Source organism: Paenibacillus sp. EKM301P (genome assembly GCF_011800295.1).
Classification (GTDB): Bacteria; Bacillota; Bacilli; order Paenibacillales; family Paenibacillaceae; genus Paenibacillus; species Paenibacillus polymyxa.
The window spans coordinates 1-57671 of record NZ_JAALFM010000003.1 but is presented as its reverse complement, the minus strand read 5'-3'; the positions used below and the strand labels follow the sequence as shown (position 1 = coordinate 57671).

General features: G+C 42.1%; 40 protein-coding genes, 1 rRNA gene and 1 pseudogene (1 of these 42 running past the window's edge). 34 read left to right on the top strand and 8 right to left on the bottom strand.

The features are described 5' to 3' along the window. Together HFD99_RS08530 and HFD99_RS08525 are read left to right on the top strand one after the other, a co-directional pair. Positions 1-654: the final stretch of a DNA-binding protein gene (locus HFD99_RS08530; protein WP_025365957.1), read on the top strand. It extends 720 nt beyond the left edge of the window; 654 of the gene's 1374 nt are visible here — the last part of the coding sequence; its start codon lies beyond the left edge, outside the window; its stop codon occupies positions 652-654. A 241-nt stretch (positions 655-895) separates the two neighbouring features. Further along, on the top strand, positions 896-1123 hold the full coding sequence (locus tag HFD99_RS08525; RefSeq protein WP_016822961.1) for an aspartyl-phosphate phosphatase Spo0E family protein: 228 nt from the start codon (positions 896-898) through the stop codon (positions 1121-1123). 232 nt (positions 1124-1355) lie between these two features. On the opposite strand, the gene HFD99_RS08520 is transcribed toward HFD99_RS08525, so the two are convergent. After that, complete coding sequence (locus HFD99_RS08520) at positions 1356-2171, bottom strand: flagellar motor protein MotB (RefSeq protein ID WP_123797707.1); 816 nt, start codon at positions 2169-2171, stop codon at positions 1356-1358. Next, entirely contained in the window at positions 2155-2982 is an 828-nt protein-coding gene (locus HFD99_RS08515; protein WP_016324776.1) for a flagellar motor protein, read from the bottom strand. The genes HFD99_RS08520 and HFD99_RS08515 overlap by 17 nt, the downstream gene beginning before the upstream one ends. Before the next feature lie 208 nt (positions 2983-3190). On the opposite strand from HFD99_RS08515, the gene uvrB reads away from it, so the two are divergent. The 3 genes from uvrB (at position 3191) to HFD99_RS08500 (ending at position 9835) form a co-directional block, all read left to right on the top strand. Further along, positions 3191-5182 carry an excinuclease ABC subunit UvrB gene (gene uvrB, locus HFD99_RS08510; RefSeq protein ID WP_013373322.1) on the top strand — a complete coding sequence of 664 codons (1992 nt, stop codon included), beginning with the start codon at positions 3191-3193 and terminating at the stop codon, positions 5180-5182. A gap of 169 nt (positions 5183-5351) precedes the next feature. Next, entirely contained in the window at positions 5352-8213 is a 2862-nt protein-coding gene (uvrA, locus tag HFD99_RS08505; protein WP_016822963.1) for an excinuclease ABC subunit UvrA, read from the top strand. A 410-nt stretch (positions 8214-8623) separates the two neighbouring features. Beyond that, the gene (locus HFD99_RS08500) at positions 8624-9835 is read left to right on the top strand and encodes a hypothetical protein (RefSeq protein ID WP_123797706.1); all 1212 of its coding nucleotides are present in this window, start codon (positions 8624-8626) and stop codon (positions 9833-9835) included. Between the two features lie 118 nt (positions 9836-9953). On the opposite strand, the gene HFD99_RS08495 is transcribed toward HFD99_RS08500, so the two are convergent. Beyond that, the gene (locus tag HFD99_RS08495) at positions 9954-11579 is read right to left on the bottom strand and encodes a nitrite/sulfite reductase (protein ID WP_016822965.1); all 1626 of its coding nucleotides are present in this window, start codon (positions 11577-11579) and stop codon (positions 9954-9956) included. A gap of 355 nt (positions 11580-11934) precedes the next feature. Here HFD99_RS08495 and HFD99_RS08490 point away from each other — a divergent pair, with 355 nt between their 5' ends. The 4 genes from HFD99_RS08490 (at position 11935) to HFD99_RS08475 (ending at position 18710) form a co-directional block, all read left to right on the top strand. After that, the gene (locus tag HFD99_RS08490; protein WP_123797705.1) at positions 11935-13167 is read left to right on the top strand and encodes a S1C family serine protease; all 1233 of its coding nucleotides are present in this window, start codon (positions 11935-11937) and stop codon (positions 13165-13167) included. A gap of 48 nt (positions 13168-13215) precedes the next feature. Continuing rightward, positions 13216-15129 (top strand): stalk domain-containing protein, encoded by a 1914-nt coding sequence (locus HFD99_RS08485; protein ID WP_123797704.1) that lies wholly within the window; start codon positions 13216-13218, stop codon positions 15127-15129. 196 nt (positions 15130-15325) lie between these two features. Continuing rightward, positions 15326-15766: a GNAT family N-acetyltransferase gene (locus HFD99_RS08480; RefSeq protein WP_025365954.1), complete on the top strand. Its 441-nt coding sequence runs from the start codon at positions 15326-15328 to the stop codon at positions 15764-15766. A 433-nt stretch (positions 15767-16199) separates the two neighbouring features. Beyond that, the gene (locus HFD99_RS08475; protein WP_039276351.1) at positions 16200-18710 is read left to right on the top strand and encodes a U32 family peptidase; all 2511 of its coding nucleotides are present in this window, start codon (positions 16200-16202) and stop codon (positions 18708-18710) included. A gap of 102 nt (positions 18711-18812) precedes the next feature. Here the strand turns inward: HFD99_RS08475 and HFD99_RS08470 are convergent, their stop codons facing one another. Then, on the bottom strand, positions 18813-19250 hold the full coding sequence (locus tag HFD99_RS08470; RefSeq protein ID WP_225164815.1) for a GtrA family protein: 438 nt from the start codon (positions 19248-19250) through the stop codon (positions 18813-18815). A 13-nt stretch (positions 19251-19263) separates the two neighbouring features. After that, positions 19264-20295, bottom strand: coding sequence for a glycosyltransferase family 2 protein (locus HFD99_RS08465; RefSeq protein WP_039269205.1), 1032 nt, complete (start codon positions 20293-20295; stop codon positions 19264-19266). Between the two features lie 187 nt (positions 20296-20482). Here HFD99_RS08465 and galU point away from each other — a divergent pair, with 187 nt between their 5' ends. From galU to HFD99_RS26060, 5 genes and pseudogenes are all read left to right on the top strand, one after another. After that, positions 20483-21364, top strand: coding sequence for a UTP--glucose-1-phosphate uridylyltransferase GalU (galU, locus tag HFD99_RS08460; RefSeq protein ID WP_016822972.1), 882 nt, complete (start codon positions 20483-20485; stop codon positions 21362-21364). Between the two features lie 1288 nt (positions 21365-22652). After that, the gene (locus HFD99_RS26065) at positions 22653-22820 is read left to right on the top strand and encodes an FDLD family class I lanthipeptide (protein WP_192811795.1); all 168 of its coding nucleotides are present in this window, start codon (positions 22653-22655) and stop codon (positions 22818-22820) included. A 75-nt stretch (positions 22821-22895) separates the two neighbouring features. Then, positions 22896-26126, top strand: a complete 3231-nt coding sequence (locus HFD99_RS08455) for a lantibiotic dehydratase (RefSeq protein ID WP_025365951.1) — start codon at positions 22896-22898, stop codon at positions 26124-26126. Further along, a complete protein-coding gene (locus HFD99_RS08450; protein ID WP_016822974.1) occupies positions 26104-27444 on the top strand; it encodes a lanthionine synthetase C family protein in 1341 nt (446 codons plus the stop codon). The genes HFD99_RS08455 and HFD99_RS08450 overlap by 23 nt, the downstream gene beginning before the upstream one ends. A 291-nt stretch (positions 27445-27735) precedes the next feature. Further along, a pseudogene (locus HFD99_RS26060) lies at positions 27736-27946 on the top strand (transposase); the annotation flags it as partial. A gap of 186 nt (positions 27947-28132) precedes the next feature. Here the strand turns inward: HFD99_RS26060 and HFD99_RS08440 are convergent. Both HFD99_RS08440 and HFD99_RS08435 read right to left on the bottom strand, forming a co-directional pair. Continuing rightward, positions 28133-28345, bottom strand: coding sequence for a hypothetical protein (locus HFD99_RS08440; RefSeq protein ID WP_143069137.1), 213 nt, complete (start codon positions 28343-28345; stop codon positions 28133-28135). A 325-nt stretch (positions 28346-28670) separates the two neighbouring features. After that, on the bottom strand, positions 28671-31121 hold the full coding sequence (locus HFD99_RS08435) for an O-antigen ligase family protein (RefSeq protein ID WP_123797702.1): 2451 nt from the start codon (positions 31119-31121) through the stop codon (positions 28671-28673). Positions 31122-31271: 150 nt separating this feature from the next. On the opposite strand from HFD99_RS08435, the gene HFD99_RS08430 reads away from it, so the two are divergent. The 8 genes from HFD99_RS08430 to HFD99_RS08395 all read left to right on the top strand — a co-directional run bounded on the left by HFD99_RS08430 (position 31272) and on the right by HFD99_RS08395 (position 42320). Next, positions 31272-32060 (top strand): ABC transporter permease, encoded by a 789-nt coding sequence (locus HFD99_RS08430; RefSeq protein ID WP_026065453.1) that lies wholly within the window; start codon positions 31272-31274, stop codon positions 32058-32060. A gap of 10 nt (positions 32061-32070) precedes the next feature. Beyond that, complete coding sequence (locus tag HFD99_RS08425; RefSeq protein WP_017427437.1) at positions 32071-33378, top strand: ABC transporter ATP-binding protein; 1308 nt, start codon at positions 32071-32073, stop codon at positions 33376-33378. Between the two features lie 13 nt (positions 33379-33391). Then, the gene (gene asnB, locus HFD99_RS08420) at positions 33392-34930 is read left to right on the top strand and encodes an asparagine synthase (glutamine-hydrolyzing) (RefSeq protein ID WP_090888644.1); all 1539 of its coding nucleotides are present in this window, start codon (positions 33392-33394) and stop codon (positions 34928-34930) included. Continuing rightward, positions 34927-35340 (top strand): adenylyltransferase/cytidyltransferase family protein, encoded by a 414-nt coding sequence (locus HFD99_RS08415; RefSeq protein WP_016822980.1) that lies wholly within the window; start codon positions 34927-34929, stop codon positions 35338-35340. The genes asnB and HFD99_RS08415 overlap by 4 nt, the downstream gene beginning before the upstream one ends. A gap of 39 nt (positions 35341-35379) precedes the next feature. Beyond that, a complete protein-coding gene (locus HFD99_RS08410; RefSeq protein WP_225164917.1) occupies positions 35380-39216 on the top strand; it encodes a glycosyltransferase in 3837 nt (1278 codons plus the stop codon). 69 nt (positions 39217-39285) lie between these two features. After that, positions 39286-40404, top strand: a complete 1119-nt coding sequence (locus HFD99_RS08405) for a hypothetical protein (RefSeq protein WP_090888639.1) — start codon at positions 39286-39288, stop codon at positions 40402-40404. 27 nt (positions 40405-40431) lie between these two features. Next, the gene (locus tag HFD99_RS08400; RefSeq protein WP_090888636.1) at positions 40432-41160 is read left to right on the top strand and encodes a sugar phosphate nucleotidyltransferase; all 729 of its coding nucleotides are present in this window, start codon (positions 40432-40434) and stop codon (positions 41158-41160) included. Between the two features lie 62 nt (positions 41161-41222). Continuing rightward, positions 41223-42320, top strand: coding sequence for an acyltransferase family protein (locus HFD99_RS08395; protein ID WP_123797700.1), 1098 nt, complete (start codon positions 41223-41225; stop codon positions 42318-42320). Between the two features lie 69 nt (positions 42321-42389). On the opposite strand, the gene HFD99_RS08390 is transcribed toward HFD99_RS08395, so the two are convergent. Then, on the bottom strand, positions 42390-44264 hold the full coding sequence (locus tag HFD99_RS08390; protein ID WP_123797699.1) for a hypothetical protein: 1875 nt from the start codon (positions 44262-44264) through the stop codon (positions 42390-42392). Positions 44265-44347: 83 nt separating this feature from the next. On the opposite strand from HFD99_RS08390, the gene rfbC reads away from it, so the two are divergent. The 12 genes from rfbC to HFD99_RS08335 form a co-directional block, all read left to right on the top strand. Continuing rightward, complete coding sequence (gene rfbC, locus HFD99_RS08385) at positions 44348-44893, top strand: dTDP-4-dehydrorhamnose 3,5-epimerase (protein WP_123797698.1); 546 nt, start codon at positions 44348-44350, stop codon at positions 44891-44893. An 80-nt stretch (positions 44894-44973) separates the two neighbouring features. Next, positions 44974-45993 carry a dTDP-glucose 4,6-dehydratase gene (gene rfbB / locus HFD99_RS08380; protein ID WP_107733877.1) on the top strand — a complete coding sequence of 340 codons (1020 nt, stop codon included), beginning with the start codon at positions 44974-44976 and terminating at the stop codon, positions 45991-45993. A 1-nt stretch (position 45994) separates the two neighbouring features. Continuing rightward, a complete protein-coding gene (gene rfbD, locus HFD99_RS08375; protein WP_016822988.1) occupies positions 45995-46867 on the top strand; it encodes a dTDP-4-dehydrorhamnose reductase in 873 nt (290 codons plus the stop codon). Between the two features lie 192 nt (positions 46868-47059). Then, the gene (locus HFD99_RS08370; RefSeq protein WP_238797226.1) at positions 47060-47971 is read left to right on the top strand and encodes a glycosyltransferase family 2 protein; all 912 of its coding nucleotides are present in this window, start codon (positions 47060-47062) and stop codon (positions 47969-47971) included. 183 nt (positions 47972-48154) lie between these two features. After that, the gene (locus HFD99_RS26055; RefSeq protein ID WP_219727884.1) at positions 48155-48247 is read left to right on the top strand and encodes a putative holin-like toxin; all 93 of its coding nucleotides are present in this window, start codon (positions 48155-48157) and stop codon (positions 48245-48247) included. Positions 48248-48617: 370 nt separating this feature from the next. After that, positions 48618-49526 (top strand): glycosyltransferase family 2 protein, encoded by a 909-nt coding sequence (locus tag HFD99_RS08365; protein WP_123797696.1) that lies wholly within the window; start codon positions 48618-48620, stop codon positions 49524-49526. Beyond that, entirely contained in the window at positions 49523-50923 is a 1401-nt protein-coding gene (locus tag HFD99_RS08360; protein WP_123797695.1) for an undecaprenyl-phosphate glucose phosphotransferase, read from the top strand. Before HFD99_RS08365 ends, HFD99_RS08360 begins: the two co-directional genes overlap by 4 nt. 135 nt (positions 50924-51058) lie before the next feature. Beyond that, positions 51059-51931 carry a phosphatidylinositol-specific phospholipase C/glycerophosphodiester phosphodiesterase family protein gene (locus tag HFD99_RS08355; protein WP_031462313.1) on the top strand — a complete coding sequence of 291 codons (873 nt, stop codon included), beginning with the start codon at positions 51059-51061 and terminating at the stop codon, positions 51929-51931. A gap of 126 nt (positions 51932-52057) precedes the next feature. Next, positions 52058-52768, top strand: a complete 711-nt coding sequence (locus HFD99_RS08350; RefSeq protein WP_123797694.1) for a heptaprenylglyceryl phosphate synthase — start codon at positions 52058-52060, stop codon at positions 52766-52768. Between the two features lie 41 nt (positions 52769-52809). Then, a complete protein-coding gene (pcrA, locus tag HFD99_RS08345) occupies positions 52810-55134 on the top strand; it encodes a DNA helicase PcrA (RefSeq protein ID WP_123797693.1) in 2325 nt (774 codons plus the stop codon). 86 nt (positions 55135-55220) lie between these two features. Next, a complete protein-coding gene (gene ligA, locus HFD99_RS08340) occupies positions 55221-57236 on the top strand; it encodes an NAD-dependent DNA ligase LigA (RefSeq protein ID WP_123797692.1) in 2016 nt (671 codons plus the stop codon). Between the two features lie 377 nt (positions 57237-57613). Next, positions 57614-57671 (top strand): 16S ribosomal RNA (locus tag HFD99_RS08335); the annotation flags it as partial.

The window sequence follows — 57671 nt, the reverse complement described above, 5'->3', positions numbered from 1 at the left end:
ACTGAGAGACATTTAGTCGTATACTATGGTCAAGGTTACTTGACGAAGGGAAATGCTCTGGAAAAGCAAGGAAGATACGAAGAGGCCATGAAGTATATTCCTGGCTATGCCGATTTGAGTTGGTTTGCAGATTTAGGGGAAATTGGTCAGCAGGAGGTGCAAAGGTTTACTCTTTGGGCCAATGCTAATCAACTTAACTTGAATATTCTTATGGGTGATACAAGTAGTTTGCCAACGTATATTCAATTTCTTAAAAATAACCCACCCGAAATATTATTGGGGTTATTAACAATAGTAGAGTCGGCTAACAAGCATGGTTTTATGATAGAACATATTTTACAGCAGTTTTCTAACGAACTGAATTCCTTTAATAATGAAGTATCTGTTGGTACCAGTTATTATAAGCAGTCATTTAGTTACAATACTTATGCGGATTTGTGTTACCAACTGGCTATATATATGTTTAATAACCATTTTCATGAGAAAGGTGTTTATTATGTTTTAAAAAGCTTAAGAAAATATCTTGAAATCAATAACAAAGAAAAGTGCATGGTCTGTACAGCCTTATTTGAAAGATTTAGAAATAAGGCCATAAAAGATCAAAAATTAGAATATGAACGAATCATGGAGGAGGTTTTAGTCAATGCAATTTAAAAACCTTAAATACATGCTAATTATAGGGCTTTTTGGTTTCTTGGAACTGTCCCATACTATTACTGTTTTTGGGCATGGAACTGGAGCTTAATAGTTATCAAAAAACCAGTCTTGGTAAGGCTGGTTTTTTGATGTATTCCGTTAAAGGGATGAAATGGGTTTTATTATATTTTTAACCTGTGGGGAAGGTATCAGCTTGTAAACTAATGTAAATACCACACCGAACAGGAGGTTTATTGATGTGAAATGGCAACAATTGGAGGAGTGCATCGAAGAAAAGCGAAAAGAATTAAATGATTTGGCGAAAGAGGTGGGATTGAAGGATCGACGGGTGTTGACCAAGTCTATGGAGTTGGATCGGCTCCTTAATAAGTACAGTGATTGGAAATATAGCTATCGTAGACAACAGAGCGTACCCCAAAGTTCACAGATCCAAGAGAAGCAACACGAGCTCGTCCTATCTTATTAACATCAAGCATCATAACAAGATAAAACCTAACTTCACCTTGGCTTCTATACATAGTGAGATATAGCATAAACAAAATAATCTCTATTACATCTCGTACGCCGCCCTTATCCACGTTGTTCGTACAGTTTATTGTTCTGCGTCTACATCAGAGCGGAAGCCATGTAACATGAGGATACATCTCAAAAAAACCTCCCCATTCACGTTATGGCGTGACTCGGGAGGTTTTTGGGTTTTACTGCTGGAGCTGACGCAGCACAGTGATTTCGACACGGCGGTTTTTTTGTCGCCCTGCTTCGGTGCTATTGTCACCGACCGGACGGGTATCCGCGTAACCCGCATACTGGAATCCTGATGGGGATAACTGCTCTCGGTCGATAAAGAACCGAAGTACAGACAGTGCACGAGCGCCGGAAAGCTCCCAGTTGTCCTTATAGGTCGATGAGTTGGAGGAGCGGGTGAATGGAATGTTGTCCGTATGCCCCTCAATGCTAATCGGTGTTTTTAAATCTCGGAACAGACTGGCTAATTTGGATAGCGTGTTTGCAGAGCCCTGTTTGAGTGCCGCTCTGCCTTGGTCGAATAGAAAGCGGTCATTCAGCGTAATGACAATGCCACGCGGTTGATCGGATACGAAAATCTGGTTTTGCAGCTTGTTGTCTGTAATATATTCCTGGATGACTCCCATTAGGTTTTGCAGTTCTTTTTCCTGCTTGCGAAAAGCTTGTTCACGCTCGGTGAGCTTGGTTGATCTCGCTTCTTTTTTATCAGAGGCCGGTTGCTTGGTCGCGGGTGGGTTCTTGCTGGTGTAACGATCGGCAGTACCCGTAATGCCCGAGCCTTGCTCCAAAATAGAATCTCCCTTGTGGAACGTATCCTGAAGGGATTGAACAACGACATCGTATTTCTTAGCATCCAGACTGCTCATAGCATACATCACGACGAAAAAAATGAGCAGCAGGGTGATCAGATCGGCATAAGTAATCATCCACCGATCCCGTTGGTCTCCGCCGCCACCTTGACGCCCACGGCGCTTAGCGCGCGCTCTCATGGAAGTCCTCCTTTGGAGTAGCGCTCTCTGTACGTGAGCGACGAGGCGGTTTGCGATCTATATTTTGCTCTGAGCGGATAAAGAACTCCAACTTCTTGCGTACAAGCTTAGGGTTCTCTCCGTTTTGAATAGCCAGAATACCTTGCAGCAGCAAATCCATTGTGATAATTTCACTTTCACTGGCTGCTCTTATTTTGGACGCGATCGGCAGAAAGATCAGATTGGCGCTAGCAACGCCGTATAAAGTTGCGATAAAAGCCACAGCAATCGACGGACCGAGCGCAGTAGGTTCGGTTAAGCTGCCTAGTACATGGATCAGACCCATGACCGTACCGATAATCCCCATCGTAGGGGCATAGCCGCCTGCCGATTCAAATATTTTGGCGTACCCCTCATGTTTGTGCCCAATAGCATCTAGCTCTAGTTCTAAAATTTGTTTGATCTGTTCCTGTTCAGTGCCGTCAATAACGAGTTGAAGACCTTCCCGCAAAAATGCATTCGGATGCTCCGATGATATACGTTCTAACGCAAGCACACCGGATCGGCGGGAGGTGGCGGCCATGGAAACCAAATCTTCTATATATTGCTCCGTAGGATTGTCCTCACGACTAAAAGCCATCCGCAGAGCGGTGGGTATCGTCTTCAGCTTGGAGGCAGGGTAACTGATTACAACTGCGGCGAAAGTTCCGCCAAATACAATCAGAGCGGATGTGCCTTGAAGCAGCCCTGTGAATTCGCCGCCTTCCCATAAGAAGCCACCGATTAATGCTATGATTCCGGCGATGATGCCCAATACGATGGTGATATCCAAAATTTAATTCACTCCTATTCAAGACTTATCGTTTGCATCCACGGTAAGAAAGAGGTATAATACGGGAACAAACATTCTTATTCAACCATATTTCCCAAGTATCATTGCTCGGGAAATATCGACATAGAATTACAGGCAAAGATGTTAAAGCTCGATTGGTGTAAAAACATGATGTTTCCATTTTAGACGATAAGGGTGATGCAGGGCAATGAGTGATATCGTTGTTAGCGATAAGACTTTTGAAATTCAGTCGGAATTCCAACCTCAAGGCGATCAGCCCCAGGCCATTTTTGAATTGGTAGAGGGAATTGCAGAAGGAAAGAAGCATCAAACTCTATTGGGTGCTACGGGAACAGGTAAGACGTATACCATTGCTCAGACTATTGCCAAGCTGAATCGGCCTACGCTGGTTATTGCGCATAACAAGACTTTGGCTGCTCAACTGGCAAGTGAGTTTAAAGAATTCTTTCCAAACAACTCAGTCGATTATTTTGTCAGCTACTATGATTACTACCAACCGGAAGCGTACATCCCTTCTTCCGATACGTATATTGAGAAGGATTCCAGCATCAATGAGGAGATTGATAAACTTCGCCACTCAGCCACAAGCTCTCTGTTTGAGCGTCGTGACGTTATTATTGTAGCGAGTGTCTCTTGCATTTATGGTTTGGGTTCCCCGAAAGAATATTCAAGCTTGCTGCTCTCGCTTAGAGTCGGCATGGAGAAACCCCGCAATCAGATTTTGTCCCGCTTGGTCGATATTCAATATCAGCGGAACGATATCAACTTCGTGCGGGGTACTTTCCGTGTACGAGGGGATGTTGTTGAAATATTCCCGGCTTCCCATGGAGAAAACGCGATACGCGTAGAACTGTTCGGAGATGAAATTGAACGGATTACCGAAATTAATGTGCTTACAGGTGAATTGATCGGTGAACGTGAGCATATCGCCATTTTCCCGGCATCTCACTTCGTTACTCATGAGGATACGATGAGGGTAGCACTGGTCAACATCGAACGTGAACTGGAAGAGCGCTTAGCAGAGCTGAAGGAGCAAGGGAAGCTGTTAGAGGCGCAACGTTTGGAGCAACGTACCCGCTATGATATCGAGATGATGAGAGAGGTTGGCTTTTGTTCCGGTGTCGAAAACTACTCGGGTCCACTGACATTCCGCGAGCGTGGAGCAACACCATATACACTGTTGGATTATTTTCCAGATGATATGCTGATCGTCATCGACGAATCTCATGTTACATTGCCGCAGATTCGTGCGATGTATAACGGGGACCAGGCGCGTAAAAATGTTCTCGTTGAACATGGTTTTCGTTTGCCATCTGCCTTGGATAACCGGCCGCTGAAGTTCGAAGAGTTCGAGGACAAAGTGAATCAAATTATCTATGTATCGGCTACTCCAGGCCCGTATGAGATGGAAAAATGCGATACGATGGTGCAGCAGATTATCCGTCCTACCGGTCTCCTTGATCCTATAATTGAGGTGCGTCCAAGCAAAGGTCAGATTGACGATCTCATTAATGAAATACGGCAGCGCATAGAACGTGAAGAACGGGTACTGGTCACCACACTCACGAAGAAAATGGCTGAAGATTTGACAGACTACTTAAAAGAAGTGGGCATCAAGGTTCGGTATATGCACTCCGAGATTAAGACTTTGGAACGGATGGCCATTTTGCGGGATCTTCGTCTGGGAACCTTCGATGTGCTGATCGGGATCAACTTGTTGCGGGAAGGTCTCGATTTGCCGGAAGTATCGCTGGTTGCGATTTTGGATGCGGACAAAGAAGGCTTCCTGCGTTCTGAGCGCTCTCTGATTCAGACGATCGGACGGGCAGCGCGGAATAGTGACGGACGTGTTATTATGTATGGCGATAAGATTACCGATTCTATGGATAAAGCGATTAAGGAAACGGAACGTCGCCGTGCGATTCAAATTCAATACAATGAAGAGCATGGGATTACCCCGCAAACCATCCGTAAAAAGATACGTGATGTCATTGAAGCAACCAAGACGGCGGAGTCCAAGAATGATTACCTTCCTAATGAGACGGGTAAACTTTCCAAGAAGGAGCGTCAATCCCTCATTCAGCGCCTAGAAGCAGAAATGAAGGATGCGGCCAAGAATCTACAGTTCGAACGGGCCGCCGAGTTGCGTGATGCTTTGCTGGAATTGCGGGCTGATTAAACATTGGGAATAAGCTAGAAGCACAACATATTGATAATAGAATGTTTGATTGCTTTTAAGAAATAGTGAGGACGGCCGATGTGGTCGTTCTCTTTGCGATATATCACTTCCATCGGATCATCCAATGCGATACAGGATAACGTGAATTACGGCTAAGGAGATGAAACATTTGGCGAATGAAAGCATCATCATCAAAGGCGCACGCGCGCATAATCTCAAAAATATTGACGTGACGATTCCGCGGGACAAGTTCGTCGTCCTGACAGGGCTTAGCGGCTCAGGTAAATCATCACTGGCTTTCGATACGATCTATGCAGAAGGACAGCGGCGGTATGTGGAATCATTATCTGCGTATGCCCGTCAATTCCTCGGGCAAATGGAGAAACCGGACGTCGATTCGATTGACGGCCTGTCACCTGCCATTTCCATTGACCAAAAAACGACAAGTCGGAATCCTCGTTCTACGGTCGGAACAGTTACAGAAATCTATGATTACTTGCGGTTGTTATTTGCCCGAGTAGGTCATCCTCATTGTCCTGAACATGGCATTGAAATCACTTCACAGACCGTCGAACAGATGGTAGACCGCATTTTGCAGTATCCTGAAAAGACACGGCTGCAAATCCTGGCTCCATTGGTATCCGGCCGCAAAGGTGAGCATAAGACACTGTTCACTGATATAGCCAAGCAGGGCTTTGTACGGGTACGTGTGAATGGCGAACTGCGTGAATTGTCCGAGAAGATTGAATTGGAGAAGAACAAGAAGCACTCGATTGAAGTGGTCGTAGACCGGATCGTAGTCAAGGAAGATGTACGTGCGCGTCTGTCCGACTCTATCGAGACGGCACTGAATCTTTCAGGCGGACAGTTGCTTGTAGATATTATAGGGCAAGAGGAGTTGCGATTTAGCTCCAACTTTGCGTGCCCGATTTGCGGTTTTAGCATAGATGAGCTGTCTCCCCGGATGTTCTCCTTTAATAGTCCGTTTGGTGCTTGTCCAGATTGTGATGGGCTAGGAGTTAAAATGGTGGTTGACCCTGATCTGCTCATACCCGATCCAGAAAAAAGTGTAGAAGATGGGGCGTTCCAGGCCTGGAGTGGAGGAACTTCCACTTATTATCCTCAATTTTTACAGTCCGTATGCGAACACTACGGTATTCCGCAGGACGTTCCTGTAAGCCAATTGACGTCAGAACAAATGAATCTTATTTTGCACGGAACAGGTGACCAGAAGATCCGTTTCCGCTATGAAAATGATTTTGGTCAACGTAAGGAAGCCTATGTGACCTTTGAGGGCATTATCCCGAACCTGGAGCGTCGCTACCGTGATACGGCTTCTGAGGGAATACGTGAATTTATTGAAGGCTTTATGAGTGCAAAGCCATGTAACACCTGTAAGGGGCACCGACTGAAAAAAGAAAGCCTGTCAGTAACGATTCAAGAGCGTAATATCGCTTATGTGACAGCTTTGTCTGTCGGGGAGGCTTCTCAATTTTTCCATACACTGAAGCTGAGTGAGAAAGAGCAGTCGATCGCCAACCTCATTTTAAAGGAAATTAACAGCCGACTGGGATTCCTCGTTAACGTTGGTCTGGAATACCTGACTTTAAGCCGTGCAGCAGGTACGTTGTCCGGCGGGGAGGCACAGCGTATCCGATTGGCGACACAGATCGGTTCCAGTCTGATGGGTGTGCTTTATATTTTGGACGAGCCAAGTATCGGGTTGCATCAGCGAGATAATGACCGCCTGATTAGTGCATTGGAACATATGCGGAATCTAGGCAATACGTTGATCGTGGTGGAGCATGACGAAGATACGATGATGGCGGCCGACTATATCATTGATATTGGGCCAGGAGCCGGAATCCATGGCGGGATGATCATGTCACAGGGAACCCCACAGGAAGTTATGGAAGATCCGAATTCCCTGACCGGTCAATATTTGAGCGGGCGTAAGTTTATTCCGGTCAATACCGAGCGGCGCAAGCCTGCAGATAAGTGGCTGGAGATTCGCGGAGCCAAGGAGAACAATCTCAAAAATGTGAATGTCAAAATTCCATTGGGTGTTTTCACGGCTGTCACTGGTGTATCCGGGTCTGGGAAATCGACGCTGGTCAACGAAATTTTGTACAAAACGCTGGCGCGTGATCTGAACCGTGCGAGAGTACGTCCAGGTCAACATAAAGAAATTCGCGGGCTAGAGCATATCGAAAAGGTGGTTGAGATCGATCAATCGCCAATCGGCCGTACACCGCGTTCCAATCCTGCGACTTATACCGGTGTGTTCGATGATATCCGTGATTTATTCTCGCAGACGAACGAGGCTAAGGTTCGAGGCTACAAGAAAGGCCGGTTTAGCTTTAACGTTAAGGGAGGCCGATGTGAATCTTGCAGAGGCGACGGCATCATCAAGATTGAGATGCACTTTCTGCCCGATGTGTACGTACCCTGCGAAGTGTGCAAAGGCAAACGCTATAATCGGGAGACCCTTGAGGTTAAGTATAAAGGGAAGAGTATTGCTGATGTGCTGGAGATGACGGTAGAAGATGCAACAGCATTTTTTGAAAATATCCCGAAGATTCATCGCAAGATTCAGACGCTGATGGATGTAGGTTTGGGGTATATCAAGTTGGGTCAACCAGCGACTACTTTGTCCGGTGGTGAGGCACAGCGTGTGAAGCTGGCTTCCGAACTGTATCGTCGCAGCACAGGTAAAACCATTTATATTTTGGATGAGCCGACAACGGGTCTACATGTTCACGATATTGACCGATTGTTGACGGTGCTGCATCGTTTGGTTGATTCGGGAGAAACGGTGCTGGTTATTGAGCATAATCTAGATGTAATTAAAACAGCCGATTTCCTGATTGATCTGGGGCCTGAAGGCGGAAGCGGCGGTGGAACGATCTTGGCTACCGGGACACCAGAACAACTCGTAAAAGTTGAAGAATCCTATACAGGCCGATACTTAAAGCCGATCCTTGAACGAGATACACAGCGCAGCCAAGCGCTTCAGACCGTCGATCTATAGATACTGTTTAGTGTATGTTTTAGAAACCCTGCACAGGCAGGAAGGCAGAATACGAATTAGCGTATTTATGCTTTCCCGTTGGCAGGGTTTATTTTTTTTGTAAAAAAAGAAAACTTTTATCAAATTCCTGCGTTAAAGCATGTGACACATAGTTTACCAAGCGCTGGAATAATAAATCTATATGTATATTCATCGACAGAAAGTCTCTGAGTAATCTCTAAATTTTTGGAGTTTTGGATGTTTAGGCTCGGGCTTGAAGAGGTTAATATATAACTTATGATTATCTAGCATCATACGAAGTTCCGTGCCCCGTGACAACCATTACTAGTTGAAGCGAAACCGTCTATAGTTATATCACATCTAAGATTTATACCACATCTCTGAGGAAGTCATGAAGGGAGCTGGAACGTTTGAAGATTAAGCAAAGTAGAGTTCTACGTACACGTGTATACTCATGGGCAGCAGGAGTCACTATAGCGGCATGGTTATTGGGTTATAGTGCTGCACCGTCCTATGCCTCCGAGGTGTCCGAGGCGTATGCGCCCATACAAGCCGAGATCGAAACCAGTGCAGCGATTGGAACTATTAAAGATTCGGAAAACGCTCACAATTATATTCAGCCCGCAGCAAAGGGTGGGTTTGTAATGCTGAACGTCGAGGACATTACAGAAGCAAGTGTGGTACACGTCACGTACGGCAAGCTGGACAGTTCTCTAGAGACTGTATGGAAACACCAGCAGGTCCTGAACGTACAACCGGGAACAAGTAGCAGGGGAGTCCAGCGGGAGACGTCAGATGGTGGGTTGTTGTTTCTGATTGATTATACCCAACCGAACGGAATGCGGGATTTGCAGGCTTCACGATTGGACGCGGATGGAAACCCCTTGTGGTCCAAAACATTACCGACTGATGGCTTGATATCTCAAGGGCAGGGTTCTCAGGTAGGACTGGAGCCACTTGAGGATGGCAGTTTTCTAGTCTCCTCACTGAACCTTGCGGAGCAGTCCTTCACTGTACTCAAATACACAGAAGATGGCGACATACAATGGAATCGAACAACGGCCGGGGTGACCTCAGGTTGGCTGGTTGGCAGTCACAATGGATATTATGCGCTTTTGAACAGCTCAGATGGTCCCGTGGGGGTACAAGCCGATGTGTATGGTCGTAATATCCGTGATGTCCATCTAGACTTAGGATCAGGTAAGGAAATTGCCGCGGTACGTGAGTTGTCCAGCGGTCATATTGCTGTAACAGGGCTTAAAGGAAACAGCAAGCGTACCCAGGTGTTAAGTAATGGTCTGCAATTGTTTAGTAATACAGAGGACTATGCCGCTGACCGGGTGTATCTGCCTGAGGAGCAGTTGTACGTCCAGTTCAGTGATCAATATGATCCACTGGGTAAAACCACGAAGATGCATGGCATTACTATCACAGGCTTAAAAGGAAACGGCACGAAGGTGTGGGAAACGAAGACTCATTATAAGGAAGATAACTCCTTCGGCATCCGATATGATACGGGATTGATATATAAGATTCCTTCAGGCTACGCGGTGGTGACATCTACAACAGGCGTCCAAAAGCCAATAGTACTCGATTTTGCGAAAATATTGATACCGGAGTAATCCGGTGTCTTTTTTTATGAAATCGAAGAAGTAGCAAGTAGGTATGGCACTGTGGTGTGGCATAAGAAACAGCCTGCTTGTATATAAGATACAAGCAGGCTGTTAATGGGCTTTATGTCTAGGATGCAACGTGGCTGGACTGTAAAATGGCAGACAACTTCTCTTGGAAAGACGGAATGCCTACACGCTGTACATACGCATAAAAGCTTTCGCCAGCAATCCTATTTTCTTTGTAAAACAGAATAAGCTCTGCCAATACAGGACCAACCTGATCCCCACGCACGCGGCCTTTGAGTGCCTTGTTGAACTGGGCATCTGCTCCAAGTGCCCCGCCGACAGCGATGTCGAACGCGTCAACCATGCCTTCAGGTGTCTTAAGGAGCGAGCCTTGCAGTCCAATGTCGGCAATATGCTTTTGACCGCAGGAATTCGGGCAACCAATAAAATGGATGCGCACCTTTTCATCCAATTGTACGTGCTGATCCAAATACTCGGCAACGTCAATCGCTCGCTTTTTCGTTTCCACAATCGCCAGATTGCAAAACTCATTTCCTGTGCAAGATACTGTACGGCTCATAAAATGCTTGGGCTGTGGTGTCAGGCGTTGCAGCACGGGAGCTTTTAGTAGCTCATCTACTTGATCATCCGGCACACCGCTCAGCAAAATATTTTGCGACATCGTGGTACGAATCTGCCCATCACCGTAGCGGTCAGCCAGGTCGGCCAGTTCATGCAACTCGTCAGCACTGAGGCGACCAACAGGTACGTTCAGACCGACATAGTTCAGACCTTCTTGGGCTTGGGGATGTATACCGTCAAAATAGGCGGCTTGCCAGCCAATGGTTTTATCTTCACCTCGTCCCGGCATTTCGCCAGTGTACTCAGTCAGCTTGGCCAGGAATTTGTCTGGGCCCCAATCGGCAACAAGGAATTTCAGACGGGCATGGTGCCGTTTTTCCCGATAGCCGTAATCACGGAAGATGGTGGTGACAGCAATAGCAACCTTCAGTACTTCCTCAGGACGGACAAACAAATCCAGCGGATGTGCCAAATGCGGCTTGGCGGATAGTCCTCCGCCAACCATCACATGGAAGCCAACCACTTCTTTTCCGTTAAGGATCTTGGTTGCCGGTGTGAAGGACAGGTCGTTAATTTCAGCCTGTGCATTATTGTACGTATTACTGGAGATGGACATTTTGTATTTGCGCGGAAGATTGGAAAAGTCGCGATTCAATAAGAAAAAGCGGTTTACTTCATCTACAATCTCCTGAGTATCCACCAGCTCATTAGGATCAATGCCAGCCAGAGGATTGCCGACAATGGTACGCGGGCAGTCCCCACAGGCTTCAAAGGAATACAGACCAACCTTTTCCAGACGTTCGAAAATATCCGGCAAGCTTTCAACGGTCAGCCAGTGAAATTGAATCGCCTGACGGGTGGTGACATCCACAAGATCGCGCCCGTACAGTGCGGAGATGTCCGCTAAGGCACGTGCCTGGGCTGAAGTCATGATCCCTGTATTGATGCGGACGCGCATCATGAAATGACCATCCTTGGGTTTTTGCTGGTAAACCCCAGCCCATTTGAATCGGTCCATATCGTCCGCAGAGATCGAGTCATACCCTTTGTGTGCATAGCTTTCGATGATGGTACGTATAACGTCGAGACCATCCTTTTCCAGCTTGACTAACTCAAACTTGTTAAGCTTATCGGGATGAGCATTCCAGATGGGTTCATAGGCCATCTTTTTAACCTCCTTCATGTGTCTTATTTATACTTGAGATTTTAGATATAGAACTCACGATTTTTTATTTCCGACAATATAACTAAGATATAATGTGATGGTATCATAGTTGGTTATGCCCGTAAACGAAGGAATGATCCAAAGGGTATAACGATTTTTTATTGTTTTTGCTTATTTTTTTGATATAAGGATTTGGAAAATTTATAATATAAATAGTATGAGAGGATAGGGATGTGGCAAACGGCGCTTTTTTAGAAAAAGATAGGGCTTAAAGCGATTGTATGCGTGTCCCCTCTATGGTAGATTTGGACTAACTGATAGAACAGGGTCATGTTAGAGAGGAAATGGTGAGTATATGCGTAAGATGGGGAAAAGGGTGGCTGTGCTGGCTTTGGGCAGCGCTCTATGTGTTTCTGGAACAGCAGGTGCAGCCAGCAGTGGAACTGCGTTAAAGGCCAAGGTCATTAATGGCGGGGTCTATGTTAACGTAAGTGATATGAATAAAGCATTAGGAACCAGCGGCGCGTATAACAGCGCAAATGGTACATATACGTTATCGGCCGATCGTGTGCCGCAGGTCGTTAAAAATGTATCTCCTTCGGTAGTCGGCATCATTGGCCGTTCTGCGACAGGAGAGACCGTAGCAGGGGGAGACCGATACAACCTGGCTCACGGCACGGGTGTCATCATTCGGGCAGATGGATGGATTGTTACGAATGCGCATGTTATCGAAGGATTAGGTGATGCCGTAGTTGTAACCTCGGACGGAAAATCTTACGGAATCATCGACAGCTACAGCGATCCGATCAGTGACTTGGCGTTGATTAAAATTAAGGCAAGCGGTCTTAAACCTGCTACCTTTGCAGCTTCTACGAATAGTTTACAGGTAGGCGAGCAGGTAGTAGCTATCGGTACGCCGATCTCCTTTTCACTTCGTAACTCGGCAACCTCAGGTGTTGTTAGCGGGCTGAACCGTGGTGTCAACGCTGCGTATCGTCTCATTCAAAGTGATACCGCGATCAACCCTGGTAACAGCGGTGGTCCGCTGGTCAATCTCAAGGGCGAGGTTATCGGGATCAATACAATGAAGTTCTCAGCGGTCGGAATTGAAAATATGGGCTTTTCGATTCCGGCGGATACAGTGAAATATGTCATCAATCAATTTTTCAAATATGGTGAGGTTCGGCGTGCTACTCTTGGCCTAGGGCTTGAAGAGAGCTGGTCAGCTATCGTTGGATTACCTACTGAGGACCCTTTGAAAGTCACAAAAGTCACCTCAGCCAGTGCCGTACAGGTCAAAATTAAGGAAGGCGATGAGCTGTACAGTATTAACGGCAAGCGTGTAGCTTCCGCCATTGATGTCAATGAGCTGCTTAAAAACTATCAACCGGGCCAAACGGTGAGTGTACTTATGCAATCGGACGGTGATATTGTGAAGCGCAAGCTGGTACTGACACAGGATACTGGTGAAATTTATGATTCCATTCAGTCTGGAGAAGATCTTGAAGACTCGAATGAATCAGGAGCTGCTGTAGATGACGGCGTAGCGCCTTCGAAGGGAGCATCAGAGCCAGCTACTGGAAAGTGAAGATAACGGCTCATCAATCTATAAAATAAAGCTAAAGGGAGATTTACTGTGAAGCATATGCAAAGAAAAATGATGCGTAAGCTGGGGGTCGGCGCTGTCGCATTGTCCCTTCTGCTTACCGCTTTACCAGCAGTTGCAGCAGATCAAGATAAAAACATATTGGAATTGCGTCTGCAAAGCGGCAGCAATACAGCCATCGTGAACGGCCAAAATGCGAATATTACGAAACCCTATTCCAAAAGTGGAGCACTGATGGTTCCGGCTGGTGTGTTTAAAAAGGCATTTAACAGCAAAATTCGCCTAGCTGAAGATAATGTGGTTAAGATCACCAGCGGCACTCACGTTGTATCGCTGACAATTGGTAGTCGTACAGCCTGGGTGAGAGGACACAAGGTGACACTTCCGGCTCCACCGGAAATGTCGTCAGGAATCCTCATGGTGCCTTTGCGTCAAGTAGCAGAAGGACTGGGCGGTAAGATGGAGAAGAATGGCGCAGGAATCATCATTCGGATGGAAGCCCAAGAAGAGGCGGGCACGGTAGCAGAAGAATCACCGAACATTGATAATGATGAGGGCAAGACGCAGATCGGGAATAGTTACTACGATTGGTCCATGAACTATCCAACAGGACTCGTTATCGGTCAGGGGGGTGGAGATGAGAGTATTTCCACATTTATGGACGAGAACAGTGCATACTACATGGAAGTACACACAGCATTACAGCCGGTTCCACTGAATGCAGACGATTTGTTGCAACAATTGGTGCAGGCAGCCAAGGAAACGGGAGAAACTGTAGTGGACCGAAAATCCTTCCCGAAAGCGAAAGTGCCTTATGCTCGTGTTATTACGAAGGATGGGGACGGCGTACTGTGGGAAAATCGTCAGTACTATGACAACGGACGACTGTATGTCGTTTATTTTTCCGATGCTAAAGCAACGAACTATAAAGATCTGGCCCAGTATGCTGGACTGTTGAACTCATTTAAAACCTCTTTTAATGCACAGGATAAAAGTATTAAAGACTTGTCCACTGTAGTAGGAGGCACACGTGAGGCCGGGAATCCAGATTACGGTGTGTCACTCAAAATACCTGCAGGCTGGAAAATGGACGACCAACGAATGCAGTATGAAAGCAATGACGGATCAAGCTTCCGCATGAAAGTCACCTCTGCTCCAGCAGATGGAAAATTGGAGAACTGGGGCCAGCAGCTGCAAAAATGGCTGAGCGATTCATTTGTGTCTACTGCTTATGAGGCACAAAAGACTTATCCGCTGGAGGTTGCAGGCGTTCAGGGATTAGTGCAGGAGTACCGCTATAATTTTGGGGATGAATGGGTCAAGGAGTACAATGTGCTAATTCAGCAAAATGGATATCGCTACCTGGCTGAATACGCAGTGCCTGAAAAGGTAAGCAAGGGAAATGACCAGTTCAACGCGCTCATTTCTTCGCTTCAAATCGATTTTCAAACAGTAGCGAATAACTTTGGACAATTGGAAGAGGATGACTACCTGGCGGACAAAACGAAAACGATCAAAAAGACGTCTAAAGCATATGAATATACAGTAAATATCCCACGGTATTGGACTGCGGTTAGTGATCAATTTGAATTGGGAGATATAGAGTATCAATTTACCGGAGGACGTTTTTCCATTAAAATCGACAACGACCAATCCTTTGAATTAACGGTGTCCCAGCTTAAGGACTTCTATGATAAGCAAGCCAAGAACTATAAAAACCTCAAAGTAGAGGAAGTTAAGGATGTAACGTTTGCCGGTGTGCCGGCAGTGTCCTTTACATTCCACCGTGTGGACGAAGGTATCGGCTATACAGGTCGCCAAATCGTTCTGGAGCATAACGGTAAAACATATACCGTAACAACGACATTAAACGATGCAAACAACACGGGTGTACAGTCCAACGCACTGGATTCGACGCTGAATTCGTTTAATTTTGTGAAGTAAGAAGGTGTGGGTAAAAGATCAGTGAGTTGTAGTGGGAAGAGGCTACGCGTGCCATTTGATCCTACGATCGCTGGCGCTTCTTCGGATTCAAATGGCCCGCTTCGCTGGCCATCGCCAAATATCCCTAATCTTTTAAAGAGTGAAGTAAGCAGGGAAGTGCGAAGATGTCGGACTAAATGTATGGGGGAATCCGAAAATAATTACGCTAAAGGCAGTCGACAAAAGTAATTGGGAAGAATGTGGTGAACTTCAACCGAGCCCTGAGCAACAAAGGTTTATGGTATCTAACCTTTACTCAATTGCTGAGTGTCAGTTTTTAGATGGATTTTTATCTAGAGCGATTTATAATAATGACGTATTGATTGGTTTTACGATGTTTGGTTTAGATCCCGATGACGGGAATTACTGGATTTACCGATTTATGATTGACGAAAGATTTCAAGGCCAAGGCCATGGTTACCATGCAATGTTGCTGGTTATTGACGAAATAAGGAAAGCCAGTAATCGGACTGATATGATCATGATTGGATATAAACCAGACAATGAACTTGCTAGAAAGCTATACAGAAAATCTGGTTTCAGGGAGGAAGGAATATCACCCTGGGGAGAAATGCTTGCGAAGTATAGCTTTGCCTAGTTAATGGTATGATGACACACCTCCAATGCACCGCTGACCGGGATTGGAGGTGTTTTTGTATTTCAGTATTATATTTTTAAAGGAATCGCTTGGAAAGTGTAGAAGCTTGGGGCGCAGTCTGGTACACTAGATTAGTTACAAGATAAGAATAATTTCTGCCGCAGATGTTTGTGATGCGGATTTTTTGAGTTGGATGCGTTTCAGGCAAGGGACCGATGGTTCAGCGTGTGAATGATCGGACAAGATGATAGAGACAGATAGGCTTAAGAAATAAGATTCTTAGTAGGTTTCCATATCCCTGACTGAACATAACCAGCTTTGGAATGAGTGGATGGAACATTAATGAGATTACCAAGTAAGCAGCATAGCTGCCCTGAAAACAACGATGCTCCAATGAGGGACCATTCGTTTTCAGCATATAGGGAGGGCAATAATGAAATCAGCAGTACGAAGAGAAGATGTCGAGCTTCTGGCACCAGCAGGTGACTGGGATTGTATGCGTGCGGCGGTAGCGAACGGAGCCGATGCGATCTTTTTTGGAGTGGAAAAGTTCAATGCACGGGCACGGGCGAATAATTTTCGCATGGATGAATTGCCCGAAATTATGGCCTTTTTGCATAGCTACGGAGTTAAGGGCTTTTTGACATTCAATATACTAGTATTTGAAAATGAGCTGGAGGACGCTAAAGAGCTGGTTGATGCCTGTATTGATGCCGGTGTCGATGCCCTAATTGTTCAGGATATGGGCTTGGTGAAAATGATTCGCGACATTTCGCCGGATTTTCCGATCCATGGTTCTACTCAAATGACGATTACCTCGCCGGAGGCTGTAGAATTCACGAAGCCGTACAACATGGAACGTGTTGTGCTGGGGCGTGAAAATAATCTAAAACAGATTCAAAAAATTGGCGATCAAGCAAGGCTTCCGATGGAAGTATTCGTGCATGGAGCGTTGTGCGTATCTTATTCAGGCCAATGCCTGACTTCAGAAATGTGGGGCGGACGCTCTGCAAACCGTGGTGAATGTGCACAGGCATGCCGTTTGCCTTACGATCTGATGGTGGATGGAGAGCAAAAGCCGATGGCCGATGTGACATACCTGCTATCCCCCAAGGATTTGGCAGCCATTGATTTGATGCCAGAACTGATTGATGCAGGTGTGGTTTCCTTTAAAATCGAAGGGCGACTGAAAACGCCTGAATATGTAGCGAATGTGGTTAGCAAATATCGCAAGGCCATTGACAAGTATTTTGACGGCGATACGTCCAAGACGAGCAAAGAAGATATCCGCGAGCTGCAGCAGAGCTTTTCACGCGGCTTTACACACGGGTTTCTGGAAGGAACGAATAACAAAAAGCTGGTGGACGGTACGTTCCCGAAAAGCCGGGGCGTGTATCTGGGCCGAGTGGAGCAAATCCTACGTGATGGTGTAGTATGCCGTATCGACGCCCCGCTCAAGCGTGGCGATGGTATTGTATTCGATGCAGGAGATCCTACGCAAAAAGAAGAAGGCGGACGCGTATATGATATCCGCCGCAAGGGCGTGAAGATTGAAGGCGAAGCCGGAGAAGGCTGGATCGTCGACATCGTAGCGGGACGCAACGATGTGGATCTGCGCCGTGTGCACGTGGGCGACCGTATTTGGAAGACCAACGACCCGGCGCTGGACAAGCGTCTGCGCCAGTCGTACGAAACCGAAAAGCCGTACCGTGTCTTCCCGGTACATGTGCGGGTCAGCGGCTCCCCAGGACAGCCGCTGTCGACATGGTGGACCGATGTGCAGAAGGGCACAACCGTCCGTGTGGACTCTGAGCTGGAACTTGAAATCGCCCAGAAGCGTCCGATGACGCGCGAACTGCTCGAAGAGCAGTTCGGCCGACTGGGCGGAACCGTGTTCCAGCTGGAGGAGTTGGACGTCCATCTGCATGGGGACGTCATCGTGCCCATGCGCGAGCTGAACAGCATCCGCCGTCAGGCGGTGGAACTGCTCGCGGGCGAGCGCCCCAAACCACCCGTATACACGAAGCGGGCGGTAGAGGTGTATGGCGATGCAGCAGCTCCGGCATCGTCTGTGGCACGTGGTCAGGCAGAGCTGACCGCGCTGTGCCGCAGCCTCCCTCAGGTGGAGGCTGCGCTTGAGGCCGGCGTGGAGTTCATCTACGCCGACTTCGAGTTCATCAAGCAATTCCCGGCAGCCGTAGAGGCTGTGCACGGCGCTGGGCGCCGAATTGCGCTGGTGACTCCGCGTATTCACATGCCAGGAGAAAACGGATATCACAACAATATCCTGCGCCTGCAACCGGATGCTGTGCTGGTACGCAATCCGGGAGCATTGTATTTTTACATGCGTCACCGCTTGGAGAACCCGGATGTGCATCATCCGCAATTGATCGGCGACTTCTCGCTGAATATCGCCAACCATAAAGCGGCTGACCTGTTCCTGGATTCCGGCTGCGACCTGGTGACACCGTCATATGATTTGAACATCCAACAGATGGTCGATATGCTGGGACGTACACGTACCGACAAGCTGGAGATCGTCATCCAGCAGCATTTGCCGATGTTCCATACCGAACACTGCGTGTATTGTACTTTTATGAGTGAAGGCACAGACTACACCAACTGTGGTCGTCCATGTGAGGATCATCGCGCATCCCTGCGTGATCGTATTGGGATGTCTCATCCGGTTCGCGTGGACGAAGGATGCCGTAATACGGTGTATAACGCGATTGAGCAATCGGGCGCGGAATACCTATCTAACTTTCTGGAATTAGGCGTGTCCCGTTACCGAGTGGAATTTTTGGAGGAGACACCAGAGCAAGTTCATGAGGTTATTGATCTCTATAACCGTGCCTTGCGCGGAGAAATTAGCGGAACACAAGTATGGAAGACGCTGAAAGCGACGAATCAGCTAGGGGTTACACGTGGGCAACTGGTGAAGTAACAAGGCTGCTATAGAAAAAGCGAAAAGGGTATGTGCTTTGACAGCACATACCCTTTTCTATTTGCTAGTTTATATAAAAAATTACCATTGAGCCTCTTATTGCTATACTTTTTGGGCGCTTGTTTTCTTAGAAAAAACAATAAATTTTTGTCCAACATAATTAATTAAAGTATAGAAAACATTCCCGATTAGAATAGACACGTTGCCTAGAATCTCATTATTTTTAATGCTCAAACTTGAGATCAGGTAGTGACTGATTAGATAGCTGAGACAATACGACAGTATATAGCATATCAATATAATAGAGATGAACTTCCAAATGGTCTGTCCATGGTTTGCATCATTTTTGAAGGTAAATCTTTTGTTTAAGAAATAGCTTACAGTGGCGCCTACAGAATTACCGATAAAGGTCGATAACCAGTAGTTAGTCTCTAAAATATTAAATAGCAAGAACATGACGGACATGCCGCATATTGTATTTAGAACACCTACGACAAGAAAACGGAAAAAACTATTCTGAAATAAAGTCAAATTAGTCACCTGTTCGCATCTGTTATTGGACCGCTACAGCTTCCCTTTCACTATTATTCACTTTCTTTGTGTTTTCAGTATCAAAGGTGCTCTGGGAATCTAAAATAGTCTCAATAATATATTTAGGTCTTTGTTTTACTTCTTTATATATTTTACCGATATACTCGCCAATGAGTCCGAGTGCGACGAGTTGTAGACCACCTATAAACCAGATGGACAACATTAGAGAAGACCAGCCCCAAACAGTGGTACCAAGGAACTTGCTAATAAGGGTATAGGCAGCTATTAATAAGCTTATGCCAAACATTCCAAAACCCACAGCCGAAATAAGCCGTATCGGGGTTACGCTAAACGAGGTGATTCCATCGAAAGCAAAAGCGAGCATTTTCTTTAAAGGATATTTGGATTCACCTGCAAAGCGTTCGTGTCGATCGTAATACACTTCAGTAGACTTATAACCTATTAACGGAACTAGACCACGTAAAAAGAGATTTACCTCTTTAAAATTGGCTAATTCATGGAGAACCCTTTTGCTCATTAAACGGTAATCTGCATGGTTGTATACGATATTAACGCCCATTTTACTCATCAGACGGTAGAAGCCTTGGGCTGTTGAACGTTTGAAAAATGTATCGGTAGTTCTACTTTTTCGCACCCCATACACGATGTCATTACCTTCTTTGAATTTTATTATGAATTCTCGGATGGCATTGAGATCATCCTGTAGGTCAGCGTCAACGGATATCACACAATCTGAGGTTTCTTTGGCTTCCATTAACCCAGATAATAGAGCGTTCTGATGGCCCGCATTTTTCGCCAATTTGAGACCACTGACAAAAGGATTTTTTAGATTATATGATGCTATGATCTCCCATGTTTGATCACGGCTACCATCATCAACAAACAACATTTTACTATGTTTAGAAATGAGTTCGCTCTCAGCCAACTCTTCCAGAATCACCGTAAGTCTGCTTATGGTTTCAGGCAGTACTTCTTCTTCGTTATAACAGGGAATAACTAACGTTAAAACAGGGTTACTGATTATTGAATCCAAAGAACTCTCTCCTCAAATTTTGGCTTATCTGGTACTCAAATTTCTATCTTTTTTAGTCTATAATATGGTTTACTTAAATTATATAACAATGCAATGACTAAGTGCTATAATAAACTATTAGCAATTTCCAAACGTTACTCAAACTATTGAATAATTTAGTAAGATTTGTCGAAAAGGAGTTTTACCTATGAAAATCCGTAAAGCAATTATTCCTGCTGCGGGATTAGGAACCCGGTTCCTTCCTGCGACCAAAGCGATGCCTAAAGAGATGCTTCCCATTGTAGACAAACCAACCATTCAATATATTATTGAAGAAGCTGTTGCATCTGGTATAGAAGATATCATTATCGTTACTGGTAAAGGCAAAAGGGCAATTGAGGATCATTTTGACTACTCCTTCGAGCTGGAGCATAACTTGACTTCGAAGGAAAAATGGAACCTGCTCAATGAAGTACGCAAGCCATCAGAGATGGCAGATATCCACTATATTCGTCAAAAGGAACCTAAAGGCTTGGGGCATGCCATCTGGTGTGCACGTAAGTTTATTGGTGATGAACCTTTTGCCGTCCTTTTGGGTGATGACATCGTAGAGTCTGAGAATCCATGTCTCAAGCAGATGATTGACGTGTTCGATGAGTATCAGCGTTCTATTGTAGGTGTAAAACAAGTCGATTGGAACGAGGTACATCGTTACGGGATTGTTGAAGGCCATGCACTTACTTCCAAAATCTCTGAGGCGGAACGATTGGTGGAAAAGCCTAAGAAGGAAGAAGCCAACTCCAACTTAGCGATCATGGGACGTTATATCTTGACACCTGATATTTTTGATATCCTAGGTCAGCAATCCGCAGGAGTAGGTGGGGAGATTCAGTTAACGGATGCATTGTCCAAACTGGGAGAAAAGAGTCCGATCCTAGCTTATGAATTTGATGGCAACCGCCATGACGTTGGCGAGAAGCTGGGATTCATTGAAACAACCATTCATTATGCTCTACAGCATAACGAGATTAAGGATGAAGTGCTGGCTTATATGAGACAGGTTATTAAAGAGATTGACCAACAAAAATAAACCTTACTGTAAGAAGTAGGACTGATCCCTATTTGTAAGACAGAGAGCAAATACTTTTCAGTTTAAGGACCAGTTGCTAGAAACGAACTGGCGATTGGTTATTTAGTTCTGTTGAATGCAAATTAAGGTTAGTAGGTAAAGTAGTCCTGAACCGTCCGTTCGACGATGTCCGTTGTTGTATAGCTCAAACCTTGAGATAGCACGTTTCAGACTTTAACGTGGAATGGAACGACTTGATGGAGCATTATCAGCAGTCCCCCCCCCTTGCGGGGGAGCTTATGGTAATGCTTTTTACCTTTCCAACTTTCTGATACGCTTTGGATTATAAACGCTGCCTTGATTGCTATGGAGTATTGTACCTGGTAGAAACGGTAATTGGTGAAGCGTATCCAAGACAAACGCGGTATTTTGCTTGTCAGCTACACTTTATGCCACAATTTCTCCATTGAAATTCAAAGATACTCGACAGATACAACATTTTCTCGCCAAACGGTAAATACGTAATTTCCATAACGATTTTTTGCATAGGGCTTCGATCCCGAATTGGTGCTTTAATAGAGATGCACTACTATATAAGTTGGCTGATTCTGTGCGTTTTCGTTTCTTGAGTTTGAGATGACATTGTAACTGCTCACCCTACATGATTTATTGTACAAGTTTATGATTGACCTTATGCTCATAAGAAACAAGTCCGTGGCTTTCCTGTATCCATACCGAGTTTTATGCTGTATGTAGAGTTCGCGAACATTCCTACGAGAAGTTCTTCTCCACGGCCTCGTAGCTGCTTTCTAGTGGAAGTATATGGCTTGAGGAAGACCTATCCATCACAAGCTTGACTTCAAATTCACTTTTCCCGAAATAGATTTCCCCATTGTACTAAGTAGTCTCTGGTGACATCCCCCTTCAACTCCCTTGTACTTTTTAGAGCGTCTAATTGTTGCTTTAAAAACCAATTTTCCGTTTTTTGGTTGCTCAAACTCTGAATGTATGCTCAGGTTCTTTTTTATAGCTGTATTGTTTACCGAGAGGCAGCTTTATCCGTTTCAATTCGCCGTTAAGATACGACCTTAACATGATTTTTACTTGTTCTTATTTCATATGCCCAATTGCTCCATGACTTGTCAGGCCGAGATACTAGCCAGTATCAGGAGATGCTTTCATTGTGTAAAAAAAGGTAAAAATTTTAAATAGATGTAATAAAAAGAAACTTTTTTTCTCTTGATGCGTCTTATATATTGAGAGGTTGCCCATTGAGGTTCTCTCAACTTTATCGAAGGGAGGGATTAAGATGAATTCTCCAGAATTAGTCTTTTTCGAACAAGAGGACACCCTTGATTTGGACTTACAAATTAATGATCTAACATTAAAGCAAGCGAAAAATCCTTGCACAAGCACTGTAACTTGTAGTGTTTCTAGATGCCTTGGTACACATGTGACTTGTGAGTGTTGGTGCTAACTTTAAAAGAAATCTGACCCTGGATATTATTTCATACATCCAGGGTCTTTTACTTCAGGAGGAGGTTATCCTATAGTGGATAAAGTTACAAATATAAATATGTTTCAGTCATTAGATTTTTTTATGGTGAGAGTACCACTACTGCCTATTGATTTTTACTATATCTTATTCAGTGAAAGTACTACATATGATGTGACAAGGAACAAGGCTTTATCTTTGTTAACAGACCCTGTTATACGGGAAGCGATCACCATAGCCAGCCCTTCACTTATGAATTCTATCAATAATGTCCTAACCAATAAAAATACTAAAAAAATGAACACGGTGCTACGGGCAGTTGTGAATTATCTAATCAGGCTTTCTTCAAGAGCTACACCTTATGGGATTTTTTCTGGGGTTTCTATAGGTCTCTTTTCGGAACTTAGCTGCTTGGAAGTGGGTGATACTAGGCAGAACAGGAAAATATCCCGTCCAGATATGGAATGGATCATGGGATTGGTTAAATATTTAGAGAAAGAGGGAAATGTGGTAAAACAGTTGGCGGTGCGGACTAATCCAACCTTGTATTTATCTGGTACAAGAATAAAATTGCCATTTTTAAACTATATTGAACAACACCACGATCCTGATGTAAAACGAATGAAAAGTAGTTCGATAAAAGCGTCCAAGCCGGTTCAGCTTGTGATGGATTATGCACAAACTCCGATTCCTTTTGCTAATCTAGTTAAGAAAATACAAGAAGAGTATCCCGAAAACAATGAAACTTTAATAACTGAATTTCTGATGAAGCTATTGAATCAGGAGTTTTTAATTAGCAATTTGAGACCACCATTATGCATAGATAATATGGATTTGCCTTTTGAATATCTACGAAAACAGATAGCACCTATAAACAATATTGAATATATCAAAAAAGGTCTCGATGAAATTAGTGAAGAAATAAAACAATACGATGATTCTCCAATAGGTAAGGGGGAATCCTTGTACAATCAGCTATGTATAAGAATGAGAAAATTAGTTCCAACGAAGGAAACTTTGCAGATTGATATGGAGACAAAAGTAGAAGAAGCCTTTTTAAGCCAAAATGTCTCTAAAGATATTGCTAGATCAGCAGAGATCTTATGGAGGCTGTCGCCGGATTTGAGTAATCCTCATTGGACACAGTACCGAAATGATTTTATAGAGAAATATGGTATTGATTGTCAAGTTCCGATCTTAGAGCTTTTGGACGAAGATTTAGGGTTAGGGGCTCCGCCTGATTATAAATATCCTGAGAGTAGATATAGTTTAGAACACCCAATACTAAATGCAGAGAGAGAGAAGGTTCTGGCAAACTGGATTACAAATGTTATTAAAGAAGGAAAAATAGAAATAGAACTGACGGATGAAAAATTAAAGAGGATCGAGACTTTATCTGATGAGCTTTTGCCCCCTACCTCTATAGAAATGTATGTTACCATAGCAGCAAATAGCGAAGAAGCTTTGAAAAATAACGAATATAAGATCATTATCAACCCCAATTCGGGAAGTGCAGGTGCAGGTAAAACATTTGGAAGGTTTGGACCAATCCTAGATAAGACTGCAAGAGAGAAGATCACGAACACGTATAAAATTCAAGAGGAATACAGAAAAGATGCTATATTTGCTGAACTTGTATATTTAACGGTCAATAGTAGACATTCTAACGTAGTGATTACCAACAAATCATGTAGTCACCAAATTGTGTTGGGAACTAATTATTCCAATGTAGATACTTCAAAACAAATTTCAATTTCTGATTTATATGTAGGATGTACCCACAATTACTTTTATTTAAAGTCACAGTCGTTGAATAAAGAGATAATCCCAGTTTCCACCAACATGCTAAATTACAATAATGCTCCCAATGTATACCGTTTTTTAATGGAAATTTCACAAGAAAGACACAGAAGCATTTTGCCTTTTCAGTGGGGAGGCCTATCGGAATTCCCTATGCTGCCTCGTGTGAAATATAAAAACATAATTTTATCTTTAGCGAAATGGTCGCTTAATAAAAATAACGATGAATTAAAAAAATGTAAAAACGAGGAGGATTGGATTGAGGGTTTTGAAAAGTGGAGAGGGGAGTGGCGCGTTCCAAGATATGTTTATATTACCACTTCTGTTTCAGATAACAGAGTACTAATTGATCTTAAAAATGAGTTTTTTATATTAGAGTTATTTGAGAAATATCATAAATTAAGTGATTCACAATCATTATGGTTAACCGAGAGTGGATTTGAACCAAGTGACGTATGGGCTAGAGGGAAAGAAGGGCGCTTTATCGCAGAGTACGTTATTCCCTTAGTAAGGACAAATGTAGAGGAACCTTTGACCCCGAAGCAGTGTGAAGATATGAATCTTATTCAAAGACCAATCAGAGAGCATTCAAACATTATATATTTACCGGGAAGTGAATGGCTTTATATAAAGCTTTATGGTATGTCTGAACGAGAGGAAGAGTTTATTGGCAATTACATTAGAACATTTTGTGAGCAGGTAGAGAATCAAGGAATAATAAATCGTTATTTTATTGTTAGGTATAAAGATCCGGATCATCATATACGGTTACGACTTCATGGTGAGGAATCCGTTGTTTGTAAACAACTAATCCCTGCTATTCATATGTGGGCTAGACGCCTAAAGGTTGGAGGTCTACTAAGTAAAATAATATTTGATTCATATGAGCCGGAAATTGAGCGATACGGTGGTAAACGTTTAATTAGTATAGCGGAGCGTTTTTTTGCTGTTGATTCGAAGATTACAGTAGAACTGGTCTCTTTAAAATATAACAATAAGCTGAATGTTCCTATAGAGATTATTGGTTTCATTAGTGTAATTGATATTTTAAATCAGTTTATACCAGCGGTAGAACGGCAAGTTACTTGGTTTCATGAAGAAGAATGGCATAAGGAGCATGTAAAAGATTTTATGAAGGATCGCACTTTTTATATAATTTTGTGCGATGTTTCGGACAATTGGTCCTCACTTAGAAATTTGGAATACGGGGACTACTTATTATCTAAGTTTCAAGAGCGAAAAAAAATAATAAATGAATATAAAGAGGCACTTGAACATGAAAAGGATTTAACGAATACATTTTCCAATATTCTAGGTAGCCTCATTCATATGCATTTAAACCGTCTTATAGGTACGAATAGAAAAATGGAAAGAAAGATAATGTCGTTGTTAAGTCATTCTTTATATCATTTTAATGAATCAATAAAGCACAAGAAAAAATGTATTTCAAAGGAGTTGAACGTTGATGACAGTAGTACAAAACAATAAGAGCCTGCATAACGATATTATAAAAATTGTAAGTGTTATAAGTGCCAGGTTGACTGACCCCCAGTATGTACAGACTATATGTTCTTCTGAGCAGAATCATGTAGATAAACAAGAGGAGTTTAATTGGAATGATATAAGCCTGGCAACTGGATTTCCAGCAATCAGTATTTTGTATGGGAGACTAAGTACTGTATTAAAGGATGAGAGATTAAAAGAGTATGCACACTCCTACCTTTTAAGTACTCGTGAATCATTAAAGAAATCAGGAGCGTCATTATCACTATGGGAAGGATTATCTGGTGTTGGATTTGCCGCATATCTATTATCTGACAATGGTATAAAATACAGGAGATTTATCAACCAAATTAACACTTTAATATTGCGTCATGGTAGTGCTGATCTACTGAATGCAAAAAGTGGGCTGGAATCAGGTACGTCAATTAATGATTATGATGTAATTTCCGGATGGAGTGGCATAGGAAGGTATCTGTTACTGTTCTCTGATATACCTGAAATTAGGGAGCTCCTTATTGGTGTTCTTGAGTATCTTGTTCTTCTAAGTAAAGATAGGATTATCAACGATAAACAAGAGGTTCCGAATTGGTATATTTCAAATGAATATTTACTTTCACATGAAAAGGATGAATATCCATTTGGATATTTTAATATGGGTTTAGCTCATGGAGTTCCTGGCCCCTTGGCATTATTATCTATAGCGTTACTTCAAAATATAAAGGTACCTGGTCAAATAGAGGCAATTCAACGATACTGTGACTGGATAACAAAATGGAAATTGGAACAAACAGATAGAATACAATGGCCCTTAATTATAAGCTACGAAGAATTTACAAACGATCAATTATACGCTAAAAAACATCGGGATGCTTGGTGTTATGGTTCGGCAGGTGTTGCGAGGAGTCTATTTTTAGCAGGTAGATCCATCGGGGATAGAAGCTTGGAGGTTTTAGCTGTAAACGCATTTAAATCGATATACAAAAAATCTATCGAAGAGTGGAATATTTATTCACCAACGGTATGCCACGGATATTCAGGATTATTGAAAATTACCTATCATATGTATCGGGACACGCACGATCCTGAATTGCAAGAAAACTATCAAAGCTTGCTCCGAACGGTCGTTAAAATGTTTGATGAAGAATCGGCATTTGGTTTTTATGATTTATATAGGGATTCTAATTCTACTAAGAATTTAAATTATGTAGGTTTACTTGACGGTGTTTCGGGAATAGCCATGACATTACTAGATTCTCTTTATCCTGATGAAAAGGATTGGGGGGCGAGCTTATTGATTTGCTAAGGTAATAAGTAAAGTAACGGATGAATTACTCAAACCACAGAGAGGAACTGGTTAGCGTTCTTAATCGATAACAGGGTTACAATTCCACTCAAAAGATGAACAATAAAAAGGGGTATCTCAAAGGCAGTTTTTTATAGTGAAACAGCCTATGAGACGAATTATAATTAACTTCATGAGAAAAAGCGTAGGTTACAAGGCTGAATTAGTCCGAAATCTGCGCTTTTTGATTCACTAGAGTCTGTAAGATAGTTTGTTTAGTAAAATGGAAGTCATAGAAAGGGGGAAGAATACATGGGGCTTTGGTCAAAAGAGCAACTGCGAGCTTTCATTAAGGAGAAAAACCAGGTGACTGCACAGGAGGTGTTGGAAGTAGAAATGGACGCGCTCCTGGGCTAGGAGAAGCAAGAGATCAAGGGTAAAATGACGCCAAACAGCCGTAACAGCAATAGCAAGAAAGAACGTCGTTAGCGAGTATGACGAGCAGAAGCTTGCTGTACCTCGACGTGACGAGCGGCCAGCCAAATGAATGGAATAGCTCTTAAACGGCTTTGACGATTTGACGGGATGAGTAGATGCGCTGTATATAGGCGTAGAAAATGAATTTGATGAGCTTATTGCGATGATTGTTGTTTCGTCCCTTTCAGGGTAGGTTGCGTCTAAGGTGGTGTCATCGAGCCAATTCAGAGCCTCACTTACAACGTGAGCGAGTTGATCCTGAGGACTTCTCGAATGGACTCGACCCAAGCAATGACGACTTTAGGTTCCACCTTCTTTCCAGCTCCTTGTGCATTTTTTCTACTCTTACTTCTTCAAGCTCCAAAGAGTGTTCACGGACCTTGTCCGTAGCTGTATTGCTTGCCCACAGGCTGCTCCAGACGGTATACTCCGTTTTTTCATCCACGTTTTGAGCTCTGTGTCATATTCCGTATCTCCAACTGCTCTATAACCTCTTTTACAGGTACTCCTGCCAATCTCATTTCGGGGGCTCTCACTTTTTATTTCTAACGGGTAACTCACTCTAGTTGCCAACGCAAAAACACCTTCAAGGTTATCCCCCTATCTTACGACAGGATTACATTCTCTTGAAGGTGTTTTAATTGTCTCACGTTGTGGGGTAGTCCCACATCCATTTTAGCAAGGATAGGCTTTTCTGTTTTTTAGGACATCCCATCGATTTATGGGACAGCCTCAAATAAACAAAACAGAGAACAACTAAACTCCAGGGACTATTCTCTTTTCAGTTCGTTTATCAGTTCTTTTTCCTTGGGATCAGCTTGAATCAGCTTATCGTACAATGCTTTGTCATCTTGTCCCTGCTTTTGCAAAGCGGCAATATAGTATCGGGTTACCTCACGATTCGTAGCGTCACTCAGATCGTCCTTCAAGCCGTTTTTCAGGATGACGGCAGCCTCGGCGGGTTTACCTGACATGAACTCAATTTTTCCAGCACTGAGCGCAATGCTTGGAGTTACTTCAAAAGTACGTATCAATTGAATTTCAGGTGGAATCGTCTTAAGATGAGCTACCCCATCTAGAACCTGCTGATAAGCAGCAAGACCTGCTTGGAAATACTTCTGTTCCTTGGCTGAGTCCTTAGCCAATCGAGCTTTATTGCCAAATTCAAACGCTTGGGTAATCAGCAAATTGTACCAATCCAGATCCCAGGTGAAGTTAGCACGGTTATTTTCCAAAATGGCAAATGCCTTGTCATTGTTTCCTTTAGCTTGCTCAAGTCGCATTTTGATAAACAGCATATTTCTATTATACGGTTCTGCCTGCAGCCCCAAATCAACAATGGTCATACCGCCTGTATAGAACTCTTCGCGTTTGGTTTGCTTGTAGACCTGATAATACATACTAGACAAACCAACAATTGAATCAATATGAGTTGGGCGCAGATTCAAATCCTTATTATAAGCAGCTTGTCGTTGTTCGAACGAATTGCTGCTTTCCAGCGCTTTTGCTTCCCAGGCAGCATTGCTGGCTTGTGCAAAGCGCAGCCCTACAAACAGAAGCACAATACTGAGAACACAAATGACGATACTATAAATCGGACGGAAACCTTCAGGCTTCATCGCCAAGCGTTTTACAGGTTGTGCATCCATTGCTGCAGCCATACCCCCGAGTCCAATAAACACCAGTATACCCATGAACACATAACTCATATTAAAGTCCAATAGACTATGGAGCAAAATGGACATTGCCAAGATCAGGTAAAGGAAGTGGCTATCCCGCTTTTCCTCATCGCTCTTGATGTAACCTTTAATGTATTTATAGAAGATATAAAGGATAAACGCCATAAAAATAATGAATCCAAGAATACCGGCCTCTACCAGATACTGCATGAAAAAGTTATGTGCCTGTGCGCTTGTGTAGCCATAGTCTTGATATTTTCCATACAGCGTAGCCCAACCGCCGCCACCTGCGCCAATCAACGGATAATCAGCAATTAGCTTGGAAGCATCGCGATAAAAGGTTATACGTTCCAGCACACTATGCTGTTGGAAGTTGATATTTTCCAGACGTGTCTCTACATTGGCTGGTAGAAAAGTTCGTAGTCCTGTACCAATGAGCAGGAACGCAACTACACCAATCACGACCACAGAGCCAACAGGCAGCCACAGATTAGAGAGTTTACGTGAGGCTAGACCGTGCATCCTTTTTTCCAAACGAGATCCCAGAGAGGTTTGTATAAGCCATAGAACAACTGCAGTCACCAAGGAAGTCCCAAGAAGCAGTCCCCAGCCTTTAGCAGCCACAGCACCGTTGTAGGTCTGATTCAGCTGTAATCCCCAATTTGTAATAGGACTCAAAATAGCAAGTGAAACGACACCCGCAATTGCGCAATGTAAAAGCCATAAGATTTGCCGTGCTGGCTTAAAGAACAGAAGTAAAAGAACAAATACGACTGGCAGCATTATGAGACCACCACGTGAAAGTGTCAGGAACAGTGATACCAATATAGGCACCAGCATAAAGGCATGAGTCGCTTTTCCATACCACGTCTTCGACTTCATCAGACAAAAGATAGCTGCGAACAAAAATGCCATCAAAAATGCCGCATATGTATTCGCGTACTGGAAGACGGAAGTGAGACGCGGACCATTAGTATCTATCTTTATGGCATCAACGTAGCGATTACCGCTTACCATTGTTGAGAACCAATCCACGAGTCGTCCGGCCAATACCCACTGTCCAAACCAGTTGATGAGGCCGAAGCCTATAATAATATAAGCTACGGTCATAATCGCGGTTTGGATGATCTGGTTGCTCAACCGATCTCGCAAGGCGTACAATGTAATGATGAAGAACGAGGCATAGATGCACTGCACCACTACCATGTTCATCGCGAGATAATGAGAAGCAGCAGAAATCAATGAAAGCACGAACGTCAGCGGAAGTAAGATAACAAGCACAGCCAACCAGTCTCTTTGATCTTCCAATTTGAAATTCTTATAATAGGTTACGATTCCCAATATCAGCAGAATCGTGCTGATGATCAAAGCCCAATACAGAGGCTTCTCAAAGTCGAGCATTTGACCATTAAAAAGCGCCGCCTGGAAGGGGGCCCAAGCTAAAAACAAAATCATGCCAACAATTAACACCCAAAACATAACCGGCCTTTTATCGTCACGGGTCGACGTTTTGGCCTGTTTCCCGTATACTGGATTCGACAAGGTTTACAATCTCCTTTTCTTGTAGATACGTCAACATTTTAGCATATAGTAGCTGTCAGAGCCATATCGCAAGAATAAACTTCCCACATATTTACATTGTTGTATTGTAAGAGACTTACCAAACCATGTTTAAGGTCGTGACACACTCGTATGAATTTAACTCAAAACTTTTCGAAAAATTTAAAGTTACTTTGGGAATTGTCTAAAAAGGATATACAATCTAGGTACCTTGGTTCATTTATGGGGGTACTCTGGGCTTTTATACATCCTATGGTGTCTATACTTGTTTATTGGGTCGTATTTCAGGTTGGTTTTAAAAATGTACCTATTGGTGATACACCCTTTATACTTTGGTTACTAACAGGCATGGTGCCGTGGTTATTCTTTTCGGAAAGCTTGTCAACTGCAACCAATAGTATTATTGAAAACAATTATCTGGTAAAGAAAATTGTTTTCCGAGTAGGCTTGCTACCAATGGTAAAAATTTTGGCTGCTCTTTTTGTCCATGTGTTTTTTATCATCGTTCTTTTCATTATGTTCAAAATATACAATGTTGAATTTACGATGTATAACATTCAAATCCTTTATTATTTATTGGCCACCATTCTTCTTTCTTTGTCCATTTCTTACATAACAGCGACATTGGTTGTTTTTGTAAAAGATGTTGGTCAAATTGTAGGAGTGTTTATTCAATTGTTTTTCTGGCTTACGCCAATCTTTTGGAATTTGAATATTGTCGAGGATAAGTATCAGTTTTTCTTTAAACTTAATCCTGTTTTCTATATTGTTGAAGGATATCGTGATACCTTTATTAATCACAAATGGTTCTGGGAGCATCCATCCATGACGATCTACTTTTGGGCTATTGTGATCATCGCAGGTACGATAGGAATCAAAATTTTCAAAAAAATGAAATCTCATTTTGCTGATGTATTGTGAGGAGAAGAGTATGACTCAAACAGAATCAGTTGCTGTAGAAGTTAATAATGTCACTAAAATATATAAAATATATGATAATCCCAATGAACGTTTAAAAGAGGCTATTCATCCTTTTAAAAAGAAATATCATTCTGATTTCAAAGCCATAAGTGACCTTTCCTTTTCTATTAAAAAAGGGCAAGCGATTGGCATTATCGGTAAAAATGGTTCGGGCAAATCGACTCTTTTAAAAATGATTACAGGCGTAATTACGCCTACCCATGGAAGCATAAAGGTGAATGGGAAAGTTGCGGCTCTGTTGGAACTCGGTGCTGGGTTTAATCCGGATTTAACTGGAATGGAAAATATTTATTTAAATGGTACGCTTATGGGCTATAGCAAAGCAGAAATGGATGAGAAGGTAGAAGATATTACATCCTTTGCGGATATTGGGGACTTCATTAATCAACCAGTCAAAATGTACTCCAGCGGTATGTTTGCCCGATTAGCCTTTGCAGTAGCCATCAATGTTGATCCAGACATTTTGATTGTGGATGAGGCCTTGTCTGTTGGAGATATTTATTTTCAGGCCAAATGTATCACCAAAATGAAGGAGCTCTCTAAAAAGAGCACAGTTTTATTTGTCTCTCATTCCATGGATACCATTAAGAGTTTTTGTGATACAGCATTGCTTATTGATAAGGGACACATGGTCGAAATTGGTCCAGTGAAGCGCGTAGCACAAATTTATGAAAATATTATTAACCAGGAAATTGCAGATATGAAGCGTGTCCAATCTTTGGATACATTTGTGAATTCCGAAACGGATAAAAAGAGTACGCTGTTGTTGTTAGAAGAGGATCCAGCTTTTGCAAAACGTGCCAATGAGTTTCGTTCTGGAACGGGAGATGCGCGTTTTATAAGGGCAGACTTGTTAGTCAATGGAGAAGTGGTAAACCAGGTCCCTTTTGGCGAAATGGTTACTTTGCGTTTGCTGGCACAATATTATAAAGATATTGATTCCGAGGGAACCATTGGCTACATGGTTAGAAACCATACTGGTGTAGATGTGTTTGGCATGAATATCTACAATAAGGCCAAATTAGTCCCGAAAATGCAAGCAGGGGGCATTCTTGAGGTTAACTTTAATTTCCGCAATCTTTTGTCTGAAAGTGGTAAATACACCATTTCTATTGGCTTAAAGCCTAAGCCGTTTGAGCCTCTTTATTTGGATAGCGTAAGTATAGCAGCTGTTTTTGAGGTTCCTAAGCCAGAGAATAATTACGTACCAGGTTTAATATTTGTAGATAATACAATAGATTTGCAAGTTATTAATTAAGGCTGGTGATAAAATGTGTGGGATTTTGTTTTCTAATGTAGCTATAAATAAAGAAGCATTTCTTAATTCATTAAATATAATGAAGCATCGGGGGCCTACGGCCCCGCTTTGTGTATACCAGCATGAAAATTTTATGCTTGGTCACAACAGATTAAGCATTTTAGATCTGGATCAGAGAAGTGATCAGCCTTTTTTTTCTGATGATGGAAGATATGTGATTATATTTAATGGAGAAATCTATAATTATAAAGAATTAGCTTCTACTTATTCAATTCAAATGAGAACAAACTCAGATACTGAACTTTTATTGAAGCTTTACATTCAATATGGTCCCCAAATGTTGAATTGGCTTAATGGAATGTTCAGTTTTATTGTTTTAGACGTCCAGCACAAATCATTTTTTGCAGCACGAGATCGTATGGGAGTAAAGCCGCTTTATTACAACAAAAATGGTGAAGAGTTCATTTTTAGTTCTGAAATTGCTCCATTGCTCCCATTAGTTCACAACGTTTCTTTAGATCAAGCAGCTGTAAGACAATATAAAAAAATGAGATGTTTTTTTAATAATCGTACTGTCTATAATGAAATAAAAGAGTTTCCCCCAGGATATTACTATGAGAATGGCGAATTTATTAAATATTGGGAACTTGATTATTCAGAGAAAGAGCCGCCTTCTGATGAGGAACTTGAGTTTTTAATTCGTTCTGCAGTAGAGTACCGCAAAATCGCAGATGTTGAAATTGGAAGTTACCTTAGCGGAGGCTTGGATAGCACGATTATTACTGCACTCGCTGGAGTAGAGCATACTTGGACTGTTGGCTTTGAAGATTATAATGAGTTCGAGTGGTCTGAAATCGCAGCAACAAGATATAACACTATTCATCACCCGATATTATTTGATCCTGATCGCTTTTTATCATTAGCTCGTGAACTGGTGATTGTAAAAAAAGAGCCTCTGTCTGTGCCCAACGAAGTGTTGCTGTATCATATGACACAACAAGCATCTGCTAAGAACACAGTCATATTAAGTGGAGAAGGCGCTGATGAGCTTTTCTTTGGATATGATCGTATCTTCAGATGGGCTAGTAGCACCACAGACTTTGATATCCGAGCCTTTAGTGATCTCTATACCTATGGATCGGAAGATGATTTAGAGATTGTAGAAGATGCATTGGCACCTTTTATGAAGTTAAAGTCCCCTCAAAAAATCGTAGCGGCATTCTTTCAACAAGCCCATTTGCGAGGGTTACTCAAAAGGCTGGATAGTGCCTCGATGTTAAATTCGGTAGAAGCAAGATCTCCTTTCTTGGATTACAGATTAATTGAAAGGCTTGCAGGGTTAGACGCTCAGTATAAGATGAAGGATGGAGTTGTTAAGGCTCCGCTCAAGAGAATTTTTAAAGACATTATCCCAGCAGAAATTGTAAACAGAAAAAAGGTAGGTTTTCCTGTTCAACTTGAAAGAGTCCTATCTTCTGAAAAAATTGAAGGGAAGACGACATTCGACAAATGGTTTAACTTCAATTTAAATACGTTAGGAGAAATCTTATGATTATCGGCTATACTTCCGGAGTCTTCGATTTATTTCATATTGGACATTTGAATTTGTTGAGAAATGCTAAGTCACTCTGTGACAAACTCATTGTGGGTGTGACCACAGATGAGTTGGTTTCATATAAGTACAAAAAAGCGGTCATTCCTTTTGAGGAAAGAATTGAGATTGTTAGAAATATCAAATTTGTTGATACTGTAATTCCTCAGGACTCCATGGATAAATTTGAGGTTTGGCAAAAATTAAAGTATGACGTAATGTTCGTTGGTGATGATTGGTTTCAAAATGAACGTTGGGACCAGTACGAGTTGCAGTTTAAGGAAGTTGGAGTGAAAATTATATATTTTCCCTATACGAAGAGTACATCATCAACTTTACTGAATGAGACATTACTGAAATTAAGAAAATAAGTGGATTTTTGCCTGAAAGGAAGAGGTTTTACAGTGAATATGAACAGATCTATAGCTTTTGTCATTCACAATCTTGTTTTATATGAAACGATTAAGCCTTTAATTGAGGAATGTGAAAAAAAGCAGATCGTTTGTGATATTTATGTCCCTCACATTGAAGAAGATGATTGGGGAGACATGTCCTTAGATACCTATCATTATTTGCAGAACAACGGTATAAAAGTGACTCTAACAAGCGCTGTACCTGACAAAGCATATAAAATAGCCTTCTATCCTTACCTCCCCTATTATTTAGAAGTTAAGTCCGATTATAAGTTCAGATATCAGTATGGAATGGCTAAACCAAACTGGAATTTAGATACATGGAGTCGGAATTTCGATTTCATTTTTTGTAATGGGCTATATGATTCCTCGGTTCTGGCAGCCTACACTCAGACTGAAATCGTAGGCATGATTAAATATGCTAAATTTCAAAGAATGAAGCGCGAAACGGATAAATATAATTTGCTTTATTTGCCTACGTATGGAAATGAGTCGTCTATTGAGCTTGTAATGAACCATATTGAAGAAATTTCAGATACCTTTAATATGAAGGTAAAATTGCACCATGGCACTTCTTTTTTGGAGCATGATCGGGTTAGTCTAGTTAAGTCTCATGTTCCTGAAGTGCTTGATCACAAGGCTTCTCTTGTTCATTTAATAGAAGAAGCGGATGTAATATTGTCTGACGGCTCTGGGGCTATATTTGATGCGCTGTTTACGGATACTCCAATTGTAATATTCCAGCATCCTCAAACAGAATCGTTCGAGGGGATTCTACCTTTGGAAGAACAAATAGTTCAGCAAAACATTGTTCCTTTTGTGAGCGATAACGACAATATTAAGCAAACTTTACTTAATGCAATCTTAGATGAACAACTAATACAACAAAGAAGGAAATTTACTTTAGAGATGTTTCCGGTCAAAGGAAGAGAGACGATAGATAAGTGTATGGATGTAATTAATAGATTTTTACAAGATGACGTAGACCAGGCTTATAGAGCAGGGCATACACGTCTAAAAAATGAATTTAATGAATTACAAACTCATAATCAAAATCAAAGTCAAGAAATAGAACAGCAAAAACAACGCATAGCTGAGCATACGGATCAGATTAACACATTGATTCAAACGCGTGATCATCAGGAAAATGTAATAAACAGCATGTCAGCAGATATTAGATCTCTGTCTGAAAAGAAAGATGAATTAGAACAACAGTACGCTCAACTCACACAGGATTATAATGATGAAAAAAACAACTTGGATATTTTAAACCATCAATATAGACAACTATTTGGTCAATATAATGAACTGAACACCCAGTTCAGTGAGTTGCAAGAATATAATGGAAGACTGTCCACGGAGCTTCATAATATTTATAACTCTAAAAGGTGGAAAATGGCGAATAAACTTAAACATATTTTACACAAGTCCAAAATGATATATGTTCTTAAGGGATATAGAGTATGGAAAAACTATGGCACCACGATCTTACTAAAAAAGATTAAATCTAAAGTGTCGCATAAGCTTAAACGGACTAACGCAGGGGATCATCCTGTTGATCTGCGCAAAGATGAAGGAAACTACAATCAGTTATTAACTTGGTACGAGTATAAATTTTATAATTATAAAGTAGCCAAAGACAATTCATTTTCCCTGGAACTTGATAAGTTCGAGACTGCATTTGAGAAAGATCTTATATCGATCGTTCTTCCTGTATATAACGGTGAGGATTATGTATCGAAAGCTATTGATAGTATTCTGCAGCAATCTTATAAGTATTTTGAACTCATTATTATTAACGATGGTTCAAAAGATAAAACGGCAGAAATTATTGATGCGTATGCCAAAGCAGATCATCGTATTAGGGTAGTCCATCAGGAAAATCGTAAAATACCAAGAACATTATCCAGAGGTTTTAAACTAGCTAAGGGTGAGTACCATACTTGGACCAGTGCAGATAACATTCTTCCTGAACATTTCTTGGAGAAGATGGTCGCTGATCTTAAACGTGATGAAAATATTGGTATGGTATATGCGAACATGAGGTTAATTGACTCGGACGGCCAAGTAATTTCCAACCATGGTTGGTATGAAGAACCACAGTTCAGTGGTAATGTTATGCTGCCTAAATCCGCATTGGAGCTAAATGTATATCCTAACAATACGATTGGTGCGGCCTTTATGTATAGGGCCAAGGTGACTCACTTATTAGGTGACTACTCTAGTTATAAGCATACCCTTGAAGATTATGATTATTGGATGAGAGTGAACTCCTTATTTGAGCTCAAACATGTGACGTTCGATGAGCCTATATATGATTATCGCTGGCATGATAAATCATTGACCGCTTCAGATCAAGAACTCGGCATCACATCTAACAGATATAAACTCATGGTACTTGATGATTTTAGAAGGGATTTTTATCTGACCCCATTAGTTTGGATCATTGAGGGAGACGCAGCTGAAGTTAGTGATTTTAAGAAATATGTTCTGGCTAAGGGCCATACCGTGGTTGGAAGAGATGAACTAAATACGATTATTGGCCTTAATTTGGCAACGCCTATTTGCTATTTATATATTAAAACAGGCGAAGTCCGTAATTTTGAATTTATGGATTATAATGCTTCATCGTCTATGTATGCACTGCTTATAGATAAATCAGAGCATACCACAGATACATTTATAGCTGACTATCCCTGGGATCTGAAAATAAAGGATAAAATGAATGGTGAGACGGATAGCAACTATGACTTTTTTGCACAGGAGACCGAAGTTCTGTTCTCTCTTATAAATACCAAGGTTAAAAACGATCACTTATATCGCATTGAGGCGGTAATTGAAAGTGAACCCGTCTATAAAAAGGAACTATCTGTTATTATTTGCACTTACCAGCGGAGTGAGAAACTTTCCAATGCAATTAAATCAGTGATAGAACAGTCGTTGGATAAAGCGAGCTATGAAATCATTGTTGTCAATAATGATTATCAGAATGATGAGATTCATCATCTGGTTCGTGAGTTCAGAGCAACCTATAATATTGATGATTCCTTCATGCGATATATGGAGGCACCGTTAAAAGGCCTTTCCTTTGCACGTAATGTTGGTTTATTTGGAGCAGAGGGTGAAGTCATACTCTATATTGATGATGATGCTATCGCGAACTCCAACTTGCTTGAAGAGACCGTCAGAGGCTTCTCAGATCGTCCGGATATCGGAGTTATGGGTGGGAATATTATACTCAATTTACACGAGGAACGGCCTGAGGTGGTTAAACCAGGTACTGAAGCCTACTGGAGTCAGCTTATTGTGGAAGGCGAAGAAATTATTGATTCTAATTTTCAGTGGGAGTTTCCTTATGGAGCCAACTTTGCGGTTAGACATGCTGCACTAATGCGAATTGGGGGCTTTAGAAGCGCTTATGGGCGTAAAGGAAACAATTACGCTGGAGGAGAAGAAATTGTTGTATCTTTTGCTATGAGAGAAATCGGTTATAAGGTTGGTCTTAATCCGAAGATGAAAGTCATTCATGATGTGGACACCTCCCGATATACGGTTGAGCATGTTAGAAAGACAATGCGAAATAGCATTTTAACCAATTACCAATTGCAAAAGGATCTGTATGCGCCAATGGAATCGGATATTGAAGCAGATAAGAATCACCTTGAAATTGTTAAAGCTGAATTAGACCATTTGCAGAAGATGCCGGCTAAAAATCAGGATGTTGAAATTGATATCTTGTATAAACAGTACACAATCGAAGCATATGAAGAGCTGATACAAATGAAGGAAAATGATATAAATACGCGAAGACAGCTGGCAGGAGCGTATAGATAATTAATAAAACTTTAAAGGCGCCTCTTTTATAAAAATAAGGGGCGCCTTTATTAGTATGGAGCGGTTAAATTGAAAATTTTATATTTCTCTCCAATCTATTGGGATGATTTAAAACAACGTCCGCAACATTTGGCTGAAGAGTTTGCTAAGCTCCCGGGGGTTCACATTACCTTTGTAGAACCATCCATTAGCATACTTAATAGTATTGCAAGGCAGAACTCAGATTATAAACAAAGAAAACAAACCATTAATGATAGTCTTCAAATATTCAGGCCGTCAGGCAGTCTGAGATTACCTAGAAGCTTTGAAGGCTTAGACATATTTCATATGAATCAATGGTTTGAAAAGAAACAATTAAAGGATTTGGTTTCCAGTTCAGATATCATTTGGTTGGGGAGCCCGGTTTTTTATCCTCTTATTAAACAAAATAAGAAGAAGATTATATTTGATCGTATGGACGACTATGTATTTCTAACTAACAATGCATTGATGAAGAAGCTACTCAAAAAGTGGGAACTTGAATTACTTGCCAAGGCGGATCTTGTTATATCTACGAGCAATGATTTGCATAAGCATTCTCTATCATTGAATAAACAATCTTATTTAGTGAAAAATGCTGTGGATACAGCTATACTAAACATGAATGTAAATAGCTTGGTTGCCAGTGACTTGAGACGATTAAAGCATGAGGGCTACCATATTTTTGGCTATGTAGGAGCGCTTGACCACTGGTTTGACGTGGAAGCGGTTAAGGCAATTACAGAATTTGATGAGAAGTTTGTTGTATGTTTGGTTGGGAGAAATAACCTGAACTATAATTTTGAGCAGCATAGTGGGATTAGATACTATAACCCAGTTCCCAAATCAGAAATTGGTGCGATTATTGATGTTTTTGATGTTTGTTTATATCCCTTTTCAAGGAATTCAGATAGAATTGATACGATTAATCCAGTCAAAGTTTATGAGTATCTTAGTCTGAATAAAGTGACTCTAGCTGTGCAGAGTGAAGAAACTAAATTATTAGATCAGAAAGGGGTCTATCTATATCGTAGTTTAGAAGAAATAAGGGAGTATCTGGCGAGTGTAGACACCCTGCAACGGCCTTTTAATAATCAGGAGCAACTGGAAAACTTCATAGTCCACAACAATTGGGAAGCTCGTGCAAAAACCATTATGGAGCTACTATAAAAGAGCTTTAATAGGAGGAAGTTAGATATGAAAGGGATTATATTAGCTGGAGGGACTGGCTCTAGATTATACCCGCTTACTAAAGTTACAAACAAACATTTGCTGCCGATTGGTAAATATCCAATGATTTATTACTCTATTGACAAGCTAAAAAAGGCGAATATAAACGATATATTGATCGTTACTGGAAAGGAACATATGGGAGATGTAGTTAATCTCTTAGGAAGTGGAGTCGACCTTGGAGTTACACTGACTTACAAAGTACAAGATGAAGCCGGTGGGATTGCACAGGCTTTGCTTTTAGCTGAGCACTTTGTTGGTAATGACAAGATGGTTGTAATTTTGGGGGATAACGTTTTTAAAGATGATATATCATCGTTTGTCGAAAATTTCAAGCTTCAGGAATCGGGAGCGAAATTGCTACTTCATAAAGTTCCTGATGCTAATCGCTATGGAGTACCAGAATTACAAGGCGATAACATTGTAAATATTGAAGAAAAGCCTAAGAACCCTAAGAGTGATTATGCAGTTACGGGCATTTATATGTTTAACCATTCAGTGTTTGATATTATCAAGACTTTGACCCCTTCAGCAAGAGGAGAATATGAAATCACAGATGTGAATAACGCTTATATTCAACAAAACCAACTTACATTTGATATTCTAGAAAATTGGTGGACTGATGCGGGAACACATGCTTCATTGATGCTTGCTAACAAATTAGTGAGTGAAATGGATTATGAACTATTTTCTTAGGATGATCGCAGGACTAAAGAATCCGCAGATAACAATGACATAAAGAAAGTGAGACTTTATAAATGCAAATTGTGCATGCTCCAGCTAGAATAAAGTGGGTAGATGTTTTAAAGGGACTGGCAATTATTTTTTTAGTCTTCTCACATTTGGTGCCTCATGGTTTTAAAGGGAATGAGTTGATGGATAAAAGCTTTATAATAGGGTATTTTTATTCCTTCCATATGCCTCTTTTCTTTTTTGCTTCTGGGTTTACCTCTAATTTTCAGAAGTATAAATTTAGTTGTTTTTTGTGGTCTAAAATCAAAACAATCCTTTTACCATATACGACTCTTTATATATGTTCCTTATTGTATTTTGGTTGGATGCATTGGATGGGGATTGTCGGAACACTTGATCCAATAGTTGTTATTGAAACTTTTTTATATGCAGATGGGAATCACTTGGGTATTCTTAATATGTCTCTATGGTTCCTACCTTGTCTTTTCTTGGCCCAAATTATTTCGTACTTAGTTTTGAAGATTTTCTCAAAGAAAAGTTATATATATGTATTTTGGATATTGCTCACCATTCTAGGGGCATTTTTAAGTAAGCTTGATACACATGCACTTCCCTGGTCATTTGGCACGTCCATTAATGCAGCTTCCTTGATCATTTGTGGTTATTTATTTAAAATGAATGAACAATTTTTTATTGAAAAAATCAAAATAAATAAACCATACATTGCTTATGCTGGTGGCTTCCTGGGTCTTGTGTTATTTTTAATAAATGACAAGCCAGGCATGTCAGGAAATTACTATGGGCATAATTATATATTATTTTACCTATCAGTACTGAGCAGTCTAGTATTCTATATTTACTTATCTAAAAAAATTGAGTCATCTAACTTGTTGTCCTATTTTGGTAAAAATTCTCTAATTATATTTGGTCTGCATGGATTAATACTTAGCTTCTGGGAGAATGTGAATTTTTACGAGATGTTTTCTGTTAAAACAAATATGTATTTAGATGGAATTTCATTTGTTGTTATCTCTACCTTGCTTGTCTTCTTAAGTTGTGTCCTTTTCATTGAAATATTTAATAGATTCTTACCATTCCTGATTGGCAAAAAATTTAGTTTTGGCAATTCTAAAATAACTACAATTCCCAATAAAAATGTTTAATGATTAACAAAAAAAAGCCCCCGATTTTTATTCGAGGGCTTTTTTTATGCGTCGGACATCTGGATTGAATTAGAAAAGATCGGGATTATCAGGGTATATTTTTCTGAATTGTGAACGTATAAGCTCAACTTTTTCTTTTGTGATGGATGACGTCTTTTTCAAGACGATGGCTTCTACGTTATTATCAAGAGTATAGCTTTTTAAAGGTTTAAAATTATTTTTAAGAGATCCGTTCATGACCTCTTCTGCGAGTATACCTACAACCTTTTGACCACTTTCACCTAAATGGTATTGTGTAGGTAATGCGATCACAACATAATCAGACTCAAAAAACGACACTGGAAAGCCATCTCTTAAATCCACATGGTGAGTCAGATTCATAAACGGAAGAGCATTGCTATTGTCAGGCATTTCGATCTGTCTAAGTATGTCATCATTAAGAATTCCAGAGCTCGATAGGACATATACTTTATGCTGCTCTGATGAAATTTCCTTAAGATCAGCCGTCATTTGCTTCAAAACAGGTATATCTGTTCTTACTCTAGGTGTTTGTTTAAAGTCACTGAATAAAGAAGAGAAGTAGGTAACAGGCCGTGCATTTGTATTCGTAAAGGTTACTAAGAAATTACAAAGCACTAAATAAGCCAGAATAACTAAGCCAACACTTTTTGCATATTTTATCTTGGACAAATAGTTTAGAATGAGAATAACGCCACTAATAAATAGAATTAACACATTCACTGTAAGCAGATAATAATGCTGAGAAGCTAAGCTTTGGATTCTTGTAAAAAGAAAGTACGTAATGAATAAGTTCGTAACTAAAAAGATTGATATATACCTTGTTTTACTAATGAATAACAAGCCTATGCAACCAACAAGAGCTATGATGAAAATGAAGGCTCCGTAATGATAAAATAAATTCTGCAAGTTACTTAAGACGTCACCAAAATAATAAGCTGAGTAGGCGTTCTTAAAGTTATTGGTCAGAGCTCTTTGAATAAATTCATTGAAGAATATGACAAGAAACAATGCGCTTGAAGCTCCTATAATGAAAAAATTTAAGATAACCTGTAAGAGCTGCTTAAAGCGAAACTCTTTATCTAGAATCCATTTGAATATAAAGGCGATACCGATCGACCCAAAAAAAGATACGATCCAGAATCCATACCATCGTCTTGTGAATGTTAGTAATACCAGGCAAGCAGCTAAAAGTAAAATCGCTTTTACATTTAAGCGTTCAAAATCATTATTAAATAAGATAACTAGGGACAAGCCGATAAAAATAAGTCCTATAGAATCCAGGTATCCACCCAACATAGGAGCTATCATAATTGGGAAAGTAAATGTAAGTACAAAGATGATAAGAACGTTCAATTTTGTGTTTAGCTGGATTTGATCAGCAATCTTGATACATAATAAGAATAGTATCAAACAAGAAGGATACAAGAAGCAGGTATAGATTGCTAACACATAGCTCATGTAGCTTGTACCTAAGAACTTTAAGGGTAAGGCGAGAAAGACTGTTGGGAACACGGAATAATCGTCTCTTAAAATACTTGCATAGATTTGTTTAGATGCTGCTATAAAATCTGTACTTAAGAGGTTATTAAATTGTATGGAAGTATTCCAATAGGCCGAAAAGTCCCAATAATAAATGAAATGTTCCCTTTGGAGGAAAGCGTAAATGAATATAATCCCAACGAGATAGCCGCCAAAAGCTAGGTATTGCACCATTATTTCTTTCTTTGCATATGTTAAGATACCACTGATGTGTAAAATGTATGTAGCACCTATGACAAATGACTGAGCAATATTTAGACTGAATAATATGGAAATATAGTAAGAATCAATTTTAAACAATATGAGAATCGGGATAAGTAGCCACATCAAAATCAAATAGGACCAAACAAAATTTTTATTAACTCTCGATAAATTCAAAAGCATATTCCCTCCCAAAATAGTGTGCTTATTAATTTTATAGTAATCATAAATGAAAGTATATACAGAAGATGTTGGAGGTTTCGTGAATGATAATAAAGGAAGTACTTGCAGGTGCAAAAATCATTGAACCCGTGATCCATGGTGATCACCGTGGTTTTTTTATGGAAAGCTACAATGAACAAATTATGAAGCAGCATGGAATCAATCATGTTTTTATTCAGGATAATCAGTCCTTATCGGCAGAAGCTGGCGTGATCCGAGGGCTGCATTACCAGCTTCATCCTAAAGCCCAGACCAAACTTATCCGAGTGCTTTCTGGAGCCATCTATGATGTTATTGTGGATATTCGTAAAAGTTCCCCAACATTCGGTCAATGGGTCGGGGTGATCTTAAGCGAGCATAATAGACGTCAGTTACTGGTGCCTAAAGGATTTGCTCATGGGTTCTGTACGCTCGTTCCAAATACTCAAGTGTTGTATAAGGTAGACGAGTATTACTCACCCGAAAATGATCGGGGAATTCTGTGGAATGACCCTGCGCTGGGGATTGATTGGCCAACTTCTCATGCTATTCTTTCAGAGAAGGATCAGAAGCATCCGACATTAAGGGATGCAGACATTAACTTTGATTAGAGTGATAATAGGCGGCTGTTTTGTCGTTCTGTTTCAAAATAACATGTTAAATGTATTGAAGCACGTTTGAGGAGGTATTTATGAAACTTCTTGTCACCGGCGGTGCCGGATTTATTGGCAGTAACTTTGTATTGTATATGTTAAAGCAGCATCCAGACTATGAAATTGTGAATGTGGATGCCCTCACTTATGCAGGCAACTTGGAGAATTTGAAATCGATCGAAGATCATCCCAAGCATACCTTTGTGAAAGCGGATATTACTGATGCACAAGCGATGGATCAGCTGATGCAGCAGGGAATAGATGTGGTGGTGAATTTTGCGGCAGAGTCGCATGTGGATCGGAGTATTTTGGAGCCGGAAGTGTTTGTGAAAACAAACGTACTGGGCACACAGGTGTTACTGGATGTCGCCAAGAAATATAATGTGACCAAATTTGTGCAGGTATCGACAGATGAGGTGTATGGCTCTCTGGGTGAAACCGGATTGTTCACAGAGGAAACTCCGTTGCAGCCTAATAGTCCCTATTCTGCTTCCAAGGCAGGCGGTGACCTGTTAGTTCGTGCATATCATGAAACCTTCGGTTTGCCAGTGAATATCACACGTTGTTCTAATAATTACGGTCCATATCAATTCCCAGAAAAACTGATTCCGTTAATGATCTCACGTGCATTGAGCGACCAACAGCTTCCTGTGTATGGGGATGGCTTGAACATTCGCGATTGGTTGTATGTAGAGGATCACTGTAGTGCAATTGATCTGGTCATTCATCAGGGCCAGCTGGGTGAAGTGTATAATATCGGGGGAAATAACGAGCGGACGAATGTGCATATCGTCAAAACGGTATTGGAGGAGCTAGGCAAGCCAGAATCTCTAATCTCTTATGTGCAGGATCGTCCGGGTCATGATCGCCGTTATGGAATCGATCCGACCAAAACTATGAACGAGCTGGGCTGGAAGCCCAAACACTCTTTTGAGACCGGCATTAAAGAAACGATTCGCTGGTACTTGGACAACGAGGAATGGTGGACCCGCATTCAATCCGGTGAATATCAGCAATATTATGCCAAGCAGTATGGTTCCCGCTTAGGGGATGTGTAAAATGAAAATATTGGTTACTGGAGCATCCGGTCAACTCGGCAAGGATGTGGTAAAGGTCTTCCAAGAGCAAGGACATGATGTTGTTGGCTATGATCGGGAACAGCTGGATATTACGGATTTGGACCAGGCGATGAAAATAGTGGGACAATATCAGCCTGAAGCTGTAATCCACTGTGCAGCGTATACAGCGGTTGATGCGGCGGAGACTGATATGGATAGAGCTTATCAAGTAAATGCTGCTGGAACACGTAATATGGTATTGGCTGCGGAAAAAGTAGGAGCTAAACTGGTGTATATCAGTACAGATTATGTATTTGATGGAACCGCTGAGCAGCCCTATCACGAATATGATAATACGAATCCACAGAGTATCTATGGGAAGTCCAAACGGGCGGGAGAGGTGCTAACCGAGACACTTTGCTCTAGGTACTTTATTGTTCGTACGTCATGGGTGTATGGGCTGTACGGGAACAATTTCGTTAAAACCATGTTGAAGCTTGGACAAGAGAAGCCGCAGCTTCAGGTGGTAAATGATCAGAAGGGTTCACCTACCTATACGGTGGATTTGGCACATTTTTTGGCGGAATTGATTCAAACGGAGAAGTATGGCGTATATCATGCATCCAATAGCGGTTCTTGCACCTGGTACGAGTTCACACAAGCTATTTTGCAGGATGCCGCAGAGCTATATGCTGTGAAAATCACTGCAAAATTAGAGCCATGCAGCACAGAGCAGTTTCCCAGACCCGCAGCGCGTCCACGTAATTCCGTGATGGAGCATATTGCAATCCGGACCAACGGATTCCACGATTTACAGGATTGGCGCAAGGGATTGCGTGACTTTTTGCAGGAGTATTTTGATAAATCTGAATAATTAAAACTTTATCATAGCTATTAGAAATCTCCCATCATTTCAGAATTGGGGGATTTTATTATATTTAAGACTATGTTGATTAAGGGTGATGAGCATTATAATGTATAGGCAGGTGGAATGTACATGTCCCCGTAGCCCATATTTTCAAAGAAGGAGGGCATTATTCTGAACAGACCTAACGTACAAGTTTTATTGTCTACATATAATGGAGCAGCTTACTTAGATGAGCAGGTAGAAAGTCTCATCAATCAAAAAGACGTAGAAGTACAGATTCTAATCCGTGATGATGGCTCAACAGATGATACGGTAGCCAAGTTGATTACATTGGAGCAACGTTATCCCAAACAGATTAGGTTATGCCCAGAGAGTAATGTAGGTGTTATTGCGAGTTTTTTTGATCTGATTCAAAGATCGTCCGAGACATTCGACTATTACGCCTTTTGCGATCAGGATGATGTATGGATGCCGAACAAGCTTGCTCGGGCTGTAGCTAAGCTCGGGGAAAAGGATGTGAGCCGGCCGCTGATGTATTGTTCTGCTACCCAAATGGTCTCTCAAAACTTGGAGCCACTCAAAGTATGGCCAGCTGATATTCCCAGACCTTTATCCTTATATAATGCTCTCATCGAGAATGTGTGTGTAGGTTGTACCACGGTGTTCAATAAACCAACACTCCAGCTCGTGAAAAAGAAAATTCCAGCTACTTTAAACAATGTTATTATGCATGACTGGTGGATTTACTTATGTACCGCTTCTTTTGGTGAGGTTGTTTTTGATCCCGAGCCGTCCATTTGGTATCGCCAACATCAAAACAATGTGCTGGGAGGTTCAACGGATGGCTTGGTTAGCAAGTGGAGGAAGAGACTAAGTAGATTTGTGAAAGGAAAAAATCGATATATTTTAAGTAAGCAAGCCCGGCAATTTGTTCAACTTTATGGACAAGACATGCCTTCTCAATTGTACAGAGATGTGGATCAATTCCTGGATAGCTACCAAAAGGGTGTGCTTTCTCGTATGAAATATATTGGGCAGTCTCCATTTTACAGGCAGTCACGGTTGGACAACTGGATTTATAAGTTCGTTTTTATACTGGGGAAATTATAGGGGCTGGAAAGAAAAATATTGAAACTTTTTTCCATATAAGAGCGTCAAATAATCAAAGGTACAAATGAATGCTAGATAAAATACCATCGAATGCGTGTTCCTTTTTGGAAATATATAGTATAATTGAAACGTGCAACCGATAGAGCTGACAAGGGCGGTCGGCTAACTCTCCCGAGGAGGGGGGTGAAGCCTGTGACAGTGTTTGAGGCGCTCAGTTTAATGCTGACGTTCGGGGCGTTAATCGTCACACTGTTAGAGTTTAACAAACGAAAATAGACCGCCCCCGCAAGGAAGGGTCTATTTTCGGCCTGATTGTTCCAAAACCGTCCGCTCTTGGAGCGTTGGTTGCGCGGGGCTGGCTGGCACCAGCCCTTTTTCCATGTATATCTTACCACGATGAAATTTAGACCTCAACCGAGGATTTTACAAAAATCTAATAATCGACTTCCAATGAACAATATATAGATCCAAATGGTTTCGTTTGTCTATATTTGCACTTTGGAGCGACTGGAATCGAATTTTGCGAAATTCTACTAACTATGCAAGGTTACAAGTTATGTGCTTTTTTGCGCCCCGTGGTTTGCACGGTATGCTATAATAGGCGATAGTAGAATAGATTACTGAATTTGTCAGGAGCGTTTTAAATATGGATGTAAGCATACTGGTCGTCAACTATAATACATGTCGATTGACGCTGGATTGTTTGCAATCGGTGTATGCGTCAAAGACGCAGTATCGATATGAAGTGATTGTTATCGATAATCACTCCAGTGACGGGTCTGTTGAGGCTATTCGTGCTGCATACCCGGAAATTATGTTGATAGCTAATCAGGATAATACAGGGTTTGCCAAGGCGAACAACCAGGGCATGGAAGTAGCTAGCGGGCGTTATGTATTGCTGTTGAACTCCGATACGTTGGTGCAGCCGGATACGCTGGATACAATGATTCGATTTATGGATACGCATCCGGAGATGGGTGCATCGGGCTGTAAGGTCATCCTGCCGGATGGCTCGCTAGATAAGGCTTGTAAGCGAGGGTTTCCAACGCCGTCTGCGTCTTTTTACTATGCTTTCGGCTGGTCGAAGCGTTACCCGGATAACCCAAAGTACAACCAATATCAGCTTGGGCATCTAAGCCCGGATGATGAGTATCCTGTAGATGTGCTGGTAGGGGCTTTTATGCTGGTGCGTCGGGAGACGATTGACCAGGTTGGCGGATTGGACGAAACCTTTTTTATGTATGGTGAGGATATAGACTGGTGTTACCGGATTAAACAAGCTGGTTGGGGCATTTACTACTACCCACACACATATATTATTCATATCAAAGGAGGAAGCGCTCGCCGTCGCCCTTTGAAAATTATTTATGAGTTTCATAGAGCTATGTGGGTATTCCATCGAAAGCATTATAAGCAGCAGTACAGCTGGTTCACCAACATGGCTGTATATGCGGGAATTACGGTGAAGTTTGGAATGGCTTTTCTAAAAAATAAGTTGTCTGCACCGGTTAAGCCGGACAGCGGGGAACAATCTCGTACTGAGGTGAAAGCATGATACGCAGAAATCAGCGTTTTTTAACCCAATTATATATTGTGGCGGATTTCGCGGTCATTCAGTTATCCTTTCTGATCGCTTGGTTTTTCAAATTTGAAAGTGAATGGATCACTTATAAAGAGCCACTTCCTATTCAAGTATATGGAGGGTGGAGCTTAATATACGGTCTGATTGCCGTAGTGCTGGGAATGTTATTCTCGCTCTATTCACCAAAACGCAAAAAGAGGTTTGCAGATGATGTGTTTCGCGTCACACAGATTCATATTGTTGGCCTGTTTGTGCTGTTGAGTGTGATGTTCTTCGTGAAGCAAATCGACATTTCGCGGTCTTATCTGGCGATCTATATGATTGGTAATGTACTGATTATTTTGTTTTATCGATATTTTTTGAAGCAAGTTCTTAAAGTCCTCCGTCAAAAAGGATACAATAAGCAATTCATGCTCATACTTGGAGCGGGTTCTTTGGGCCAACGATTTTATCATAATCTTGGACAATATCCTGATTTAGGCTATGAAGTAGTGGGATTTCTGGATGATAAACGGCATTGGAGTGAAGAGGAAGAGGCCCATTTTCGCCCGATTCTTGGAGGATTAGATCAGTTGGAGGCAACGCTGTCGCGCCTGATGATTGATGAGGTCATTCTGGCGCTGCCGCTGGATGCTCATGATAAGTATCCCAAGATTATCAACATGTGTGAAAAGGCTGGAGTGCGCACGCTTATTATTCCCGATTTCTTTGATTATTTGCCGGCACGACCTTACTTTGACAACTTTGCAGGTATGCCGATGATTAATGTACGGGATATTCCACTGGATGTAGCAGGGAATCGATTGTTTAAGCGTCTGTTCGATATTTTATTTTCTTTATTTGCGATTATTCTGACCTCTCCGATTATGCTGGTCGTGGCGATTGGTGTGAAGGTCACGTCGAAAGGCCCCATTATTTTTAAGCAGGAGCGAGTAGGCTTGAACCGTCGCACCTTCCGGATGTACAAATTTCGCTCCATGAAGGTACTGCCACCTGGAACTGAAGATACGGGCTGGACGACTGCTAATGACCCAAGACGCACACGTTTTGGTACGTTTATTCGTAAAACAAGCCTCGACGAGCTGCCACAGTTTTTCAACGTACTGTTGGGTGATATGAGCGTCGTTGGCCCACGTCCGGAACGGCCCTATTATGTGGATCAGTTCCGTGAGGAAATTCCAAAATACATGGTGAAGCATCATGTTCGTCCTGGAATTACAGGCTGGGCACAGAGTAACGGTTTGCGCGGAGATACATCTATTGAGGAACGGATTAAGCATGACATCTTCTATATTGAGAACTGGTCGCTCTTATTCGATATTAAAATTATTTTTCGCACGATTCGCAATGGTTTCAAAAACGCATATTAATCCAGAGTCACCCTTCGGCTTAGTCGGAGGGTGTTTTTGTGTCTATATAGCTGATTTTTTAGTTCAGCTGATATAGGGCTGTTTTGAGTAGGTGTATGTAGGGTATTGACCTGTACGAAAAGGATGTGACACCCTATGAAACGAGTGATTGCTGCAGTTATTCTTTTAATGATAATCGGTACATTTTTACTGGCTTACAAAGGACAATCTACAGAAGAACATACTGGCTTTACCACACACCGTGTGATTTCCCATGCCATGGGAGCCGTTGATGGTTTGGCCTATACCAATGCGCGTGAAGCGTTTGTGGAAAATTATAAAAAAGGCAGCCGTGTATTCGAGGTCGACCTGATGTTTACTTCGGATGGACATTTGGTGGCCCGCCATGAATGGACAGAATCCTTTACCAAACAAATGCAACAGGAATACGCAGTTGCTACAGAGCAGGGCGGAAAGCCTTGGAGCTATCATCAGTTTAAAAACACCCCCATACACGGTTCTTATACTCCACTTGATTGGAAGGATGTATTGGATTTATTGGAAAACTACCCGGATGCCTATATTGTGACCGATACGAAAGAGCAGGACCCTGCCCAAATCAAACAGTTATTTGCACAACTGACCCATCAGGCCCAGGAGAAAAATCCCGAACTTCTGTCTCGTATTGTCCCTCAAATTTATAATGAAGAAATGTTGCAAACGTTGCGGAGTATCTATCCTTATACATCCATCATTTATACGCTATATGCTACAGAAGACACGGATGACCAGATCATTCAATTTGTCCAACAGCATGATATAACAGCAGTAACTTTACCAGAAAATCGCGTGAGTGGTGCCTTAGTGGAAAGTTTGCGTCAGGCAGGGGCAGTGTGCTACGTAAATACGATTAACGAGTTGAAGGACGCCACTGAGTACGAACAGATGGGTGTAAGAGGTTTTTATACTGACGTTTTAACGGAAAAAGAACTTCGTAGACGCAGTTGGTTGTATGCGCTGAGACCATGAGCTGTCTGAACTCGGTGTTCCCATTTGATACGAACATTGACACCTTTTAAGCACTGTCATAGACTTAGCATAGAACGCTTTTGGATATTGGAATTCGGCTCGTCTGGATGATGACAAAAGCAATGGATGCTGGAGGAATGTGTGTTGGCAGATTCAATTCAATCATGGAGGCATGTATTTAAGCTTGATCCCGACAAGGAACTGAAAGATGAGGCGCTTGATGCCGTGTGTATGTCTGGTACGGACGCCATTATGGTGGGAGGTTCATCGGGCGTAACCTATGAAAATACGGTGGATTTGCTGTCGCGGGTTCGGCGTTATGAGGTGCCGTGTGTGCTTGAGGTATCCGATCTGGAAGCTGTGGTGCCGGGGTTTGATCTATATATGATTCCCATGGTGCTGAATGCCGCTGACAGTAATTGGATTATGGGGCAGCACCAACGTGCGATTGAGCAATTTGGTTATATGATCCCTTGGGATTTGCTTGTGACGGAAGGATATATTGTTTTGAACGGTGATTCCACCGTCGCTAAGCTTACTGGTGCGGAAACTTCGCTGAGTGCTTCTGCTGCCGCTTCATATGCACAGATTGCTGACAAGCTTATGCATCTACCGATTGTATATGTGGAATATAGCGGTGTCTTTGGAGATATGGAACTGGTACAACAAATACATCGTGGTACGGAGCGATCTCGTGTCTTATACGGAGGAGGGATCGTGGATAAATCTACCGCGTTACAAGCAGCAGCTGTTTGTGACACCATTGTAGTAGGAAACATTATTTATCGTGATTTGGCGAAAGCGTTGGAGACGATAGCTGTGAAATTGGAAGTATAGAGCGTGAATATATGAAAGCTTAGGGAAAGGAGCATGCACGCATGCAATCAATAGATATACACGAGGCGGTAGCTCGCCTTAATCAGCCTCAGCGTCAGGCCGTGGAGGCGGTAGATGGTCCTCTGCTAATTATGGCTGGCGCAGGCAGTGGTAAGACACGGGTGCTCACGCACCGAATAGCTTACCTCATTGCGACCCGCAAGACGGCTCCATGGGGGATTTTGGCGATTACCTTTACGAACAAGGCCGCGCGTGAAATGCAGGATCGCGTATCCAAGCTGATTGGTCCGCAGGGGAAAGATGTGTGGGTATCCACCTTTCACTCCATGTGTGTGCGTATTTTACGCCGGGATATCGAGCGGATCGGATTTACCTCCAATTTCAGCATCTTGGATTCTACGGATCAATTGTCTGTCATCCGAAGCTGTATGAAGGACCTGAATATAGATACCAAAAAGTTTGAACCCAAAGCGGTTCAGTCTATGATGAGTACGGCTAAAAATGAACTGGTCACTCCCGAAATGTATGAGCGCAAGATTGGCGATTATTTTGAAGGAATTGTGGCGAAGGTATATACCAAGTACCAACAACGGCTCAGAAACAACAACTCTCTTGATTTTGATGATTTGATTATGGCAACGATTCAGCTCTTTAAAGAAGTGCCCGAGGTACTTGATTTCTACCAGAAGAAATTTCAATACATTCATGTTGATGAATATCAGGATACGAACCGTGCGCAGTACATGCTGTGCAAAATGCTGGCTGACAAGCATCATCGGCTATGTGTTGTAGGTGACAGCGACCAATCTATCTATCGGTGGCGGGGTGCGGATATTAGCAACATTTTGAACTTTGAAGAGGATTACCCGGAAGCACGCACGATTTTGCTGGAGCAGAATTATCGCTCAACTTCAAATATTCTTAATGCAGCTAACGAAGTCATTGGCCAAAACACAGGCCGCAAGCCAAAAAAACTATGGACCGACAAAGAAGGCGGCGCCAAGATTAAGGTTTATCGTGCTGACTCCGAGCATGACGAAGGCTATTTTATCGCCTCAGAAATTCATAAGAATATTAAGGCGGGCAAAACCTATAGCCATCATGCCATTTTGTACCGTACGAATGCCCAGTCTCGGGTGGTCGAGGAAATTTTGATCAAATCGGATATTCCTTACCAAATCGTGGGCGGAATCAAGTTCTATGATCGTAAAGAGATTAAGGATTTGCTGGCGTATCTTCGCCTACTGTCCAATCCTGACGACGATATCAGCCTGATCCGAATCATTAATGTACCCAAACGAAGCATCGGCGACACAACGGTTGGCAAATTACAGGCAGCCGCGGCGGAACGTGGGGTTTCGATTTTCCGTGTGCTTCAAGTGGTTGATGATTTGGGCTTTGCTGGACGCACGCGCAATGCGCTTGTAGAGTTTTACGATATGATTGAAGGTTTAAGTCGGATGGTGGATTACCTGTCAGTTACTGAGTTGACCGAAAAAATGCTGGAAACCACCCAATATCGATTGGAACTACAAAACGAGAATACACTCGAGTCACGCTCGCGTTTGGAGAATATTGATGAGTTTCTGTCGGTAACTATGGAATTTGAAAAAGGGACGGAAGACAAGTCGCTTGTCTCCTTCCTGACCGATCTTGCTCTCATTGCCGATATTGATTCCATGAATGACGATGAAGAGGAGCAGAGTGATGCGGTTGTATTAATGACCATGCATAGCGCCAAAGGACTGGAGTTTCCTATCGTATTTATCGTTGGTATGGAGGAAGGGGTATTCCCTCACAGCAGGGCCTTTTTGGATAATGAAGAGCTGGAGGAAGAGCGTAGATTGGCGTATGTCGGGATTACCCGTGCTGAGGAGCAGTTGTTCCTCACATGCGCTCAGATGCGCACTCTGTTTGGACGTACCACAGCTAACCCGCCTTCCCGCTTTCTCGAAGAGATTCCGGATGAGTTAAAAGAGGATACGGTCATCAAGCGTGATCGTTACCGTCGTTCAGGCAATGTAGGCGGATCTTATGGTGGTCGCGGACTGGGCAAAAGCAGTGGCAGCAACTTTGGTGGAGAGCGCTCGTTTGATACGATGAGCCGTAGTGGCTCGTCTGCTTCCGCGTCGCCCCGCGTAACAGTGACCACTTCCTCACCTGCAAAACCAACTCCGTCTGTTTCGACAGGGGGGGCATCCATTTTTGCTGCCGGAGACAAGGTACAGCATGGCAAGTGGGGAATTGGAACCATTGTAGCTGTAAAAGGAACGGGCAATGATATGGAGCTTCAGATTGCTTTCCCGGCTCCAGTAGGGGTTAAACGACTGTTAGCTGGCTTTGCACCGATTACAAAAGTAGAATAATCCTAAATATTATTAAATCTCGAACCTCATAGGGCAGCTTGGCTAAGGCCTTTGCCCTAATGAAGTTCCCGGAGGGATACGCCTGCATGAACCCAATGCACAGGATGGAGCAGCTTGTTGCTGAACTGAACACATATAACTATCACTACTATACATTGGATGATCCCCAGATCAGCGACAAAGAATATGATGTGCTTTATGACGAACTGGTAGCGCTTGAACAGACAAGCGGTCTTGTACTGCCGGATTCGCCAACACAGCGTGTGGGCGGGGAGATCCTCAAGGGCTTCACACCGCATCGCCATCTCGCTCCATTATGGAGCCTTGATAAAGCTCAGAATATGGAGCAGCTGCGTGCATGGAATGCGCGTGTCGTGAAGCTGATCAATGATTATAATACCAAGAACCCGGAGCAACCTTTGCCATCCCCCGGCTATGCGATAGAACTAAAATTTGATGGACTGACGCTGAACCTGACATACACGGATGGACAACTGGTGCAGGCTTCCACACGTGGTAATGGTGTGGTAGGTGAGGGGATACTGGCACAGGTCAAGACGATTAAATCCGTGCCACTTACAATTCCTTTTCGAAATGGAACAATTGAAGTGCAGGGAGAAGGAATCATGAATCTTTCTGTACTGTCCAAATATAATGAGACTGCCGCGGACCCACTTAAAAATGCACGCAACGCTGCAGCTGGTGCTTTGCGCAACTTGAATCCCAAAGTGACAGCAGAACGCCGACTGAATGCATTTTTCTACAACGTGGGATATGCAGACGGTATCCAGTTTAACAGCCACCAGGAGATGATGACCTTCCTGCGCGAAAATCATTTCAAGGTAAACCCATACTTGACTTACTTTGATAATTTTGATGATGTAATGGAGCAACTGATTGAGATTGAAGAATCTCGTGCGGGATTTGACTATCTTATTGATGGGGCAGTATTGAAAATTACAGATATGCGCACACGTGAGGTTCTCGGATATACTGATAAATTCCCACGCTGGGCGGTGGCCTATAAGTTCGAAGCAGAGGAAACGACTACGGTGCTTAACTCGGTCGAGTGGAATGTAGGAAGAACCGGGAAGATCACTCCACTGGCTAGGGTAGAACCGGTAGAGCTGGCGGGAGTCACTGTACAAAATTGTACGCTGAACAATGCTGGTGACATCGAGCGTAAAAACTTGAAGTTTGCTTTGGGGGCACGTGTGTTTATTCGTCGCTCAAACGATGTTATTCCTGAGATTTTGGGAAAAGTAACATCTGAGAACGATGGAGAGGAAATTGTGGTTCCAGATCATTGTCCAGCTTGTGGGTTTCCGCTGCAGCAGCGAGGCGCTCATTTATTTTGTGACAATAAGCTAGGTTGTAAACCCCAAATTGTGGCCCGCATTTCTCATTTTGCTTCACGTGATGCTATGGACATTGAGACGTTCAGTGATAAAACAGCTATTCAACTGCATGATGAATTGGGAGTTCGTGAACCAGCGGATCTGTATACACTGCAATATGATGATCTTGTGAAGCTGGAGCGATTTGGTGAGAAAAAGGCCAATAACCTCTTGGCGGCACTCGAAAAGAGTAAGGAGAGAGACCTGGCTTCTTTCCTTTATGCTTTGGGCATACCGAATACCGGTAAAGCGACGACACGCATGTTGGCTGAACACTATCGTGACTTGCACAAGACGATGTCTGCTACGGTGGATGAACTGATAGAACTCCCGGATGTAGGTGGGATTGTAGCTGAAAGCATTGTTGCATTCTTTGCCGATCCATTTACTCAAGCAGGGATTGAAAAGATGCTGTCTCTAGGGGTAAAAGCTCAGGCCCCCGAAGCTCCACAGGCGAAAAAGACAGACAGCTTTTTCAGTGGCAAAACGGTTGTGCTTACAGGTACCTTGCATCAGCTTACGCGTGATGAAGCTGCATCGAGGCTGGAGGCGCTGGGGGCCAAAGTTGCCGGATCTGTATCGAAAAAAACGGATCTAGTCATAGCTGGTGAAAAGGCTGGGAGCAAGCTGGCTAAGGCACAACAGCTCGGAATCGACACCATAGAAGATGAGGATGAATTTATCAGACTGTTAGAACAAGAATAATAGTTTTTGCAATGAGGGCAGTCATTCCGTTCCAAAGCGGAGTGGCTGCCTTATTATCTGTTATATAGTAAAGAACAAGAGTATAAAAAGGTGCTTGCTAAATAACTTCAGGCATGATATATTATTAGACGTTGCTTTGAGAATAATATTTCTTGAAGCAAAGTTGCTAAAAAGAAAATCGAAAAAAAAGATTTGACAAGAAAGCAACTAACATGATATGATCTAATTCCTGACTTGTTAAACAAACGAGGTCAGACAAGTTCTTTGAAAACTGAACAAATGGATGATGAAATAAAGATTACTTCTTTTATAAAGAAGAATCGCTAGCATTAAAAATGAGCTAATCGCTCTTTCTATAAACCAACTTCGGTTGGTCTTTAATGGAGAGTTTGATCCTGGCTCAGGACGAACGCTGGCGGCGTGCCTAATACATGC

What these genes read in the sequence shown, in the direction of transcription:
- HFD99_RS08425 (WP_017427437.1), top strand. Translation starts at nt 32,071, where the DNA reads ATGACTCAAACAGAATCAGTTGCTGTAGAAGTTAATAATGTCACTAAA.
- HFD99_RS08495 (WP_016822965.1), bottom strand. Translation starts at nt 11,579, where the DNA reads ATGGCCTATGAACCCATCTGGAATGCTCATCCCGATAAGCTTAACAAG.
- HFD99_RS08450 (WP_016822974.1), top strand. Translation starts at nt 26,104, where the DNA reads ATGACAGTAGTACAAAACAATAAGAGCCTGCATAACGATATTATAAAA.
- asnB (WP_090888644.1), top strand. Translation starts at nt 33,392, where the DNA reads ATGTGTGGGATTTTGTTTTCTAATGTAGCTATAAATAAAGAAGCATTT.
- HFD99_RS08355 (WP_031462313.1), top strand. Translation starts at nt 51,059, where the DNA reads ATGAAACGAGTGATTGCTGCAGTTATTCTTTTAATGATAATCGGTACA.
- HFD99_RS08360 (WP_123797695.1), top strand. Translation starts at nt 49,523, where the DNA reads ATGATACGCAGAAATCAGCGTTTTTTAACCCAATTATATATTGTGGCG.
- galU (WP_016822972.1), top strand. Translation starts at nt 20,483, where the DNA reads ATGAAAATCCGTAAAGCAATTATTCCTGCTGCGGGATTAGGAACCCGG.
- ligA (WP_123797692.1), top strand. Translation starts at nt 55,221, where the DNA reads ATGAACCCAATGCACAGGATGGAGCAGCTTGTTGCTGAACTGAACACA.
- rfbB (WP_107733877.1), top strand. Translation starts at nt 44,974, where the DNA reads ATGAAACTTCTTGTCACCGGCGGTGCCGGATTTATTGGCAGTAACTTT.
- HFD99_RS08520 (WP_123797707.1), bottom strand. Translation starts at nt 2,171, where the DNA reads ATGAGAGCGCGCGCTAAGCGCCGTGGGCGTCAAGGTGGCGGCGGAGAC.
- rfbC (WP_123797698.1), top strand. Translation starts at nt 44,348, where the DNA reads ATGATAATAAAGGAAGTACTTGCAGGTGCAAAAATCATTGAACCCGTG.
- uvrB (WP_013373322.1), top strand. Translation starts at nt 3,191, where the DNA reads ATGAGTGATATCGTTGTTAGCGATAAGACTTTTGAAATTCAGTCGGAA.
- HFD99_RS08395 (WP_123797700.1), top strand. Translation starts at nt 41,223, where the DNA reads ATGCAAATTGTGCATGCTCCAGCTAGAATAAAGTGGGTAGATGTTTTA.
- rfbD (WP_016822988.1), top strand. Translation starts at nt 45,995, where the DNA reads ATGAAAATATTGGTTACTGGAGCATCCGGTCAACTCGGCAAGGATGTG.
- HFD99_RS26065 (WP_192811795.1), top strand. Translation starts at nt 22,653, where the DNA reads ATGAATTCTCCAGAATTAGTCTTTTTCGAACAAGAGGACACCCTTGAT.
- HFD99_RS08430 (WP_026065453.1), top strand. Translation starts at nt 31,272, where the DNA reads ATGAATTTAACTCAAAACTTTTCGAAAAATTTAAAGTTACTTTGGGAA.
- HFD99_RS08390 (WP_123797699.1), bottom strand. Translation starts at nt 44,264, where the DNA reads ATGCTTTTGAATTTATCGAGAGTTAATAAAAATTTTGTTTGGTCCTAT.
- pcrA (WP_123797693.1), top strand. Translation starts at nt 52,810, where the DNA reads ATGCAATCAATAGATATACACGAGGCGGTAGCTCGCCTTAATCAGCCT.
- HFD99_RS08350 (WP_123797694.1), top strand. Translation starts at nt 52,058, where the DNA reads ATGCTGGAGGAATGTGTGTTGGCAGATTCAATTCAATCATGGAGGCAT.
- HFD99_RS08490 (WP_123797705.1), top strand. Translation starts at nt 11,935, where the DNA reads ATGCGTAAGATGGGGAAAAGGGTGGCTGTGCTGGCTTTGGGCAGCGCT.
- HFD99_RS08365 (WP_123797696.1), top strand. Translation starts at nt 48,618, where the DNA reads ATGGATGTAAGCATACTGGTCGTCAACTATAATACATGTCGATTGACG.
- HFD99_RS08400 (WP_090888636.1), top strand. Translation starts at nt 40,432, where the DNA reads ATGAAAGGGATTATATTAGCTGGAGGGACTGGCTCTAGATTATACCCG.
- HFD99_RS08415 (WP_016822980.1), top strand. Translation starts at nt 34,927, where the DNA reads ATGATTATCGGCTATACTTCCGGAGTCTTCGATTTATTTCATATTGGA.
- HFD99_RS08410 (WP_225164917.1), top strand. Translation starts at nt 35,380, where the DNA reads ATGAACAGATCTATAGCTTTTGTCATTCACAATCTTGTTTTATATGAA.
- HFD99_RS08475 (WP_039276351.1), top strand. Translation starts at nt 16,200, where the DNA reads ATGAAATCAGCAGTACGAAGAGAAGATGTCGAGCTTCTGGCACCAGCA.